Origin of the sequence: Microcoleus sp. Z1_B2 (assembly GCF_036700325.1) — a bacterium.
GTDB lineage: Bacteria > Cyanobacteriota > Cyanobacteriia > Cyanobacteriales > Microcoleaceae > Microcoleus.
Window position 1 is genome coordinate 17,248 of record NZ_JAUBOQ010000022.1, and the last position, 47,129, is coordinate 64,376.

The following is a 47,129-nucleotide window of genomic DNA, read 5'->3' on the forward strand; positions in this document are numbered from 1 at the left end:
ATTTCCGCAGGAGTCGATTCCGGCGACGGCGAGAGACTCTCGCTATCGGGGGGCGGAATTTCCGCAGGAGTCGATTCCGGCGACGGCGAGAGACTCTCGCTATCGGGGGGCGGAATTTCCGCAGGAGTCGATTCGGGCGACGGCGAGGGACTCTCGGCCCCTGGCGAGGGAGTCTCCGAAGGAATCGGGGCAGGAGTTTCCGGCGGTGGGGGAACTTGTGCGGGTTCTGGCTGGGGGCTTTGGCGGCTTTGCACCCACAAACCTAAACCGCCGCCGGCTAATATCAGCCCCAACACCGCCAGTAGGGGCAGTGGCAGCTTGGATCGCTGTTTTTGAACGGGTTCCGGGGCGGGGGAAGTTTCGGGGTACAACAACTGTTTGGACGATTCTGAAAGCTGAGATTCTGGAATCCTCCCGGACTTCTGGAGGGACGCAGCGACGAGGGAAGGCGGCAGCGACACCGAGGCTGACACTGGCGCTGACGCCGGCGCTGACGCCACCGCCGGATCAAACAGTACCAATCTCTCCGGCGACATCCGACAGTGAGTGGCCACCACGGAGGTGTTGTCATAACCGTTTTTCTCGTTGGCGAGACGAATCCAAGACTGAACCGCAGCTTCCAAAGACATTTTGCCCTCAAGCACCTCTGGGCCGTAATTCTCCCAAGATTTCTCTACCCAGTCGTTGTCGCTCAAACCGTCGGAACACAGCAGCAGTAAGCCTTCCTCTTCGACAATAAATCGCTGAATCGTCGGGCGCAGGAAATCGGCATCCCGCGTTCCCAAAGCTTGAGTCAGGGCTCCTGCATCGGATCGCAGTTGAGTCTCCCAGTACAAACAATGTCCTAGCTGGACTTCCCTTGAGGCTACGTCGTCGTCCACAGTCAGCCGGTGACAGTAATTTTTGCCAATCCAATAAGCGCGGCTGTCTCCAACATTGACTAAATAAAGTTCGTGGCTGTTATTCGAGGACAAATCCTCGGAATTTTTCACTTTTTGAGGCAACTGGAGGGCCATCACCAAAGTCGTCCCCATCCGCTGCCGCAACTCTTTTCCCTGCTCGTTATTTTGAGCAGAAATCACATTATTCACAACTCGGACTATTTCTTCGAGTTGCTTGATCACCATTGTTGGCGTCATCAACTCTTCTTGTTGAGCAATTTCTGCGAGCAAATTTTGGATTAAAGCTTTCAGGGACTGGACGGCTAATTGACTGGCAACTTCTCCTCCTTCGTGGCCTCCAACCCCGTCGCAAACCATTGTTAAGTAAGGAATTAATTTCTCGCCCCCTGAAGTTTTGCTAAATTGAAAATCAGCAGCAACCGGATAGCAACTGTCTTCATTTTGGGAGCGCTGTGGCCCGGTATCAGTCATGCCGACTACTTCTAAGTGTAGAGGCAATTGAGCGGCTTGTTCTAATAGTAAATCGTTTAGTTCCAGGGCGATCGCGTCGAAATTCATGCTGCTGCGGCGCATAAACTGACAAATCTCTCCGAGTTTCGACTGCACCTCGGGTTGCGCGGATTCCACCAAACCTGACCACACATCTCCCAAATCCCGCAGCGTCGGTACAAAATTGCCCCGGTGCAGTTCCAGCAGGCGTACCCGCCAACCTTCCACCCGCAAATTTTCCGGTACCAGCAAACTCGAAGCGACTCCCTGTTCCGATAGCGGCCCCCACAGTTGGAGCATTTGCCACAGCCAGTAAACTTGGCGCGCGCCGGTTGTCCCAGACCAAGCTTCTAAAATAGAAGGATACAGGCGACCGAAATTATTGATGGGCACATTTTCCAACAACAGCACCTCTGTCGCTTCGGGTGCTTCCCCCAGGGAACAATAACCGTATACTTCCGGCGTATGCAGCCGTTGGGGATACAAATGCAGGTAAGGCATAATCGTATCCGGCAGGTGTTCCGGGACGCTTGGAGGCAAAGCTGGGCGGCTGTCGAGCCAGATTTGCGGTGCAATGACAAAGTATCGATCGGCTATTACCTTACCCGCCGGCACTTCCTCGGCTGCTGGCCCCACCACCCACACATAGCGATAAATTAAATCCGTTTCGCACGCTGCACAGTGCTGGCGGCCAAAGGTATTGCGGGGATCTGGACAGCTAAGATTCGGGCAATAAATGGGTTCGGAGAAACTGCTGATCATATCGAAATAGTTTGTGTAAAAAGATTCTGAAGATATATGATTCGCCAGCCCAAATTCATGAGCTTGAGAATAAACTGATTTTAGGCCCTATCAATTTCTTAACTGCCTTTGGGCCCCTAGAAATTGTAGTTTCTGCCAGTCTGCACCGGCTAAAATTGTAATCTAAGTTACTAAACTCTGACTTGGAGTACGATGGAAGCCTCAACCTGGTACCGCTGCGCGAAAAATCGGTCTGAGGGCTTGCAAGTGGCAAACCCTTGCAGAGTCAGTTGTTTGCATTTCTTAAATCTTAAATTTCCAATCTAAGATCTAAATAGTATCACCTATTCTTTTTATGATCTTGACTCCGACGCTCCTTTGGCTGATAGCTGGGTCTTTGCTCTGTTTGGCAGAGCTATTTCTCCCGACTGCTTTTGTCGCTTTTATGATGGGACTGAGCGCCTTCGCCGTAGCTGGATGCTCTCTAGTTCTACCTTACGTTAATTTACAAATTTTCCTCTGGATGGTATTTTCGACCGTTTTTGTGCTGCTGTCTCGGCGGTTGATACCAAAAGGCACGGCAAGGGCGATCGCAGATTCTCAGGAAGCCAAAACTTTAACAGAAATTCCCCCCGGAGAAGCCGGCCGAGTCATTTATGAGGGGAATTCTTGGCAAGCTCGCTGCGAAGACACGAAGGCCACTATCCCCCCCAACCAAAACGTAATTGTCGTCGGACGGAAAGGCACTACTCTGATAGTTTTGCCAGAAAATTTATTGCATTCTTAAACAAAATGCGTAATTAATCACAGACAATTAGTAGTTAGTCATCAGTCTTTAGTCAACATTTAACAGTCAAAACTCAACACTCAACATTTAATAGGAGGCGACAGTGGAACAATTTTTTTTACTTGTATTTTTAGCACTTGGCGGCTCAGCCCTCGCAGGTTCCGTCAAGATTATCAATCAGGGAAATGAAGCGCTGGTGGAAACTTTAGGTAAATACAGCGGCAGGAGACTAGAACCCGGTTTGAATTTTGTCAAGCCGTTTCTCGATCGCGTCGTGTACGAGCAAACCATTCGGGAAAAAGTCTTAGATGTTCCCCCGCAAGCTTGTATTACCCGCGATAACGTTTCCATCACCGTTGATGCTGTGGTTTACTGGCGCATTGTAGACTTGGAAAAAGCTTGTTACAAAGTAGAAAATCTCCAGTCAGCAATGGTAAATATGGTGCTGACTCAAATTCGCGCCGAAATGGGTCAACTGGATCTCGAACAAACCTTTACTGCTCGTTCTCAAATTAATGAAATCTTGCTCAGAGATTTAGATCTGGTTACAGATCCTTGGGGAGTGAAAGTGACGCGGGTAGAATTGCGCGATATTGTCCCTTCTAAAACTGTACAGGAATCGATGGAATTGCAGATGGCAGCCGATCGACGCAAGCGGGCGGCAATTCTGACATCCGAGGGAGAACGCGAGTCAGCAGTTAACAGCGCCAAAGGTAAAGCAGAAGCGCAAGTTCTGGATGCAGAAGCGCGCCAAAAAGCGACTATTTTGGAAGCAGAAGCTCAACAAAAGGCGATCGTCCTGAAAGCTCAAGCAGAACGCCAAAGTCAGGTTTTGAAAGCTCAAGCTACTTCTGAGGCCTTGCAAATAATCGGCAAAACTCTGCAAAATGACCCCAATGCTCGCGAAGCTTTACAATTTTTGTTAGCTCAAAACTATCTGGATATGGGTCTAAAAATTGGCAGCAGTGGCAGCAGCAAGGTGATGTTTATGGATCCGCGCAGCATTCCCGCTACGCTCGAAGGAATGCGATCGATCGTTGGGGAAGGTAATAATAATGACGTGAACAAGTAGGGAGCATCTCATATTTGTAAAAACACTTTTTCTGGCCACTACGGTTCAGTTAAGCTCGATCCCCCCTAGCCCCCCTTAAAAAGGGGGGGACAAGAAATTACTCAAAGTCAACCCCTACTCCCCTTCTTAAGGGGGATTTAGGGGGATCTCGCCCGGAATAAATAGTTTTAACCCAAGCGTATTGTTCTTCTGGCTCCTTCCTTCTGACTCTTTCCTCCTGCGTCAAAACTCCAATTTTTGGCTTGGCTGCTTTCATTGAGAGGCTCCCCTTGGTATCTATTTAAACATCAATATTCAGGCAACTTATCTTCGCCCTTAACCTAATAACTCGACACATTTAAAACGATCGCCTCCCTATCTCCCAACACCAAACCATACTCCAAACCCTCAACAACCGCCTGATAAGAAGCATCCAAAATATTACCAGAAACCCCCACAGTCGTCCAGCGGTCTTGACCATTGCTAAACTCAGCCAAAACGCGAGTTTTAGCAGAAGTTCCCGCACATCCGTCCAGAATTCGCACCTTATAATCGGTTAAGTTAAAATCAGTAATTGCCGGATAAAAATTCCGCAAAGCCTTCCGCAAAGCCGCATCAAGTGCCGAAACAGGCCCGTTTCCTTCCGCGCATTCCAGAATATCTTGACCGTTAACAGTCACCTTCACGGTTGCTAAAGAATTAACTGTTTCCTCCCTACCTTTATCGCAGTGAACTTGAAAACCTTTGATTTCAAATAAACGCTTGCGCTTTCCCAAAGCCTCCCGCATTAACAATTCAAAAGAAGCTTCTGCACCCTCAAATTGATATCCCTGGCTTTCCAAATCTTTCAATTTTTCCAAAATTTGGCGGCAAGCAGGATTTTTGCGATCGAGATCCATGCCAAAAGTGCGCGCCTTCGCCAAAACATTGCTCAAACCCGCTTGATCCGAAATCACAATTCGCCGCCTGTTGCCAATTTTTTCCGGTTCCAAATGTTCGTAAGTTAACGGATTTTTCTCAACCGCCGATACATGAATTCCGCCTTTGTGAGCAAAAGCCGAAAGGCCTACAAAAGGAGCATGATCGTCGGGAGCAAGATTGACAATTTCACTAATCGAGCGACTTACTTGAGTTAATCTAACTAATTGCTCGTCTTCAATGCAATTCTGACCCAACTTTAGTTGAAAATTAGGAATTAAGGAACATAAATCGGCATTGCCGCAGCGTTCGCCGTAACCGTTTATAGTTCCCTGTACCATCGTCACTCCTTCTTGCACAGCAGCCAAAGCATTAGCAACCGCAACTCCAGAGTCGTTATGAGTGTGAATTCCCAGTTGAACTTGAGACTTTATCCCCCCCTTAATAAGGGGTTGAACTTGAGACTTTATCCCCCCCTTAATAAGGGGTTGAATTTGAGACTTTATCCCCCCCTTAATAAGGGGGGGTTGGGGGGGGTTAATTTCCGATTCAGAAATATCCCAACTTTCTATTATTTCTGCCACCTCGCGAACAACCTGACTGACTTCGTGAGGCAAAGTACCGCCGTTAGTATCGCAAAGCACCAGCCATTCTGCACCGGCAGCGGCGGCTACTTCTAAAGTTTTAATAGCATAATCTCGATTGTCTTTGTAGCCGTCAAACCAGTGTTCGGCATCGTAAATAACGCGCCTTCCCTGACTCCGAAAATATTCAATTGTATCTCGAATCATCGCCAGATTTTCTTCTAGCGTGGTCTTCAAACTTTCAATAACGTGCAAATCCCACGACTTGCCAAACAGCGTCACCCAGCGAGTACCGGCGGACAAAATAGCCTGCAACATTTCATCATTAGCTGCCGTAGTTCCCGGCCGCCTAGTCGAACAAAAAGCTACAACTTCTGCTTGAGTTAGGGGCTGTTCTTTGAGTCGCCAAAAAAATTGTACGTCTTTAGGATTCGCCCCCGGCCAGCCGCCTTCAATAAAGGGAATTCCTAAACTGTCTAACTGTCGAGCAATTCGCAGTTTGTCTTCGAGAGATAAGGAGAGTCCCTCACACTGAGCACCGTCTCGCAGCGTGGTATCGTAGATCCAGAGCCGATTTGTCATGGGAAATTGCGATCGAGAAATTGGTAATATATCACTTACCATATTAGATGAATTTATTTGAATTTAATGCGATAATATATAGGAAAATTAACATAAATCTAACTGGGGTAAATTGCTGTGGTCAAGGTACAAGCGCAAGGAAAAACATTTGAGTGCGATCGCGGAGCCAATCTCCGTGAAGTTTTGCTCAAAAACGGCATCGATCTCTACAACGGCAATGCCAAAGTCATCAACTGCCACGGCCTCGGCACTTGCGGCACCTGCGCCGTCACCGTCGAGGGCGAAGTTTCCGAGCCCCAGTGGCGCGAAAAAGCCCGACTTTCGGTTCCTCCCCATTCTCCCGCCTCCAACCGCCGTTTGTCCTGCCAAACCAAGGTTTTAGGCGATATTAAGGTGACAAAATATGACGGTTTCTGGGGTCAGGGTTCTGAAACTGTCTGGAAACCCCAAGGATAGATTTTTTGTTAAGAAAGGCTGATAGGACGATCGCCTTGCCAGATAATCTGTAAGACTTGCATAATAATTCTAACTGTAAGGTGTGCTTAGCGCACCTTACCCTCCAGAAAGCCGAGAGGTCAATCGATTTTAGATTTTAGATTTTAGATTTTCGATTGAAGCATTGACTTGCGCGAGATAAATACGTTCGGCAAGTTTCTCGGATACACGTTTTTTTTTTATTTCTCCACGGATGAATCCGGGGGCTTGTATCCTAGATGCTTGATTGTCAAAAAGCTCAGACAGTCCATATAAAAGTTAATGAATTCATCTAAAGATATTCTGATTATTGGCGGCGGAATAATTGGCCTTTCGCTAGCAGTAGAACTGAAATTGCGAGGTGCATCTGTCGCGGTTCTCACCGCCGATTATAAACAACCGACTACCCGGGCTGCCGCTGGAATGCTTGCCCCGCAAGCCGAACGAATTCCCCCCAGTCCGATGCTAGATTTGTGCTTGCAAAGCCGCGCACTGTATCCCGCCTGGGTGGAACAGCTAGAAGACATTACCGGATTGAAAACGGGATATTGGCGATCGGGAATTCTCGCACCAGTTTGTCAAAATGAGCCTCAAGAAAAGCCGCTTTTGGCCAACCTTAATTATCAATGGTTGGACAGAGATACTGTTCGCCAGCACCAGTTTGGATTAGGTCAAGAAGTAATTGGCGGTTGGTGGTATCCTGACGACGCTCAAGTAGACAACCGCGCTTTATTTCGGACGCTTCAGGCCGCAACTAAAGAATTGCAGATTGAGATTATTCAAGGCAGTGCAGAGGAAATCATTCGGCAGAAAAACCGAGTTTTTGGAGTGGAAACAACGGCAGGAAAATTACAAGCTGACCGTTATGTTTTGGCTGCGGGCCCTTGGTCTGAGAAATTATTGGATATTCCTGTTTTTCCAAGAAAGGGACAAATGCTGTCAGTATGTGTACCAGAAGATTGTGGAGTTATCCAGCCCCTGCAAACCGTTCTATTCGGGACGGGAATTTATATTGTGCCACGTCAAGATGGCAGAATTATTATTGGCGCAACTAGCGAAAATGTGGATTTCACGCCGGGAAATACGCCTGCGGGAATCCAAAGTTTGCTAGCAGGAGCGATTAAGTTATATCCCGAATTACAAAATTATCCGATTTTGGAGTTTTGGTGGGGATTTCGGCCGACTACGACCGATGAATTGCCGATTTTGGGTGCTAGTGCTTGGGAGAATTTGACATGGGCTACGGGGCATTACCGCAACGGCATTTTATTGGCTCCGGTGACGGCTAAATTGTTGGCTGATTTGATTGGGAATCAGAAATCAGATCCGTTATTGGCTGCTTTTCATTATTCGAGATTTCCTGAATCTTGGAAGGTTTAAAATGGTAAATAGTGAGATTTGTTGCTTTTTTTAAGACGAGGCAGAGCCGCATAACGAGAAACGAAAGTCAACCAAAAGGATATTTTTTGCTATAATCTAATCAGCACAATAGGGTTTTGTAAGTTATGACTTTCAGTGATGTGGTCGAGACGATCAAGAATCTTTCTACTGACGAAAAGCAAGAGCTTCAACTGTTGTTGAAGCAATATCTCCGGGAAGAACGTCGCGAAGAGATGTATCAAAACTTTAAGTCAGCGCAGATTGAACAACAAAAAGGTGAACTGAAATTTTTCGCTAACATCAATGAACTCCGAGTGACGAAAGAGTAATTTTCTACTTTACAGAAGACGGAAAAGCCGTGTTTGTAGATTTGGGAAGTCATCATGAAGTATATTAATCGACACAACAGTGGCTAAAGTACCGCTGTAAGTAGCGCGCCTAACCATTTTTTTGTAAGTCCTCAATTAGTTTGCATCCTGTTTTTTGGGTTGGTTTAATTCCCTGCATTTAGCGGCAGCCAAATCGTAAGCATTTTGGTAATCGCTACCGCCTAACATCAAATCGCCGTAATATTCATAAGGTTGATTGCCATAAATCGGCAGCGGGTCGTCTTCAGGATAATCTTCTTTTGATTCTTCTAGGATTGCTTTGAGTTTCTTGACGCTGAAGCGCTGGACTGGGAAGTAATGAATGTCTTGAGCGATGAAACCGAGATGGGGAAATGTTGGGTCAACAATTCGCTCGTCGAGTTCAATCCAGCTATACTCGATGGGTTTATATGGCACTCCGGGCACAGCTAAAAAGCCTTGAACATAAATTGCGCCCTCGGTGGCTAACGCTGCTTTACAGGCGTTGTCAAAGCAGTTTTTACGGTTGCTTTTGATGCGAGTCGCCATTTCAATAGAAAGCGCCTCATCTAATAGTTCGGTCATAATCCCTTCTAATCGCGTGTGCGATTAGATTGTAGCAAATCCGAGCTATCTCCGAGCACAAAAAACGCAGCCAATTGCGATCGTCCTTCAAATTCTCGTCTCAAGGAGTTGATCCAAAATCCTCTGCGCTTCTGGATGTTGTGTCAGCTTTGGTTTCCGGGGCGGGCGGTTTGTCGATCGCCCCTATCGCCCGCCCATAAAAAGTTTTCGCCAGTAGCCCAACTTTTGAGCGTGCGATCGAGTTGGGCTACAACCCGGTACAATAAAGTGTGCCACAGACGATGCAAGCAAAAATAGTGGCATAAATTACTGAATAGCCTGCAACCAACCAATCATATTAATGCCTTCCGGTGCAGCGATTTGTTCGGCTGTTGACAGGCTTCACAGTTTTTTCTGTAAACAAAGCAGAGTTGTGATAACCTCATAAATGTGCAAAAATCGGTTCCAACAAAACTTTGGGAAGAAACGGGGAAAGTCCGGGGTAAATCCGCCGCTGTCCCGCAACTGTGATGCTAAGCGAAGCACTTATCCACACACCATAAACATACTGAATGAAAAGCGCGATCAAAAAGTCGGATTTTGTGCTAGCTCCTTATATGAAGAGCAACAACTTGAAAGCTAGTTGCCAAATACTCAATACAGTGGTTCCTTATATATGCTTATGGTTTTTAGCATTTAAAGCTGCTGCCATTTCTGTATTCCTTCTTCCGCCGATAATGGTGTTGATGACACTTTTTTCAGGACGTTGTTTCTCTTTGATGCACGATTGCGGACACTATTCTCTTTTTAGTTCCAAAAAAGTCAATCGCATTATGGGTTTCCTGCTAGGTATCATCAATGCGATTCCTCAGTACCCCTGGTCGAGGGGGCACGCTTATCACCACAAACATAATGGTAATTGGGATATGTACCGCGGCCCTTCGGCGTTGATATCCACCGAAAAATTTGCGGCGCTAAGTCCATTTAGTAAAAAGATGTATCAGTTACTCCGACACCCATTGATGCTGTTTCCCGGTGGTTTTTTCTATCTAATTATTAAACCAAGACTCGCACTGATATTGGGAACTACGGGTTTTATCCGACATATTTTTGCTTGTCTAAATCAAGATTTTGGCATAGGTTTATCGGGAATCATTGCTTCTTATAAATCCAAACATTGGTATACGACGGCTGAATTTTGGGATTTACTGTTCAACAATATTTGTGTTGTTGGTAGCTGGATTTATCTGAGCAACTTACTGGGGTTTGGCTTTTTCTGGAGTGTTTACTCAATTGTCATGACCTGTTCGGCGGCAATATTTATCTGTATTTTCTTTGTTCAGCATAATTTTGAGGGTTCCTACGCTCATAAAGCCGAAGGTTGGGACTATATTCTTGGCGCAATTGAAGGCAGTAGTTACCTAAAATTACCGACTATTCTCAATTGGTTTTCTGCTGATATTGCTTACCACAATATTCATCATCTCTCTGAGCGAATACCTAACTATAATCTTCGGGCTTGTCACAATGCTAATATTCACCTGCTTGCTAATTCAAAATCACTGACAATCCGCGATATTCCTGACTGCTTCCAATTCATTCTTTGGGATGCTGCTTCAGATAGTCTGCAATCGATTAAATTATTTCAGCAACAAGAAGAAATTCCCTTCAGTAATGTAGCTAATTAAAATCGGGGGGCAATAAATTTGGTGGATTCTTGCTCCCCAAAATCCTATGATTAGGGATGCAGCGAGTGGGAGAAATTTTAACAGTAACTTTCCTATAGCCATCCTCGCAGGAGTCGTAAATTTTTGACCCCACCCCCACCCTCCCCTTACTAAGGGGAGGGAGTAAGAAATTCACAAATGATTTAGGATTGCTATAGTTAAGTAGGTGGTTACAAATAAACATTAGATGGGTCTGGCGGGTTTAGCCGGGAGCTATGCTAGCAGCCAGTTTATTCTGACAAAACCCGCCCTCCTCGTGACCAGTTTATTTGCACCTGCCTATTTATCTAGGGTCTAACTCTAGATCACTCAAAGTATCTGTCACTTGTCAATGCAGCAATTCCTCTAATTTTTGCTGGTTCCACAAATACTGATAAAGCCCTGTTTGCCCTACCAATTCAAGGTGAGTGCCACTCTGAACTATTTCTCCTTGCTCCATCACAAAAATGCGATCGGCACTAGCCGCCGCCGACATTTGATGCGAGATAAAAATTACTGTTTTGCGATCGGTTCCCGTTGCCAAGTTTCGCAAAATGTCGGTAGCAGTTTGATTGTCAACACTGGAAAGAGCGTCATCCAAAATTAACACCGGGGCGTCAACTAACAAAGCGCGAGCAAGTGCTGTCCGCTGCCGCTGTCCACCGGATAAAGTAATGCCGCGCTCGCCGACAACTGTTTTGTACTGCTGCGGAAAGTTGAGGATTTCGGCGTGAATTTGTGCTTGTTTGGCCGCCGCTTCAATCTCCGGCTGTTCCGCTAAAGGGTTTCCGTAGCGGATGTTATTCTTGATGGTAGTGCCGAACAGAAAACTTTCTTGCGGAACGTAGGCGATCGCCCCGCGCAATTCGGTCAATTTTACCTTGGTAATATCCTGTCCGTCTACAAATAACTCGCCCGGATCGATATCTAGCAAGCGTGGCAGCGCATTAGCTAAAGTTGATTTTCCTGAGCCGATCGCCCCAACAATTGCGACAGTTTCTCCCGGTTTTATGGTAAAATCAACATCTTTAAGCGCGGGTGTCTTAGCGCCCGGATAAGTATAATTTAGATGGCGAGCCGCAATTTCGCCTTTGACTGGAGTTGCAAGTTCAACTGCATCGAGAGCATCCTTAATTTGCGGTTCCACCGTCAGAATTGATTCGATGCGATCGACACTCACTTCTCCCCGCTGGTAAGCAGTAATTGTGAAACCCAACAGCGCCGTCGGAAACACCAAACGCTCGACATAAATCAGCAACGCTACAAAATCGCCAATGCTAATTTGACCATTAGCAATTGCCCCGCCACCAGCAGAAAGCAGCACCAACAAACTAATGCTTGCCAAACCGCCCAGCAGCGGAAAAATAAAGTTTCTAGTTTTTGCTAATTCCAAATTTGCTGATAGCAACTTCGCATTGGAATTGCGAAAAGCTCGGCGTTCGTTTTCTTCTTGAGCGTAGATTTTAATTACGGACATCCCGCTCATATCTTCCTGAATTAAATCGCTCATCGCCGACAATTCCTCTTGCACGGCTAACTGTTGGATGCGAAGTTTGTCGCTAAATAACTGTACCAAAACCAGCATTAAAGGATAAACTGCGATCGCAAACAGTGTCAGCCTTACATTAATCCCCAGCATCACCGGCAAAGTCAAAGCATAGGCAAATGCCGTATTCGCCAAACTCAGCACCGCAAACCCCACCAAGCGCCGAATATTGTCTAAATCGGAAGTAGCCCGGTTAATTAAATCCCCTACCGTATTGGCTGCAAAATAAGACGGTTCTAATGTTAATAAATGATTAAATATTTGCTGTTTGAGGTCAAATTCGACTTGACGCCCGACGCCAAACAGCAAAATCCGCGACGCCATCCGAATCACCCACATGATTGAGGCGAGAATCAGAATTAGTGCCACGAAATTGAAAACTTCGTCAAATTTAGTCGCCACTTGCAGAGTGTCAACTGAATTCCGAATCAGCAGGGGGATGTAAACGCCCACAGCATTGACAACTAATAGTGAAAAAACGCCCCAGAAGGTTGGTTTCCAGTGCGGGCGCATATAAGAGCCGAGTTTTTGCAGTCGAGAATAACGAGCCATTTGTTAGTGCGTAATTTGAGATTGATTGAGGAAAGGAAGAAGGTTCGGCAACGAGCAATGTACGGGATGTAACGGATGGATGCTGAAGGAAGAAGGAGTCTTCCCCAAGGTTTTCAGCAATTAAGAACGTGCTAATAGTCTTGGCGGTTGCTATAGGGATGAGAATTAAATAAAATCCACTTTTCATGACTGTTGTGGGATGGGCGTCCCGCCCGTCTATTGGGGACGGGCGGGACGCCCATCCCACAAGAAAAAAGGGAAATTATTTAATTGACGATCCATAGAAGGTAGAAATCTGAAAAAATAATAGAAGCTCTATCGAAAGGTAGATGACCGAAAACACAAGTTAAGAAATTTTTAATAAAAAATCTGCTTTGGGATAACGCGCCATCAAAATTGGGTTTAGGCCTGAACCAAAACCTGATTATATCGATATGTAACAAACCACATTATTATATCTGTGGCGACACGAGATATGTGGGGACACGGCATTGCCTTGTCCTTAGCCACCCGGAACGATCGCCCAAATCTCCCATCCGCCCCCCCAATCCCCCACACGGTTGAGGCGCGCTACAATCAAAAATCGATCGACTTAGCACTCAGACTCAGAGAGTGCTAAATTTGCTAATGTAAGCGATTGGAGACAAACATGACAAAAATAGTTGCATTTAGCGACAAATCTCGCCGGGCACTAGAACGCGGCGTCAATCAACTCGCCGATGCTGTCCGCATCACCTTGGGCCCGAAAGGCCGGAATGTCCTATTGGAAAAGAAATACGGCAGTCCCCAAATCGTTAACGACGGTATCACCGTTGCTAGGGATATCGAGCTCGAAGACCCCCTGGAAAATGCTGGCGCTCGCTTAATTCAAGAAGTCGCCTCCAAAACTAAAGATATCGCAGGCGACGGCACAACAACCGCAACGGTTATCGCTCAATCCCTCATTCGCGAAGGTTTGAAGAATGTCGCAGCAGGCGCAAACCCAGTCGCGCTGCGCCGGGGTATTGAAAAAACGATCGCCCACTTGGTGCTGGAAATCGAGAAATTGGCCAAACCCGTCGAAGGAAGCGCCATTGCTCAGGTCGCCACTGTCTCCGCCGGTAACGACGAAGAAGTCGGCGCCATGATTGCCCAAGCAATGGAAAAAGTCACGAAAGACGGCGTAATTACTGTAGAAGAGTCGAAATCTCTGACAACGGAATTGGAAGTGGTCGAAGGGATGCAGTACGATCGCGGATATCTTTCTCCGTATTTCGTCACTAACACCGATCGCATGGAAGTTGAGTACGAAAACGCTCGCATCCTGATTACCGACAAAAAAATTAGCTCAATTCAAGAACTAATTCCAGTTCTCGAAAAAATCGCCCGCACAGGTCAACCGCTGCTAATTATCGCCGAAGATATTGAAGGCGAAGCTTTGGCAACTCTGGTAGTCAACAAAGCCCGCGGCGTATTGAACATCGCAGCAACCAAATCTCCTGGTTTTGGCGATCGACGCAAAGCTATGCTTCAAGATATCGCCGTACTCACCGGCGGTCAACTGATTTCTGAAGAAGTCGGACTCAGCATCGATACCGCAACCCTAGAAATGCTCGGTACCGCCCGCAAAATTACGATCGACAAAGAAAACACCATCATTGTTGCTGGCGACGAACACAAAGCTGACGTGCTAAAACGGATCGAGCAAATCCGCAAACAGCTAGAAGCGACGGATTCCGACTACGACAAGGAAAAGCTAACCGAACGCATCGCCAAACTCGCCGGCGGCATCGCTGTAATTAAAGTCGGCGCAGCTACCGAAACCGAGCTCAAAGACCGTAAACTGCGTATTGAAGACGCTCTGAACGCTACTAAAGCTGCTGTGGAAGAAGGTATCGTTGCCGGAGGTGGCACGACCCTAATTCACCTGATTACAAAAATAGATGCGATCAGAAATACTTTAGACACCGAAGAACAAGTAGGCGCTGACTTGGTGAAGAAAGCTTTGGAATCACCTTTGCGTCAAATCGCTGATAATGCCGGCGTTGAAGGTTCGATCGTCATCGAACGAGTGCGGGCGAGCGAGTTCAACGTTGGCTACAACGCTCTCACCGACGTGTACGAAGATATGATTGCCGCCGGGATTATTGACCCGGCTAAGGTAGTGCGATCGGCTTTGCAAAATGCCGGTTCCATTGCTGGCATGGTGTTGACCACTGAAGCTGTGATTGTCGAAAAACCCGAGAAGAAAAAAGCCGGTGGCGACATGGGCGACATGGGCGGCATGGGCGGCATGGGCGGCATGGGCGGCATGGGCGGCATGGGCGGCATGGGCGGCATGGGCGGCATGGGCATGATGTAGTCTTCAGCCATAAGCACCATGCGTGTAAACAAGCGCGTCTTATGTACTACCCGTCTACTGTTTGACGATTAAGGCAGCTTATCCCCCCGGCATCCTGATAGTCCGGGGGGATTTTTCATTCTCTTGTAGGGGCAATCCCCCGTGGTTGCCCCAATATTTGAAACACCGATTCCCTCGTCCGTGGAGGGGGTCGGCACGGGCACTACCCCTACAAAAGCCTGATTTTCATGAGAATGAAACAGCCCTGCTTCTTAAGGGAGATGCAATGGGGCTCGGCATTAAGCTATAAGCGATAGTTCTCAGGGATTTTAAGCTGAAGTTGCCACCTATGCAGTGCGGGCCCTCTCGGTCAAGTTACATCCTTCCCAGAAACCGCGTCTCCCCCTCTCCCCTGATCCTTTAAGAGGACGGAGTTACATTGTTGCTGTGCAAGTCTTGAGGAGATTGAAACAGAGTTTCGAGATAAACTCTCGCAGCTTGGCGATAACTGCGCGAAGCTTCAGGCGTACCGCTATCGGCATTCTGCAACAAAAACAGCGACAGGGCGGCGCAAAATACTCGGTCTAGATCCCATTCAGGATGGGTTTCCAGGTAAGTTTTGAGAGAATCGTGCAGCGTTTCGGGAATTTCAGCAAAAATACTGACTGTTGGGTTGATCATTTTGTTTAGTCTCGCTAATAAATTGAAAACAGAACCCCCCTTCGGCCGGATACAGGTGCAGGCACAGCCGAAATCAGAGCGCTTTTTTTTAGGTCGGTCGCATCATTGTGCGCTATGGGGGGGTGGGTTTGTCAATGTTGCGAAATATTACAAAGTCCTTTAGATAAAAAAAAGGTTTACCAAATAATCAGCTTTTCAGGGATTTTTTTGTTACATATCTTTATGTGTTGGGGGGTTTATGAGGAATTAGCCAGCAAGTTAAGGAAATCCCCAATTCCGCAGCAAGATGCTACCGTGCCGTTAATTTCTGTGGAAAACTTTGTCGGATCTGTGGAAAACCTCAGACTTGCCTGTGGAAACGCTGTGGAATGTTTAGGGAAAAGTCAGGGAAAAAATAAGAATTGCAAAGGGCATGGGGCATGAGGCATGGGGCATGGGGCATGGGGCATTGTTGACTGTTGACTGTTGACTGTTGACTGTTGATTAATGTTATTGGTTATTTGTTATTAGCCACTGCAAAGGATTAACCACTGACAACTGACAACTGACAACTGACAACAGTCAACTGACTAAGTGCCACTCTGCTGCTTTTTGGCGGATGGTTGCCAATTCTGCCGGCGGCATTTTGTCGAGATTGGCTAAGATAAAGCTCATGCGACCGATCGACTGAAGTTTGTCCCGGTGGCGCGCTAGGAAATCCCAGTAGAAGAAGTTGAAGGGACAGGCGTTTTCGCCCGATCGCACAGTGCGATCGAATTTGCACCCCCGACAATAATCGCTCATTTTATTGATGTAATTGGCAGAAGCAGCATAGGGCTTCGAGGCCAACACACCGCCGTCAGCAAACAAACCCATGCCCAGCACATTAGTCTGCATTACCCAGTCGTAGGCATCCACAAACGCACTGTGGAACCATTTTTCTAGCTCCTGGGGCGAGATTCCCGCAATTAGACCAAAATTGCTCAAAATCATCAACCGCTGGATATGGTGCGCGTAACCGCTGCCTTCGACTTGAGTTAAAACTTGGCGCAAACAGTTCATATCTGTTTTACTAGCGTCCCAAAAAAACTCCGGCAGCGGCTGAGTGTGGTTGAACCAATTCTTTTCAAAATAATCAGCATCCACGTAAAAATACACACCGCGAATGTATTCTCGCCAGCCCAGAATTTGGCGGATAAAACCTTCGACGCCGTTTAAATTTAAGTTTTTTTCGAGGTAGGCTGTTTCGGCGGCTTGAATAACTTCTAAAGGATGAAGTAATCCAATATTGAGATACGGAGAAATTAGGGAATGCCACATTGTTTCCTCCCCCGTTACCATCGCGTCTTGATAAGGGCCAAAAGCGGGGAGACACTGTTGGATGAAATTATCTAATACTTGCAGTGCTTGCTCTCGTGTAACCGCCCAGCGAAAAGGTTCAATGTTTCCGTAAGTTGGGAAAGATAGAGATTTAACTTGTGCGATAACTTCTTGAGTTATGGCGTCCGGTTCAAACCAGAGAGGTTTCGGTGTATCCAGTTTTCCTTTGGGTGGCTGACGATTTTCTTTGTCAAAATTCCACTTCCCTCCCACAGGTTTATTGCTGCTATCCATTAAAACTTGAAAACGCTGGCGGCTGGCTCGATAGAAGTCTTCCATTAACAAACGTTTGCGGCTTGAAGCCCAATCTTTGAATTCTGTTTGTGTCCAGAGGAATTGATTGTTGGGAATTATGGTTATTGGACAGGGGAGTTGCAAGTTTTGAACGAGCTGTAAAAAAGGTCGATCGTTCGGAGCCATTACCCGCACTTCGGTGATGTTGTGAGCTTGTATCCAAGCTTTGAGAGGTGCTTCAAAGTCCTCCGATTTTGTGTAAGTAACTTGCCATCCACTGCCGCGCAATTCTTTAGCGAAGTGCCGCATGGCCGACCAAATTAATACTAATTTTTGTTGGTGGTAGCGCCGCTGTTGAACGTGCTGCCAAGATTCAATTAAAATTATAGGTAGGGAGGGTTTATCATCTGTGCGGTTGAGAGCAGCTTGGTTCTCCCACAGTTGATCGCCTAATATCCAAACGCCAACAGTCATTTTACTTGTTTTTTAGTGAAACTTATTTTTTACTTTTTATGATGCCTGGTGGTCTAGTCAAGAAACTTAATTTATTGACAACTCACAACTCATAAGTTTTCAGGACAACCTGAAAACTTACTAGAGCATAACATTGATTTCCAAAGATAGGGACACCGACCAGCAAATTTAAATTTTATGTCCGTGTATCCTTCAGATGTTAATAACTTGGTCAGCGTATCTACTGAAAAAAATTTAATGTGACCGTTATCCCAAAGCACGGTAAAATGTTGATCTAGTTTGCCAGAAACCGCTAAAGCCAGATTTTTTAAATAGCCGTGATAGGGTGTGGAAATAATTAGTCTTCCTCCCGGATTGAGGCATCTTTTTGCAGTTTTTGCTAGTTCTTTAGGATAAAGCAAGTGTTCGATTACTTCAATAGCTAAGACAACATCAAATGAGTTCAGAATATCGATATCTGGGAGGTCGTAAATATCTGCTTGGATAAACTGACAATCGGGGAAACTTTGACGGGAGATGGCAATTCCGGCCGCTGAAGTGTCAACGCCGACAACTTCGCAGCCGTGCTCTGCGATAACGTGACTGAGGCTGCCATTGCCGCAGCCGAGATCCAAAACTCGGAGTTTTGTCTTGCTGGTATGCTGAAGTGTCGCCAGCATTTCTAAAAGGGGAGATATCAAATATGCGTGATGATATCTCGGACGGTTGTTTGTGTAATAATACGTATAATTGGTAAAGTTTTTTTTCATCGATTAAGCTATGGAGATTATTGCCGAGACCGCGAATTTACCGAGCGTGGGTCCACTGTTTGGGCCAAGGTTCCCCACATTACGGTTGTCAGAGTCGATCGGCAGCTCGATCGTCTCATTCTTTTTGTTTGACAGGTGAATTATTTTCACTGAATCAATCGGATGGCAAAACAAATCTTTGACAGGGTGCCAAATCTCACATCGCCCATCTCTGGCCAACCTCTCGAAGGCATTGGGAAAGAAAAAGTCCGATCGAACAAGAATGATCTCTGTACACTAGCCGGAAACCGAACTTTTTGCCTGTTAATTGGGGGCGAGTGCATCTATGCGATTCTAGCTTCAAGCAACGGCGGTATGTCCACCCGACGCTTTTTGCAGCCTGAAAAAATGGCACCTGGGCGATTGGATGCCAGTCGTTCCGAGAATTGAGAAGGGAAGTGTGACCGAAATCACAGGCATTTGCGAAACAAATTGCTGAGCATCTTTGGCCCCACACACTTAGAATCGAGATTATTACAGTGGCTTCTATAATTGTGTTTAAATGTTGTTCGGAAGCTGTGTTGTCCAGTCAGCAGAGCCCCCTAGACAGATTCATGCTTTCGGTCTGGTTTATTTCACTTTAATGGTCGCTGTTGGGTGTTGCACCTTAATTTAGATATTTCCTATGGTTAAGTTAGGTCAATCCTCCTTTCGCCGTATTTTACTGTCGCGGATTTTGTTGCTCAGCGTACCTGTTCTACTGGTGGGGGAGTATGTTACCTATCGCAAGGCACGCTCGACGCTTCTGGAAACTGCTCGTCAAAACTTGACAGAAAGTGCAGTCAGAAAAGCAGACACTATTGAACAGTGGGCGAAATCGCTGAAGTCGAATCTGATCGGCGCTTCGGAAAGCTCGATGTTGCAGTCGGTAGATCCGAAGGATTATCAAAAGTTTATTGCCCAATTAGGGCAGCGGTTGCCAGCGCAGGTTGATTGCTTGCAATTGACTAATTTAAAGACAAATCAAGTGATAGCAAGCACTTGCGGGCAGCAGCCGATTCAGTCGTTGCCGGCAAAATTTTGGCCGCCCGTACAGCAGCAGCAAACGCTGCTGGACGACAAGAGCGTTTACATCAGTCTGTCCTTACCTCCGCAGCGACAGGGGACAGCAAACGATCAGAATGTGACTTTGGGGGCTGAGGATTTTCCCGATGCGGGTAAAGAAGGCCGCGATAGCCAAGCGAGTTTGGTGTTGAGCGCTCCTGTTTACATTCGTCGGGGCAATACCCTGCAGTTGAGTTATGCTTTGAGTTTGCAGTCGGCCTTGCCTGTCCAAACCAGCGCTCCCAAGGGTTCTTTAGCTGGCTATACGGTGGCGATCGACCAAGATGGGACGATTTTGGCGCACCCGAATATCAATCGCGTGGGCCGCAATATTGACCAAGAGGCAGATGCCGCTCGACTAAAAAGTATTGTCAGAAGGGCGATCGCCGGCGGAACAGCTTTTCTCCACCTATTTTCCTTTGAAAGAAATGGTGTAGAGTTGCTAGCAGGATACGCCGCTATCCCGAGTCCTTCAACTACACAGGAGAACAGCAAGTGGATTATTTTAGCTGTCTCTCGTTTAGATTACGCTCTGTCGGGTTTGGAAGAAATTCAGCAAGTTTTATTTAATTTAATTGTAGGTTTGGTTGCTGCTAGTATCATCGCCACTTTATATCTGTCTCGCGACTTGGCGCGTCCTGTGGAAAAACTGAGAGACTACGCGATGAAAGTAGATACAGAAGCGTCGCAGACAGTGCCCCAAGATTTCCAAATTAGGGAATTCAATCAACTATCAGAAGCACTCAACAGCATGGTGCAGCGCCTTAGATCCTGGGCAAAAGAATTGGAAGTCGCCACCAAAGAAGCGCAAGTTGCCAATCAATTAAAAAATGAATTTTTGGGGAATATTTCTCACGAATTGAGAACGCCGCTCAACGGAATTATTGGTTTTATTCAAATTGTGCGGGACGGCTACTGCGATGACCGAGATGAAGAAATGGAATTTTTACAGCGGGCCCACGACTCGTCAATGCAATTGCTCAATATTATTAATGATATTTTGGACATTGCTAAAATAGAATCCGGCACGTTCTCCATGATGTTAGAAGTAGTTGATATTACTCAGGTACTTGAAGACGCGATTGATTTGCAAGCGAGTCCAATCGAGGAAAAAGGCTTGAAGTTAAGTTTGCCAGCTCCTCACGATCCGATTATTGTTCATGCCGATCCGGAGAAGCTAAAACAGGTGTTTTTAAATGTTTTGAGCAATGCGGTTAAGTTTACAGAGTCGGGCAGCATTAATATATCTGTGCGACTAGAGTCGAGAACTAATTCTGGTAGTTTTAACGGCAGTGCTGAAAGTACGACGGGCCCCAGCGGTCAAAGCGATTGGGTGGTGGTGACAATTAAAGATACGGGAATTGGTATCGATCCCGAGCACCAGCAGAAATTGTTTCAACCTTTTGTGATGGCTGATGGTTCTACAACTCGCAAGTTTGGCGGTAACGGTTTGGGCTTGGCTATCTCGCGAAGGATAATGGAATCTATGAGCGGAAGCATTACCCTGCACAGCGCGGGCGTGAATCAAGGTACTACGGTGATGATTTCTTTGCCTGTCAATCAGCAGTCAAGTTTTTATTTTCACAGCCCCGACTTAGTAACGGAAAAGGGAAGTTTTAAAAATTGAGGAGTGATGTTCCCCATCTAAAATCTCAAATCTAAAATGGTATTAGGGGCTGTCCGCCGAGTTCGAGGGATTTGCTCAAAGTGCTGAGAATGCGGATTAATTCGACGGAGGCGGTGCCCGAAGAGGTAAGACAGGGGGTATTTGTTTGCACGGAATTGAGGAAGCGATCGCACACTCGCCTCAGCGGTTCTACTTGTTCTAAACTCAACACTTCGCGGTGTCTGAGGCTCTTTGGCTGCGGCGCGATCGCACTTTCAAAAGAGTTATTCTCTTCGCCTCCCCAATCTGGATTCCCACGCTGCACAATCAGGGGAGTTTCTGGCGACATTTCGTCAAAAATCAAGGTTCCCAAACTGCCAACAACTGTTAAGCGCCGTTGTTTGTCGGGATTTAGCCAGCACAGGTGAATAAATGCTTGAAATCCGTCGGGATAGGTGAGCGTTACCCAAACTAAATCTGCTAGTTTTTCTGCAGGATTAGTAGTCAGCAGTGAAGGAGAAAATTGATTTTCAATTTCTGCTGCTTCTTGATTTATTCCTTCTTCCCTATTTCTTCTTCCTTCTTCCTTCTTTTTGACATCCATTACATCCGTTACATCCGTTACATCCGTTACAGAATCCGTTGCCGAACTTCCCTCTTCCTTCGGAAAAACAGTGCCGATCGCCCTTACTTCAATTGGCGTTTGTTCCAACCAAGTATTGAAAATAGCGATATCGTGAATAGCCAAGTCCCAAAGGGCATCAACGTCATGGCGCACCGGTTCAAAATGGGTGCGCTGGGCGTAACCGTAGCGCAATTTTCCAAGTTGATGCTGTTGAATAATTCTTTGGCCTCGATCGACTGCTGGATGAAACAGATAAGTGTGGTCAACGAAGAGTTGCCGCTGCTGTTTTTCGGCTAATTGACAGAGTTCTATTGCTTCAGTCAGGTTGAGGGCGAGGGGTTTTTCTGCTAAGACGTGGTAGCCTTGTTTCAGCGCTGCTGCTGCGAGGGTGTAGTGTGTGGAAGCTGGAGTGGCGATCGCCACAGCTTGCAGTCCCGGCAAGGCTTGCACTTGAGACCAATCGGTAGCTAGAATCACCGAGGCATCAAGATTAAACTGTTTTTGAACGGCAGCCAATGAATCTCGATTCGGGTCTACCACCGCTAAAACTTGGCTGTTGGGATGTTCGAGAAAGTTGCGAATTAGGTTAACTCCCCAGCGGCCTGCACCCAATACAGCTATTCCGATTTTCATTAATTATAAGTTCAAAAATCGCACAGCAATTTTAGCATATTTTGTTATTATTATCTATGTTTTAACTCAAAAAAATCACTGTTGACTGTTGACTGTTTGCAGTAGTTATTGGTTATTGGTTATTGGTTATTGGTATCAGCTAAGGAATGAGAATTAAATAACTTCCACTCTTGAAAGTGGGATGGGCGGGACGCCCATCCTTTTTGGACGGGCTATAAGAGCCCATCCCACAATAACAATTAAAATTGTAAGTTATTTAATTCGCGCTCCTAACAAATAACCAATAACTGATAACACCAGTCAACAGTCAACAGTCAACTGACTACTCACTACCAACTAATTTATTGAAAGCTGCCTGAGCCGCTGCTTGTTCGGCCGCTTTGATCGATCGACCTTTTCCCTCTGCTACCAACTTTCCCTGAATGAGAACTTCTGCGGTAAAACGATCCTCTCCGCCCTGCACTGTCCCAGTTTCTTGCACGCTATATTTAGGCAAAGTTTTGTATTTGCCTTGAGTCAACTCTTGGAGAGCAGCTTTGTAGTTTTGGCGAGCCGGATCGCTGCGGATTTCCGCCGCTAAGCGTTGAAAGTGAGAATCTAGCCAAGGGCGAATTAATTCTAAGCTTTGGGTACTCAAATAAAGCGCAGCCAGTACCGCTTCCAAAGCATCGGCCAGCCGGGGCTCAGCGCCTGTTTTGTCTGCAGCGGCGCTGCTGGAAACAATTAAATAGCGATCGAACCCGTAACTTTCAGCGATTTTAGCAAGAATGCGATCGCTCACCAAGATCGATCGAATCGCAGCAAATTCTCCCACTGTACAGTCAGGATAAATCTCAAACAACAATTCCGACGCAGCCAGCCGCACTACTGCATCCCCGACAAACTCTAGTTGCTCGTAATTCGCCTTAGCTGACGCGCTCGCATGAGTCAAAGCTAAATCGACGAGATGCCATTTTATCGAAGCATTCTTCGTCAGTCCCAATTTTTCAATTAATGTTTCAAGTTGCTTTTGGCGACCCGGATAAATCATACCATTTTAGATTTTAGATTTTAGATTTTAGATTTTAGAAGTGGGAATCACGGATGACTATCCGGGTTTGGAGCTTTTCAAAAGTTGCATTATTTTTTTTAACAGGTATCAGATTCATATTAATAAAAAAAATTTAGTTGAAAGACTAAATATTCCTCCGGGTGCTTATGGTGCACCTTACCCAAAATCTTCCTCCGGGTGTGCAGTGCACACCTTTCCCAACATAAAACAGGTCGAAAAGATTTGTTGACCTGATTCCCAAGCGGTAGTTTTAATTAAATGGGGGGAGGAAAAAGTCGGACATAAGCCGGGTTCTGTTCTCTCAACTGCAAGCAGTTTTCGAGGGCAGTTATCTATCTGGGACGCCTGTTACCAGACGCCTCAAGCGGTACCAAAAAACGGAACTGGTAAAAAACCAACCATAGTCCCTCCGACCTTGCTCCCAACTGGGGTTTACCGAGCCAGCACCTCTCGATGCTGCTGGTGCGCTCTTACCGCACCTTTGCACCCTTACCAAATTAGTTGTTGCTTCCCAGTCAAAAATCCTCAGTTACTTACTAATGACCAATGACTGCTGACTAATGACTAATTGGCGGTATCTTTCTGTGGCACTATCCTCACGATCGCTCGCACTGGGCGTTACCCAGCAAGTTTGGTTTTTCGGGAGCCCGGACTTTCCTCAGACAAGCTTTCGCTAATCCGCAACCGCCTGCGCCTACTTTTTCCCCAGATTTATTGTACGCGATCGTTCGTCAATCTATTTGGGATTTGAGATTGAATATTTTAAATTGTCGCCCACTTAACTTGGACATTTGTGTTTACTCTCACATCTGGCACTATTGTCAATAAGCTTTTTATGAACAGGCTTTCCGGCCTGTTCCACAAGAGATGAATTTTATTGTGGAACAGGCCGGAAAGCCTGTTCTTGACAATGGTGCAACATTTGTGTTTATTCAAACTCTTGTACGGTGGGCCCGAAAGCCCGCCCAACAATTACAGCATATTCCAGGTTTGTGAAGTACACCTCAGAAACCGGGTTTCTTTACAGTTCTAGCCTTTAAACTGATTCTGTTCAAGAAACCCGGTTTCTCTGTACTACACATATATGGAATATGCTGTAAATTTCCCTGCAACTCCCTTAAAATCACTCACGGATGAATCAGGGGGCACAAAAGTTGGCAATTATCATCCAAGGATTTATCGCACGGATTCAACTAGGGGCAGGAAACCTTTTCACCTAACAGGATTTTGAATTCTTCAATCTTTAATACCCAATCTCAAATCTTCAATTCGGTTACTTTAATGAGTCATCTTTGATAGTAGAAAAATTATCAAACCAGCCGCGGCGCCAGAAAAAGTAAACTAAACCAGATGCGATTCCTACCATAACAGCCCAACACAGCGGATAGCCAAAATACCAATTCAGCTCCGGCATATTCAAGGGCGATTTCTCTGTATTGAAATTCATCCCGTATACTCCCGCCACAAAAGTTAGAGGAATAAATATACTCGAAATTACCGTCAGCAATTTCATGATTTCATTCATTTTATTACCAACCGAAGACAAGTAAACATCCATCAAACCAGAAGACAACTCTCGATAGGTTTCCACCATATCCATCACCTGCACCGTGTGATCGTAACAGTCCCGCAGGTAAATTCGCACCTCTGGACTAATCAAATCACTACTATCTCGAATCAAAACATTAATTGCATCCCGCTGCGGCCAAATGGCGCGGCGCAGCGTCAGCAATTCTCGCCGGATTTTATAGATTTTTTCCAGGGTTTTGCGGGTGGGGTTCACCACCACTTCATCCTCTAATTCTTCAATGCGCTCTCCGTAAACTTCTAATACAGGGAAGAATCCATCTATAATCGAATCTAACAGAGTATAAGCCAGATAATCTGCGCCGTGTTTGCGAATCATTCCTTGTCCTTTACGAATGCGATCGCGCACTGGTTCAAAACAATCATAGTCCGGTTCTTCCTGAACAGTTAGCAGGTAATGCTTGCCCAAAATAAAACTTACTTGTTCTTTATGAAAAGTATCTGATTCTGGATGCAGCATCACCATCCAAGCAATGATTAAAAGATGTTCTTCATAGTCTACTACTTTCGGTCGCTGGGGAACATTAACTACATCTTCCTGAGCCATTACGTGCAAATTAAATACTTCGGCCATTTGCCGCCAAGTTTCTTTGTTTCCTAATCCCAACATATCAACCCAAGAAACAGATGCTGTATCTAAATACGCAGCCGCTTTTTGAGGATTTGCCAAGTGGGCGCGAGTAGCTGCTGTGTCGCAATAGTCAATTAATACAATCTCCGGAGGCGGCGCATCGGGTTCTAAGTCGAGAGTTCCCGGCGGAGCCCCCTGATCGTCATAAAAATAGTCAACATAGGAATCATCATCATTATCTTCTTCTTCTTTAATTTGTTTGGCAACGGCACTAGAAGTATGTATGTTTTTGTATACCATGCTAATATTCCTGACTTTTAGAACCTTTAATTAGATTATCATTTTTCTGGTGCAACTACCAATTACCAATGACTAATTACCTCTGCCGAATTGGAATCTCGATCGCAAATTCAGTTCCCTCTCCAGGCGCGGAAATGCAATGCAGCGTCCCTCCGTGTCTTTCCACCACAATCTGATAGGAGATAGACAGTCCCAAACCTGTACCTTTGCCTACTGGTTTAGTAGTAAAAAACGGGTCAAATACCCGACACTTAACAGGCTCTGCCATGCCATACCCGTTATCTGAAATTACGATCGCCACCCGATTGTTCTCCAGCAACTCCGTGCGAATCCGAATCCACGGCAATGCCGCGCAACTTAAAGGTAAACTAGGAAAATCTTGCCGCTCCTCTTCCGAATAACTAGACAATTCCAACTTCCGCTGCCTGACATCTGCTAAAGCATCAACAGCATTATTTAAAATATTCATAAACACTTGATTTAACTGTCCCACGTAGCACTGTATCTGCGGCAGTTTCCCATATTCTTTAACTATTTGAATAGGACGATTTCTACCATTTTCTTTAATCTTGTGTTGCAAAATCAACAGAGCACTGTCTATTCCTTCGTGAATATTAACACGCTTAAGATCGGATTCTTCCAGGCGCGAAAAGTTACGCAAAGACAGAACTATTTGGCGAATTCTATCTGCTCCGGTTTGAATTGAGCTCAGCAGGTGCGGGAAATCCTCTTTCATGAATTCCAGTTCTATTTCTTCTGCCAATTCTTGGATAACCGCCACAGGTTCCGGGTAGTGTGCTTGGTACAAACTGCACAGTTGCAGCAAGTTTTTGGCATACTCACTAGCGTAAGTGATATTACCGTAAATAAAACTAACAGGATTATTGATTTCGTGAGCAATTCCCGCCACTAGCTGTCCCAAACCAGACATTTTTTCCGCTTGAATTAGTTGAGCTTGAGTCCGGCCTAATTGTTTCAATGTTTGCTCTAGCTGGCGATTTTTATGTTTTAATTGAGCTTCGGCTTGTTTGCGCTTGGTAATATTGCGAGCTAGAATAATAATCTGATCTGAATTAAACGGCAACAGTCGGGCTTCATAAGTTGTTTCTCCTTCCGACATGGAAAGCGAATATTCTATATCGATGGAATTTCTTGTTTCGGAAACTTCAAAGATTGCTTGGGTAAATTGGCAGGCGACATTGTGTGGCAATATGTCTGTCATTCGTTGACCAATAAAATGTTCGGGAGGCACGTATAAAACCGAGGAAGTTCCTGACAAATAATCCACGATTTTACCGTCAGCATCTAGTCGAAAATACAAATCAGGTAAAGCGCGAAAAACAGCTTCTAACTCTAAAGTTTTTTGGCGCAATGCTTCCTCTGCGTAGTACCGATCGCTAATATCAAAAATCACCCCGTCCAAATAGCAAACGTTTCCCTCTGCGTCGAACACAGGAGAACCCTTATCCCAAACCCATTTAACCGTGCCGTCTGCTGCGAGCAAGCGGTATTCCAAGTTATAAGACTCTTTGTTTTCTATGCCTTGCCGAATAGTTTCTTCTACTTTTGCCAAATCTTCCGGGTAAATAATACTAGCAAAAGTCCGGCTTCTCCTGTCCAAAACCCAAATAAAATCTGCCGCATGGTAGCCAGTTAATAAGTAAACGGCATCGCTAATAAAATTAGTCGAAAAATCGCACTTCCAGCGATAAACCACTCCGGGAATATTAGCTACCAAAGACCTAAATCTTGATTCACTTCTACGCAAAGCTGCTTCCGATTCATGTCTTTCTGTAATATCGTGAGCGAAAGCTAGCACTGCAAATACATTGCCTTCAGCGTCGCGCAGGGGAAGTTTTTGGGTGTCCAAAATATGTACTGAACCGTCTGCAACAGTAGCCATATCGCAGGGATTGTGGATAATTTCGCCTGCCAGTACAGCAGAGTCGTCTGTGCGGAAGCCTCGGATATTTTTGGCAGAATTTCCAAACACTAGCTCTACTGAAAACCCTAAGTCTAAATCAGATTTGCTAAGGATTTCTTCGACTGTTTTACCAATCGATCGAGCGAAACTATTGTTGACCAAAATATAGCAAAAATTTTTGTCTTTGGCAAAAATCCAGTCGCTGGTTTTGTCTATAACTGTACGCAGGAATTGTTCGGAACGTTCGGTTTTTTCCAAAGCTACCTGCAGTTCTAGTTCTAGGCGCTTGCGAGCAGTAATGTTTTCAAAAGCAACACCGACGCAGTTGTTGGGTAATGGAAAAGCTTTAATAGAAAAAGCGCGAGTTATTCGACCCCCTTCATCGCAGTCAATATCTTCAAGTTCTACGGCTTTCTGGGTGCGAATTACCGAAGCAAATGCTTGGGGAATGTTTTTCGATCGCAGGTGGGGAAAAATCTCGTCGATTGTCATTCCCAAAACATCAGCCATTTCTAATCCGGTAAATAGGGTAGCTGCAGGATTGGAGGCGATCGCCCTGAGAGTGCTATCATCGTCTATATTTTCTAAATGGTAGACGTACAAACCAATTTGCATATTCTCCACAATTTGGTCGTAGAGGCGCACGCTTTCGTCTACCTGCCTGCGTTCGGTAATATCTTCAGTAATCCCCAAAACGTACTGAGGACGGCCTGCGGCGTCGAGAATTGGCACTTTGCGGGTGTGCAGTATTCTCATACCTTTGTGGCGAGTTTGGATCGGCTCTTCGGCTATGTCTTTAACATTAGATTGGTTGCGATCGCCTGTCAATATTTCCCTGTCTTGAGCAGTAAAAACATCAGCTTGTTCTTTGGGGTAAATATCGTAGTCATTTTTGCCGATCGCCTCATCAGAGGTAACACCTGCGATCGTTTCTCCCGCTTTATTCCACAGCACAAATTTCAGCGAAGAAGCATCTTTAGCAAAAACTCCCACCGGCAGATTTTCTACTACGGAATTGAGGAACCCTCTCGCTGATTGTAATTCAGCTTCGGCACGCTTGCGTTCGATGCCTAAAGCGATGACATCAGCAACCGATGCTAAAGTTTCCTGAAAAGGTGCACTCAGCGGCTGGCGGCTGATAATTACCATGACTCCCACCAGCCGTTCTTCGACTATCAAAGGGTAGCCGGCGAAGGTTATAATTTGGTTGGGAATTTGGCAATTTGTCGGCTTTTGACTGGTGTTGATAATGGCTACTTCGGACTTTTGCGCCTCTGTTGCTTTCGGGGATTCTTCCTCTGGGAGTCCAAAATTGTTCAGTTCAAATCCGCAGTCAAACTCTGGTTTTTGCTGTTTGGCGATCGAGTTAACCTTACTTTCAATAAAGCTAGCGCGATCGTCTGTGCGGCTGTATATTCCCGATACTGCTTGCAATTGGCAAACATTATGTTGAGTGTTGAAAGTCCAAATTTCCGCCGAAGTGACATCGAGATTTCGCACCAGTGCCTCGCAGCATGGAAGCAGGATATCTTGAGGGTGTCTGGTGAGGGCAATACCCACATCGGCTACCATTGCTGTGAGGCGAGAAGCTTGGGCTTTTTCTGCTTCCAACCGTTTGCGATCGGTGATATCTTCCACCAAAGAAAGCACAGTAAAAGTGTCGCCGCTGCGAATAATCGAGTTGAACCAGCGACACCAAATTACCTGTCCGCTTTTAGTATAGTTGCGGTTAATTGAAGTATTGCCGTTGCCAGTGGCTAGTTCAAGCTCGATCGCGCTTACAGTCTCTCTATCTTCCTCGCAAACCAAATCTAAATCGCCGAACTGCTTGCCCATCATATCATCGGATGTCCAGCCAAAGATTTCTTCGGCGCGTTTCGACCATTGAACTATCCGAAAATCTTCATCCCAGCCTACCATTGCCAGGGGACTGTTAGCTGCATTCAACCACAGTAAATGGTTCGATCGGCGCAACTGTTGAGTTTTCTGCTGCTGCCAGCGGTAATGCCTGGTGATATCTCTACCGACGCCCAAAACCCGCATCTGCTTGCTAGAGGCATCCACCGCTGGCGTGTAAGCAGTTTCGTAAATTTTAATCCCGCCGTCTGCCGTCGTCACCTCATGAATTGCCAGCCGTTTTTCCCCGGTAATAAATACTTGTTGCAGGCAAGAATCAATCTGCGAGATTATATTTTTAACAGCAGCATTATTGGGATATAATTTTAATAATTCCTGATTAGTTTTGTTGACTATTTCAGCCGGATCCAATCCCATCCAAGCAGCAGCGACTGGATTTATCGATAGGTACTTTTGCTGTCGATCGCACTCTAGGAAAGCATCAACAGAGTTAGAGAAAAAAGACTGAAACGAGTTGATAACTTCCTGCATGGGTATTTTTTCATGAGAAAAGCTTAGTATTATGGAAACCTCGTGTCTTTAGGCTCATATGTTGCACCATTTTCAATAAGCTTTTATGAGCGGGCAGGATGCCAAACCCACAAGAAATTAAATCTTTGTGGAACAAGCCGGAAAGCCTGTTAAGCGAGAATGGTGCAAGATGTGAGTAGACCGATCGAGGTAGCACTCATCAGGCAGTTTTAACCGCCTTGAATATTGATTATTACTACACAGGGCTACTTGGTCACTTGGTACTTTTGCGATCTACTTTCCACGGAACAATTACCGTTTCAAATATTTCACCCGCTATCTCATAGCAGCTTGAGCTACACCCATATTTTTGATAACCTAATCAGTTAAGACGATAGCTGGTCAACTATGTCTTTTGATTAGGGCATAAAGCCCCATCTCTTCCGAGCGGGGTGCTGACTTGCTTAAGCTCTCCAATTTTCCTAAAGTTAGTTTAACCCAGTCAAATCTTTTTGGACACTGTACTGCTGCGTTTCCCGGTGCAATTTTCGGCGCTGTTCCCTATAATACAAAAATTTTAAACAAATAGTATTTTTGGGAATATAGCTTAATTAAAGCAGATGCTCTTTTTTTAAAGCAGACCCAGCGGATACAAAAGCGAGATGGAGAGACGGGGAGACGGGGAGACGGGCAGAGGTTAATCCACAACCTGCGAGAAAAATGCTTAAGAAATGCCCGACAGCTTACCGATTCCCAATTCCCAATTCCCGATTCCCAATTCCCGATTCCCAATTCCCAATTCGCTAATCTGAAAGCGGTTTGGCAGTACGCGAGGCAAAGAACGCAAGCCGTGCAAAGCCATGTAACATAAAGATTGCGATATTTTTCTATGTAATATGGAACTATTAGATACCTTGATTGTGGGTGCAGGTATTAGCGGTTTGAGTTTGGCGCACGCACTTCACAAGGAAGCAACGAGTCCATCCTCGCTGAAGATTTTAGTCGCTGAGAGTCAGGGACGTGTGGGCGGGAACATCACCACTGTGACAGCGGGGGGGTTTCTCTGGGAGGAGGGCCCGAACAGTTTTTCGCCGACGCCAGAATTGATGAAGTTGGCTGTGGATGTGGGATTGAAGCAGGAGTTGATTTTTGCCGATCGCAAATTGCCTCGTTTTGTGTATTGGCAAAAAAAGCTGCAACCGGTGCCGATGACTCCACCGGCGATGATTCAGTCTCAGTTACTGAGTTTTCCGGGGAAACTGCGGGCGTTGTTCGGGGCTTTGGGGTTTGTCGCGCCGGCAATGGGCGCTGGACTTTCGCAGCAGGGTAACGAGGAAACTGTTTCTCAATTTTTCCGCCGTCATCTGGGGACGGAAGTGATGCAGCGGTTGGTGGAACCTTTTGTTTCTGGGGTTTATGCGGGCGATCCGCAACAACTTAGCGCAGCGGCGGCTTTTGGCCGGGTAGCAAAGATGGCCGATCTGGGTGGCGGGCTGGTGGCGGGGGCGCTGCTTTCTGCTAGGAAAAGACCCCCCCAACCCCCCCTTACCAAGGGGGGGCTAAAGACTGTTGCAGACCCGAATGTTCCTAAAACTAGGCCGGGGGAGTTGGGTTCGTTTAAACAGGGGTTGAAAGCTTTGCCAGAGGCGATCGCTGCTGAATTGGGCGATCGACTGAAACTCAACTGGCATCTGACTCGCCTCGATCGTACAGAACGCGAAACTTACATTGCTGTATTCTCGACGCCCGACGGACAGCAGGAAGTTGAGGCGCGTACCGTGGTTTTGACCACGCCGGCTTATGTTACAGCCGATTTGTTGCAGCCTCTGCAACCAGAAGTTAGCACTGCTTTACAAGCTTTTACTTATCCTACGGTTGCCTGCGTTGTCTTAGCATATCCGCACTCAGATGTCAAGAGTAAATTAGTAGGTTTTGGAAATTTAATTCCGAGGGGGCAGGGAATTCGCACTCTGGGGACGATTTGGACATCAAGTTTATTTGCCGATCGCACGCCTGCAGGCTGGCACACTCTCACCAGTTTCATCGGCGGGGCAACAGACTCGGAAATTGGCAATCTCGACTCAGAAGAAATCGTTCGGGAGGTGCACCGAGATTTGTCTCGGATTTTGCTGAAACCAGATGTGCCACAGCCAAAAGTTTTAGCGGTGAATGTGTGGAAGCGGGCGATTCCTCAGTACAATTTGGGGCATTTCGATCGCCTGCAACAAATCGATGAGGGCTTAAAATCTTTGCCGGGGGTGTATTTGTGCAGTAACTACGTTGGCGGCGTGGCTTTGGGAGATTGCGTGCGAAGGGGTTTTGAGCGTGCACGAGAAGTGGGCGAGTATTTGCAGAAAAAACAATCAGATACTCGATCGATCTGAATTCTTGTGTGGGGAGGGCGGGTTTACAAATATCGAGGATGTGAATCAGAGATATTGGTGAACCCGCCCCTATACTGCCTTCTGCCTGGTGTGCCGACGGACGTGCCGGCGAATGCTACTAGGTTGTTGGCTCAAACTTGTAACCCACCCCCCTGACGGTTTGAATCATCGGCATTTGATTGGGATCTAGTTCAATTTTGCGGCGAATTTGACCGATATGAACATCCACCACGCGATCGGCTCCTACATACTCGTAGTCCCACACTTCATGCAGCAATTCCGATCGCCTCCACACGCGACCGGGTTTGCTAGCCAAACAGTACAGCAGGTCGAATTCTAAAGCAGTCAAAGCAACTATCTGGCTGCCGAGAATTACCTCGCGGCGAACCGGATCTATTAGTAGCTCTCCAAAAGTAAGACTTTGTTGTTCCGCGGGAGTAACAATGCGTTTACGCTTCAAAATTGCTGCAACGCGAGCTCCAATCTCTACAAGACTAAAAGGTTTAGTAATGTAGTCGTCAGCACCTTCGGCAAACCCTTTCATTTTGTCAGCTTCATCGGTTCGGGCAGTCAGCATCAACACAAACACGCCCGTGCGTCTTTGCATTTCTTGACACAGTTTATAGCCAGTTGTATCAGGTAAATTTACATCTAGAACTACTAAGTCAGGATTGAGTTGCTCAAATAATTCCAGACCAGTCTGACCGTCCTCGCCAGACTCAACTTGATAACCTTGCTGGCTCAAAAAACGGTGAATTAAATTTCGGATTGCCGGGTCGTCATCAACCACAAGAATTTTTACAGGGGCCATGACCACAAGTTTGCTTGAAGAATTAGGCAAGAATATTCAGCCATAATAATAGAAAACTGGATACAAATCTCGAAAAAATTGAGCTTTTAATAGTTATAGCCATATTTATAACCTACGCAAGATTTCGGGCAATAAATCTCCGGGAACTTTGGATAAGGCTAAATTTTGGCCTGGCAGCCCACATTCACTATAGAAAGCTCTAATCGTTTTGACAATATAGCTCAATGCTGTTTGCCGGGAATCAGCAGCTTGGGAGTTTGCCGTGGCTTGCAGGTTGAGTTTATCCCCATATATTAACCCTTTGTCATTGAGATATTGTCCCCATTCGGCGCACACTTGCAACTGGTGGTGCAGTGCTGCTTCTAGATGGCTTGTCTGTGCGACTTTGTTAGTGGCGAAATCTGGGTCGGTGGCTAGTTGATAGTGGGCTAGTCCGAGATTGTTGCGGGCGGCCAAGGCGTCAAAGGTGAGTTGGGTTCGATCGAGCTTTCCGGCGATATCCAAGGCGGCTTCGTAGGCGGTAATCGCCTGCTGCAATGATTCCGTCCGCGCCTGTTTCTGCTGAAACTGGTTCGCCAAATGCCAATAAGCGGTACCGAGATTGTTGTAGGTGGCTGCTGCTGCTGCGGGTACTAATTCTCTGGTGCGGTATTTCAAGGCTTCGCGGTAGGCGGAAATCGCCCTGACTAGCAGGGGTTCTGAGGGTTGGTGCTGGGCGAGGTTCCAGCAGGCGGTACCGAGGTTGTTTTGCACTCCGGCATAGTTGAGGGGTTCTCGTTCGGGACTGTAACAGGAGAGGGCTTGGGTGTAAGCTGCGATCGCGCTTTTGAGATATACGATCGGCTCACCATCTTGAGCTAAATTCCAGTATGCTGTCGCCAAATTATTCTGAGCTGCAGCGTACTGCTGGGGCTCCACGGCGGGATCGAGATCCAGCAGCGCTTGTTGGTAAGCTGCAACTGCGTGCTGCAAGTTCTCTGTCTTGTCTCGATAGCGAGCTAAATCTGCCGAGGCGATTCCCAAATTTTTGTTTAATCTAACGCGGGTTTGGGGTACGGTTTCGGCATCTGTTCGGTTCAAACCTTCAAGGTAGAGGGCGATGCTGCGTTCAAGGCTGGATACTGGATCTGAGGCGTTATGCTGCGTGCGATCGCGCGATAGCATCCAGTAGAGAGTGCCGAGATCGTTGAGCAGATCGGAAATTGGCGGTAGGCTGTGGGACTCCTGGGCGTACTGAGTTAAATTTTGTGTCAATTGGGCAATCAGCCGCGCGCATTCCTCAGTTAGTGGTTGATTTTGCTGCGACTTGCTGTCAACTTCGAGATACGCAATCACTTGTTCGATCGCACCAATGGCGATGGTCAGGTTTTGCTCTGAAATGTCTCCGCCCAGAATGCGATCGCGGTAGTAATTTCCCAAACCGTGATAAGCCAAAGCTAATGCTTCACAACAACACTGATGTTCTTGCAGCAGTTCGATGTATTGCAGGGTTTGCAGCGGCAGAAAATTCTCCTCTGATGCGGGATTATTTTCGGCTGCCAAATCCTCAGAAGCTGCTGCTAAAACCAAATCTGCCAGTTGGACGGATTTAGAATCAGGCGCTGGAGACGGGGGATAGGAAATTGGGGATTGTTCCTCATCTGCCAGTTGGACGGATTTAGAATCAGGGGCTGGAGACGGGGGATAGGAAATTGGGAATTGTTCGTCGGGAATTGGGGATTGTCCAGACAAAGAAGATATTAAAAGTTTGTTGCCAAAGTCTCCGCTGTCGCGCAGGTTTCGCAAGTCTCCTGAGTTTCCGAAGTCCTCAAAGTGCCCGAAGTCTTCCTTAGCTGGAGTTGGTTCGCCTTCAAACTCAAATACTCCGGTTCGCCAGTGCCAAAATTCTGGGGCCGATTGCTCGATCGAACTCAGCCAGGGGCGCGACACCCACAGCAACAGAGTAGACTCGCACATTTGCAGGTTTGCTTCGATGTCTCTCAAATAGCTCAGGAACGACCACTGCACGGCTGCTGACTGCCTTGTCAGGTGTTCTGCCCCGATAATTTGAAATCCCGGCAAAGGGCTGTAGCTGCCCCTGTTTTGGGGCGGTGGGTGTTGAGTCAGCCACGCGGCGATCGAACCCCAAGGATTTGGATCGCTCAAGTCGAGTTCCAAGCTGACAAATCGGGGGTAGTCGATCGGGGAGCGAGGATCGGAGCCTGCGCTCTCTGCGGCTAATTCTGTCTGCAAGCGGGCTGCCAGACAGTCTCGCAAGCACAAGTCGTCGCAGGCGGCAATAAAAATTTGACGGCGTAAATTGAGGTCGATCGCCTGTTTCAAGCGTTGGTAGATCAGCTTGTTCGAGCTAGAAACTTTTTGGGAAGGAATAGACATCAGGATCAGCCGATTTTAGATTTTAGATTTTAGATTTTGGATTGTAGATTTTAGATTGTAGAGTTGAAAGTTGAAATCTCGATCGCTCATAACTCACAACTTGCGCCCCAAAGGCAGTCAATCGATTTTAGATTTTAGATTTTAGATTTTAGATTGAAGCCTTGACTTGCGCGAGATAAATACGTTCGGCAAGTTTCTCGGATACAGGTTTTTTATTTCTGGACGGATGAATCACGTGGCGGGTATCCTGGATGCGGGAATTGTCAATCGCACCGGTGATGACTAAAGGATTGTAGATTTTCAATTGGCAATTTTATGTGAGTGACGAACCCGTGTTAGTATTTGCAACCCAAGTCCCTGAACCCAACAGCAGAGAGGAAAACACCAAATTTATGCTGGTCTTATTTAGCTTTCGGGCTCGCTCGGCACGCTTCAGGATTGTCGCAACTACCTGCTTTGTATTGAAACACAAAAACCATGTTTCCTTGGGAAAGGAAAACATGGTTTCTCGAAGGATTATTTAAAATTGCGATTTGAAGCAGCTTTGAGTCTCAGGCCAGTTTTCAGACGGAGGCAGCCACGTACACCAAACCGGCGACTAACATGGCTGCTGCAATACCCATGATGATGTAGTTGCGTTGCTGATTTTTGTTGGGAGGTACGGCTTCATACACCTTCGGCTCTTTAGCAAAGTTGTTCAGGCGTCCATCGTCATCTTTGATGTAAGGCATCAGTCACAATCCTTAATATTTTTGATGCTTACAACTCTACCAAAAAAGCGCCCAGGAAAATTCAGGAATTTATTTGGATGTGACGGTGCCTGTTTGGGGGGAAGAGGCGATCGCGTAATCTTTGATCGGCATTCTGCCTGCTAAGTACGCCATCCGCCCCGCTTCTGCTGCCATGGACATTGCTTTTGCCATTGCCGGGGAATTTTGGGCATTGGCGATCGCCGAATTAATCAACAGTGCATCTGCTCCCATTTCCATTGCTCGCGCCGCTTCGCTGGGGGTTCCGATACCCGCATCGACTACCACAGGAACCTTCACCGTGTCAATAATTATTTGAATGTTGGCCGCATTGTTGATCCCTTGCCCGGAACCGATGGGCGAACCTAAAGGCATGACTGTCGCACAACCGACTTCTTCTAGGCGTTTTGCCAGCAGGGGATCGGCATTGATGTAGGGCAAAACGGCAAAACCTTCTTTGACTAATTGTTCTGCAGCTTCCAAAGTGCCGATCGGATCGGGCAGCAAATATTTAGCATCGGGAATCACTTCTAATTTGACAAAATTATTGTCTTCTTGCCCTAAAAGTTTCGCCATTTCCCGCCCTAAACGAGCTACTCTAATCGCCTCATCCGCAGTTTGACAACCGGCAGTATTTGGCAGCATCCAGATTTTAGTCCAATCGAGAGCCTCTGCCAATCCTTCATGCCCCGGAGCATTTGTTTGCACTCGCCGCACAGCTACAGTCACAATTTCGCACCTGCTAGCGTTGACACTTTGCTGCATTTCTGCGATGCTGCGATATTTTCCCGTCCCCGTCATCAAACGAGAATGAAAAGTTTTGCCGGCAATAATTAGAGGTTTGTCTAAAGATGGCATTTCTGTATCTACTGGATAGCCAAAAATGCTGTACTCAAGTGCCTCTTCCCAGTTTTTTCTGCCTCCCAGCATTGCTTCAAGCTGCCAACCTTCTTTATTTGTCAGCTCATCGCGGGTAACTGCATAAAGAATTTGCCCAACAGTTATCAATTTGGCATCTCGCGGCATATTATTTTTTAATCCTCTTTGTATAATTTCTTCAAACTCATTAAAAACGTCTTCCATTTTCCCATTCCTCCCTAGTAATTTCTTGAGATTCTTCGCTATTGAATACTAATATAATGCTCTGAATCCGTTGTGTGTCGTCCCAATAAAAAGCTTTTCTGATGCCGTCGTTTACCTTCCAAAACTCGTAACTCTTTCGGTTTACGTGAAAAATAACCGTTACTGCACCTTGTTTTTTTGCTCTACTGATGCCTTCTTGCACTCGGTCTCTGATGTTTTGAGTCTGTTCTGTCAACTCCTTAAATTCGCAAATCTCACCGTCTATCTCAGCATCTGGCGTTCTGACACCCTCTGCTGCTTGCTCGCTCAACATTCTAACTCTCTTCCCTATTTTAGCCAAAACTTCAGCAATAAAGATTTCCGAATTATTAAGATTATGTTGTTGGTGAATTAGCACAAATCCGCCAGCTATCTCATCAAAATAATATCGCCGATATTCTGGTTCTGCATTTTCGTAGATGGCTCTGCTTGTTTCGATATATTCTGAATTCACCGTTATTATACTGTAAATAGACTCCGAGCGGGTAGAGTTAAAAGTATGAAATCAACTGTTGAGCAACTGGCTAAAATTGGAATATTTACCAGCTTAAACCAAACTGAATTAGAGCGATTGCAAGAACATACAGCAATTCGCACTTACCGACAGGGAGAAGTTGTGATGTATGAGGGCGATCGCATCCCCGAAAAATTATACACTCTTTTGAGCGGTTCTCTACGGGTTGCAAAAACAGCGACGGCGGGCAAAGAAACAATTCTCCGCACTTTGTTTCAGGGAGATATTTTTGCTGCACCTGCTTTGCTAGGCAACGGCATTGCCCCCGCAACGGTGACTGCAGAAACTGATGTGCAAGTTCTTACCACAGAACGGGAATTTTTGCTAGCAGCTATTCGGGAAAATCCTGAGATTGCTTTGCGAATATTGGCGGTTTTTAATCAGCGGTTGCAGCAACTGCACGAGACTGTGCACGGGTTGGTGTCGGAAAGGGCGATCGTGCGACTAGCCCGATTTATTCATTACTTTGGCGTCGAGCAAGGTACGAAGCTTGCTGATAATAGTGTATGTTTAGAAAAACGTTTTCCCTACTATCAAATCGCTCGCAGCATTGGAATTACCTACGAAGAATGCGTGCGGTTATTTAAGAAACTCAAGCCGTTTGTCTCCTACAGTCGAGGCGGTAAAATTATTGTATTGGATTGGGAAAAATTGGAGGATACCGCCTCTGGAGAAGAAATAGACTAAATGTTAAAATCCCAATTCTTGTAGTGCGGGTTTCACAAACAATATTTGACTGCAACTCACTATCTACATAAACCCGCCCCCGACAATCTGTGAATCGGGCGGGTTTATGAGATTATTGATTTTAGGCAATTATGGTTGGTAAAACCCGCCCCTACTGTGAATCGGGGCGGGTTGATGAGATTATTGATTTTAGGCAAGTATAAAACCCGCCCCCCAAGCAATATTGCAGAAATTAATGAGCCTCGGAAAGTGTCAAAATAAACGCCAAATTTTCTTCGGCTTTCAAAGCGTGAAGAGCTTTACCGGGCATGAAGACAAATACCCCCGGTTCCAAAACAATATCCTTGCCTTCAAGAGTCAAAATACCCTTTCCTTCGATGACATTAACTGTGGCATTCCTTGCCGAAGAGTGTTCCGAAATTTCCGTTCCTGCAGCCAGACAAAATAAACTGTACTGACAATTTTTGTCTTTGACTAAAATTTTGTTAAGCACTCCGGCGGCGGGATATTCAATTGCGTCTCGGAGTTGGATTGCTGAAGATTGTAGCGGTAAAAGAGTAGTAGTCATAGTTTTTGACAATTAATTAATTTGGTCACAAGTCTCGAATTTATCAGTGGCTTCACTTTCTTCCATCGAAAATCGAAAATCGATTGAGTCGGTTAAGATTGTTTTTTGGCAGAGATAACGATGTAGCCTAGATCCTGTTGGTAATGCTGGAAAACTCGACGCATTGCTAAGATACGATCGCGAATTTGCGATCGACTTAAAATATTCCACACAATCCGCACAGTACCCACAAACCCTTCATCTTGCAGCATTCGCGACAAATTTAGGAGTCCCATCGCCCCGGTTTGACACTTTTCTACTTGCAAACCCGCCTTTTGGTAAGCAGCAATCCAGCCCGACTCAGACAAAGGCGTTGAATTAGCCCGAGTCACTTCTGATAAAGCTTTTTGAATTTCTGATTCTCGGTTTCTAGCTAAAAGTTCGTGAGAGAGAAACTTGCCGCCTGGTTTTAAACGATCGCAAATTCCCGATACAATTTTAGCTTTCCCCGACGGTGACTGCATTGTCAGAATAGCTTCAGCCAATACCCAATCAAACTGTTGGGAAATCCGATCCAAGTGAAAAATATCTCCTTCCACAATTTCCACTCGATCGCTCAAACCGGCTGCTGCAACATTAGCACGAGCGCGGGCCACACTGTCGGGATTTTTCTCAACTCCCACTACTTTTACGCCAAAACGTTCAACAAGGGCGATCGAACTATATCCAAAACTAGCAGCCAACTCCAAAACAGTCTCCCCAGGCTGAAAATCCGCCCATTCAAATAACTGTTCCGTAGCAAGTTTCCCCCCCGGCCTCAACATTTTCTTACCCGCCGCGGCCAGAACTTCATGTCCGGGTGCAGTCTTAAAATTGAGAGCAGTATTGGTCATTAAATTGACCTCCTATGTAACCTTAATCTCAGTTTACCCAATTCTGCCTAATCTTTCTATGATCTAGCTCATATTCAAATTCTCGTAGGGTGCGTCAGCTCGATCAATTTTTGACATAACTGTAAAAATTTATGAGGCTGACGCACCCTACAATATCAGGAATTATACCATGTCCGCCCCTCAACAATTCGGACTGTTTTTGATTGCCAACAATACTTTCTGTCGAAAGCCCAAAACCCGTCCTCGTTATAGTAAGGCTCGCGAATTAAATAACTTACAATTTTAATTGTTATTGTGGGATGGGCTCTTATAGCCCGTCATGAGTGGACGGGCTATAAGAGCCCATCCCACACACAAACTTGTGGAAGTTATTTAATTCTCATTCCTAAGCTGTTGGGCATCTAAATTGTATTTTTGGGCAGGCTTTATGGCCCACCCACAAGACTTTTCTTAAATTTGACTATACAACAATTTAAATGCACTTCAGCTTACAACTTATTTCTGTTTATCCTGCAACCGAATTCGCTTTAAGAAACAATTGTCTCATTCCGCTCTTTAAAACATTGCTGCAACACAGAAACAGGCAGCTCCTTCAATTGACCCGATCGCACAAATTCAGCATAAGTATCAGCCTCTATTGCCTCCAAATCCCCTTCGAGTTTGTCGATAGTCATCTGCCGCAGTTCAGGAGATCGATCGTACATTTGATTGATTCCTGCTTGCAGCAAGTTTAATTTTTCTTGAAGCTGACTCACGAGATGATTGGAAAACTCAGGCTCGATTTTACGATCGCCCGATACTTCAGATAGATGCTTGAGAACCCGATTGAGAGCAACACGTTGGGCGATCGCCTCCAGATACTCCTGGCGCAACTCCTGGTTGTTCAACAAGCCCAGTTTTTCCAGCAGCGCCTTGGTGGTTAAACCTTGTACTAGCAGCGTAAATAAAACTACACCAAACACGATCGCAATAATTTTTGGTCGATCGGGCAGAACATGGGGTACGCTCAAAGCTAAAGCAATCGAGACAGAACCCCGCAATCCTCCCCACCAAATTACAGTTTGATCGGGCAATGAAATTTCAGAGTGTCCTAACCAATTGCTCAACCATCCTAAACCAAAAATAGCGATCGCTCGCGTCACAAACATCGCCACTACAGTTATGCCAATCACTCCTAAATTCGTTCCCAAATCAGCAAACCTCATCTGATCGCCAATCAGCAGGAACATGATCGAATTTACAAAAAACGCCAAAAAATTCCAAAATTGTGTCACCGCAAGTCTGGTACTGGGCTGCATACCGATACGAGAGCCGAAGTTTCCAAATATCAAGCCCATCACCACCACACCAATCACCCCAGAACCACCCAATTCCTCCACAATTATATAAGTGCCGTAGGCTGAAACTAAGGTTAACGATTGCTCCACCAAAGGTAAATCAAATGGTTGAGTCAGATAAGAAACTCCAAAACCGATTAAACTGCCGACAACCACCCCAATTCCCACAAAAGCTAAGAAACGCGCAATCAGAATTGGGATGCCAACTTCATCAGTCCCTAGAGAGAATCCCACCAAAAAACTAAAGGCAACAATAGCAATGCCATCATTAAATAAACTCTCTCCCTCCACCAGCAAAGCTAGGCGTTTTTCAACTCCCAGTTCCCGGAACAAGGCAATAACTGAAACAGGATCTGTAGCAGATATACTAGCTCCTACCAACAGGGCGATCGCTAAAGAAACTCCCGCTATTTGGTTGAGAGCAAAAGCCACGCCAGCAACGGAAATAACAACACCCACAACCGCATAAAGAGCGATCGGCACTAAATCCCGCTTGAGTTTAGGCCATTCCAGGTTCCAAGCAGCTTCAAACAACAGAGGCGGCAAAAAAATCAACAGAATCAGTTTTGGCGATAGCGACACCAATCGCACATCTATAAAAGCCAAACCCAACCCAACAATTACTAAAAGCAGCGTGTAGGGAATTTGGCGCAACCAGCCCCATATTTGCGGCAGCACCGCCACACTTAAGGAAACTAATAGCACTAAGAGAAATTGCTTCAGATTGCCCTCTATAGTCACTTGGTTAATTACAGCTTCTGGGGTCATATAATTAGGAATAAAATAGTTAAGGATTCGGTTTTTAGCGGGACTTATTCAGCGTCGATCGCCGCACTTCTTCAACTTGACTCACTTGAAAAATTAAGGTAAATGGTTGACCCATTTCTTTTTCGACAAATGCTTCTAAAAGCTGGACTTGTTTGGGTGTCAAAGCTTCGCTGCTGCGAACAATCAGACGCACTTCCGGCGGTTTCGTCAACCAGTTAGTATCAGTTGCAATCAGTTCCACCCGTTGAAAAGTAATAGTTCGGTTAAGCAACGCCCGCTTCAGACTAGCTTCAAGTTGCGCTTGCTCGATCAATTCCGCAAAACTCACGCCCAGAGGAATTACAAGTATAGCCGTCAATGCTAGCGCCCAAAAGATGGCTTTACGGGCCCGATGCAGGGGGGTGTAGCCGGCCATCAAAAAGGTTAGCATACAGGAGAGAGTAATTCCCAGCAAATTAGTAAGATACAGGAGGCTTGCTCCCAGGCTGAGCGACCAATTAGCTTGAGATAAGCCTAAACCTATAACACAAATTGGTGGCATCAGAGCCACGGCGATCGCCGTTCCCGCCAGAGTAGCAGAAACTTTGGGCTGAACTTTTGCATAGCCACTGATTCCCCCAGCGGCGATCGCAATTCCCAAGTCTAGTAATGTAGGTTTAGAACGAGCTAAAACTTCGCTTCCAAAGTCGGGAATTTGTACCAAAGCGCCCAGAAAACAAGCTAAAAAAATTGCTAGCACCGTCCCGACTGCTAATGCAACTAAACCTTTGCGGAAGATGATAACGTTACCTTCTACCGCTCCAAATGCTAACCCTCGGATTGGCAACATCAGAGGCGCAACGATCATAGCACCGATAATGACGGCTGCACTGTTGGAAAGCAGTCCAAAGGTGGCAATTATACAGGAACCGAGAATTAAGACAAGATAGTTAATATTTAGGGTTGATTCTTCCAACAAGTCAACTCGTATTTGCTTTAGATGCTCTCGAGGAATCCTGCTCCTAGTGAAATATTTAAGACTGTCTCGAATATTGTTGAGCAAAATAATCTCCTTAAGTCGGGGCTTGTATCCGTCACACGATTTTAGATTTTAGATTTTAGATTTTAAATTTACTCCACAGATTTTAGATTTTAGATTGACTACACTGAGGAATCTGGGAGGTTGAACAAAAGTCTAAAATTTGGGCTACTCACGACAAGAGTCGGGGGCTGGTATCCCTATGCAGGTGCGAGCAAAAGAATCAAAATCCCAGCCAGCAAGTTTTCGAGGATGTCCCAGAATCCGAAAGCAATTGTCGCGCCACTAATACCCAGCAGTTGCATCAAATCCCCTGCCTTGAATGACGGGATGGCGATGAATAACGCGATCGGCAATAATTGATTTATAATCAAGATATACCAATCCTTGCAGGAGTCGTAAAAAGATGTAGGGGTAATGCCTTTCTTTGCTTACCTCGGCCTCATGGGGCAACCACGGGGGGTTTGCCCCCTACAATAATTACACAAACGATGCGAGGATTGCTATATATAGTCCACCCCAATAATACCGAATCATGCTCGCAGAAGCAAACGCCACACTTTGGCCTAGTCTAATTACTGTTTCAGCATTAATTCTCTACTTCGTTGTTACCATCAACGTCGGCAGAGCTAGATTCAAATATAAAGTTTCTCCCCCGCAGATGACAGGAAACCCAGACTTTGAGCGAGTGGTGCGAGTTCAGCAAAATACCTTAGAGCAAATGATTCTATTTTTGCCCTCGCTGTGGCTGTTCTCGCAATTTATCAGCCCAATTTGGGCCGCCGGTATCGGCGCAGTTTGGATAATTGGACGTATTTTGTTTGCTTGGGGTTACTATCAAGCTGCCGAAAAAAGAGCGGCAGGATTTGGCATTAGTACCTTAGCTACTTTAGCTTTGCTTGGTGGTTCATTAACAGGCATAATTATGTCGCTGCTGAAGGTGGGAGCGTAACTTCCGATCGACATACTTGTTTTTCTACTCGTTGCCAAGCTCTGCCTGGTTACGCATATCCGGAGGATATGCCTCCACTTTTCCTGTTGAAAAAACGAGGCATATTCTCTGGACAGCGGTTCGCAGGCAGAGTTCGGAAACCAGTTAAATGTAATAAATGTTAGGAGTAAATATGTCAGAAACCAACAAACCCGTATTTGAAATTAACCCGAAACTTTTTCAGCAGCTTGTCGAGTGGCAAGAAAAACTTGAACGAGAAGATGAATTAGCAAGCGAGTCAGAAAACGAGAAACCAACTGAGGTGATAACTCCTCCAGACAGTGATGAACAGCATTCTCAAACAGATAATTTATAGCTGGTGGCTAGCAGCATCTTTGGCATTTCCGGCTGCTGTCTCGGCTCAATCGCTGACACCGAGCCAAATTCAGCAAGTCAATAGCGGTTTGTTTCGTTCTAACTCTCAAGACTTCTTTCAGCAAGGAAATCGCCAACTGGAAAGGGAAATCGCAATTTTGTTGCAAAAAAACGTCGCTTCCCAAGGCAATATTCTGGAGATTGATGAAAAATTGCGCTCTCAGCTTTGTAGCCAATTTAAAATATCGTCGTCGCATTCTGATACAATAAGTGCTGCTCAGATTGCTGATTTTCAGAGCCAATTAAAAGACATTTGCAGACACAATTAAAATGAAAGTGAGGTCAATATTCAAAGTTTAGTGCTAATGGATAAAGAGGCAATGGCAAAGTTAAAAACAGCCATGCTGGAAGCGGAAACCGCTGCTCATTTGGCGGCAATCATTATTGATTATACTCATGAGGAGATAATGATAGCTTTTCAGGAGCTAGAATGGGAAGAGCAGGCTAGAATTAAGGATATTTGGAAGACAGTATGGACGGGGGGTTTATGAAGATTATGGTTAGCCAATTAAAGATGTTGGTGAACCCGCCTCTTGTATCTTGAAAGCGGTAGATTGTGATTGACAGTTGAGTGGGGGCGGGTTTACGAGATTATTGGTTTTAGTCTGTTGGGTGGGGGCGGGTTTACGAGATTATTGGTTTTAGCCATAAATTGTTGGTGAACCCGCCCCTACAGGATTGATGTTCGTTAAATCAGGGATTCGAGGCATAATTGGCGGAAATGATCGCCCCGTTGCTCGAAGTTTTGGTATTGATCGAAGCTAGCACAGGCTGGGGAAAGCAGCACTACTTTAGCGTTGTTTTGTCTGCCTAATTCTGCTGCTCGCGGGATTGCTCGTTCCATTGTTTCGACTATTTCCCAAGCGTTGTAATTTGCTTGTTCGAGCCGATCGGCAAAAATACCTGCCGCATCCCCAATTAGCAACACCCCAGCAGCTTTCGCCTTGATTGTATCAATCCACGCGCGATCGTCCCCTTCTTTGGCATCGCCGCCCGCAATTAAAATCGCCGGTGCGCTAACAGAAGCCAACCCGACTTGGGCGGCGTCATAATTAGTAGCTTTGCTGTCGTTGATGAAATCTATGCCTTCCCAAGTGCAGATGTGTTCCAGGCGGTGCGAAACTCCGGGGAATTTGGCAATGGCTTGGGCGATCGCACTTTTATCTATCCCCGCCAAATTAGCTGCCGCCACCGCCATTAACAAATTCTGCAAATTGTGTTCTCCCACCATCCGCAAAGAATCAGCAGGCAGAATTTTCTCGCCTTGAGCTATTACCCAACCATCTTGAATATAGGCTCCAAAATCTGTATTTCCCAACAAATCTTTTTCACCTTTGACACTCGTCCAACACGCATCGGGCCAAATGTCAACTCCTTGTTGCCGCAAACAAGGATCGTCGCCGTTGATTACTTGCAATTCCGACTTTTTCAGCAAATGCGCTTTAATGTTGTAGTAATTTTCTAAAGTTTTGTGGCGGCTGAGGTGATCCGGCGTCAAAGTCGTCAAAACTCCGATGCGCGGCGCTACAAACGGCGAGGATTCTATCTGATAGCTGCTGATTTCTGCGATTACCCAATCCGGCTGTTTTTCGCCTAAAGCTAATTCGCACGCAGCATAGCCAATATTGCCGCAAGCGGGAGCGTAAAGCCCGGCCTCTGCAAAAATAGCCGCAATTAAAGCAGTAGTAGTAGTTTTGCCGTTAGTGCCGGTAATTCCCACCCAAGGAGATTTGAGGTAACGCCACGCGAGAGCCATTTCTCCGATTGTTTCAATCCCTAACTCTCTGGCGCGCACTAATGCTGGACTGTCCCAGGGAACGCCCGGACTTACTACTATTAATTCTATAGATTCGACTGGTTCAAAGGATTTACCTAACTCAACATTAATTCCTTCGTTAGCGAATTCCTGTTGCTGTTCGAGCAAGTTTGGGGAAGATGAGCGATCGCTCAGCGTTACTTCCCATCCTTCGCGTTTTAGCAGTCTGGCGGCGGCAATTCCTGATTTTCCTAGTCCAATGATATGAGCGATCGGCATAAGTTGTGTGTGATGGAGCGAATTTTCTTGGTTTTTTCCTCTTATATGTTACGGTTTTTTGGGGATGGTTTAACCGCAGAGGGCGCAGAGGACACAGAGGAGGAGAAGAGAGAAGATAGAAATGAATAATTCTGATACCAATGGATTTGATATTACATCAAAACCTTTGGCGGCAATCTAAAATCCACAATCTAAAATCTAAAATCGATTTCGGTTACGGTTTTTTTTGGATGATTTAACCGCAGAGGGCGCAGAGGGCACAGAGGAGGAGAAGAGAGAAGATAGAAATGAATAATTCCGATACCAATGGATTTGATATTACATCAAAACCTTTG

Annotated in this window: 42 protein-coding genes and 1 other RNA gene; 17 read left to right on the plus strand and 26 right to left on the minus strand. The window is 46.0% G+C overall.

What is annotated here, in order from left to right; all coding sequences use genetic code 11:
- Positions 1-2,153, minus strand: a 2,153-nt coding sequence (locus tag QT984_RS14760) for a protein phosphatase 2C domain-containing protein (RefSeq protein ID WP_333374296.1), incomplete at its 3' end; no start/stop codon positions are given.
- 334 nt (positions 2,154-2,487) lie between these two features.
- On the opposite strand from QT984_RS14760, the gene QT984_RS14765 reads away from it, so the two are divergent.
- Positions 2,488-2,919, plus strand: a complete 432-nt coding sequence (locus tag QT984_RS14765) for an NfeD family protein (RefSeq protein ID WP_333051437.1) — start codon at positions 2,488-2,490, stop codon at positions 2,917-2,919.
- A gap of 103 nt (positions 2,920-3,022) precedes the next feature.
- Positions 3,023-3,991, plus strand: a complete 969-nt coding sequence (locus QT984_RS14770; protein ID WP_333374298.1) for an SPFH domain-containing protein — start codon at positions 3,023-3,025, stop codon at positions 3,989-3,991.
- 97 nt (positions 3,992-4,088) lie between these two features.
- On the opposite strand, the gene QT984_RS14775 is transcribed toward QT984_RS14770, so the two are convergent.
- Both QT984_RS14775 and cimA read right to left on the minus strand, forming a co-directional pair.
- On the minus strand, positions 4,089-4,247 hold the full coding sequence (locus QT984_RS14775) for a hypothetical protein (protein WP_333051433.1): 159 nt from the start codon (positions 4,245-4,247) through the stop codon (positions 4,089-4,091).
- A gap of 64 nt (positions 4,248-4,311) precedes the next feature.
- Positions 4,312-6,096, minus strand: a complete 1,785-nt coding sequence (gene cimA, locus QT984_RS14780) for a citramalate synthase (RefSeq protein ID WP_445243117.1) — start codon at positions 6,094-6,096, stop codon at positions 4,312-4,314.
- Between the two features lie 75 nt (positions 6,097-6,171).
- Between cimA and QT984_RS14785 the strand changes: the two genes are divergently transcribed.
- The 3 genes from QT984_RS14785 to QT984_RS14795 all read left to right on the plus strand — a co-directional run bounded on the left by QT984_RS14785 (position 6,172) and on the right by QT984_RS14795 (position 8,237).
- Positions 6,172-6,510 carry a 2Fe-2S iron-sulfur cluster-binding protein gene (locus QT984_RS14785; RefSeq protein WP_333051432.1) on the plus strand — a complete coding sequence of 113 codons (339 nt, stop codon included), beginning with the start codon at positions 6,172-6,174 and terminating at the stop codon, positions 6,508-6,510.
- Positions 6,511-6,810: 300 nt separating this feature from the next.
- A complete protein-coding gene (gene thiO / locus QT984_RS14790; protein ID WP_333210964.1) occupies positions 6,811-7,908 on the plus strand; it encodes a glycine oxidase ThiO in 1,098 nt (365 codons plus the stop codon).
- Between the two features lie 125 nt (positions 7,909-8,033).
- Positions 8,034-8,237 (plus strand): hypothetical protein, encoded by a 204-nt coding sequence (locus QT984_RS14795; RefSeq protein WP_333210962.1) that lies wholly within the window; start codon positions 8,034-8,036, stop codon positions 8,235-8,237.
- Between the two features lie 135 nt (positions 8,238-8,372).
- Here the strand turns inward: QT984_RS14795 and QT984_RS14800 are convergent, their stop codons facing one another.
- Entirely contained in the window at positions 8,373-8,840 is a 468-nt protein-coding gene (locus tag QT984_RS14800; protein WP_333051426.1) for a hypothetical protein, read from the minus strand.
- A gap of 143 nt (positions 8,841-8,983) precedes the next feature.
- Positions 8,984-9,127, minus strand: coding sequence for a hypothetical protein (locus QT984_RS14805; protein WP_333374300.1), 144 nt, complete (start codon positions 9,125-9,127; stop codon positions 8,984-8,986).
- 264 nt (positions 9,128-9,391) lie between these two features.
- On the opposite strand from QT984_RS14805, the gene QT984_RS14810 reads away from it, so the two are divergent.
- Complete coding sequence (locus QT984_RS14810) at positions 9,392-10,507, plus strand: fatty acid desaturase (protein WP_333051424.1); 1,116 nt, start codon at positions 9,392-9,394, stop codon at positions 10,505-10,507.
- 367 nt (positions 10,508-10,874) lie between these two features.
- Here QT984_RS14810 and QT984_RS14815 read toward each other — a convergent pair whose 3' ends face one another.
- Entirely contained in the window at positions 10,875-12,623 is a 1,749-nt protein-coding gene (locus tag QT984_RS14815; RefSeq protein ID WP_333232791.1) for an ABC transporter ATP-binding protein, read from the minus strand.
- Between the two features lie 460 nt (positions 12,624-13,083).
- On the opposite strand from QT984_RS14815, the gene QT984_RS14820 reads away from it, so the two are divergent.
- Both QT984_RS14820 and groL read left to right on the plus strand, forming a co-directional pair.
- Positions 13,084-13,242: a hypothetical protein gene (locus QT984_RS14820; protein WP_333241003.1), complete on the plus strand. Its 159-nt coding sequence runs from the start codon at positions 13,084-13,086 to the stop codon at positions 13,240-13,242.
- 30 nt (positions 13,243-13,272) lie between these two features.
- Positions 13,273-14,964, plus strand: a complete 1,692-nt coding sequence (groL, locus tag QT984_RS14825) for a chaperonin GroEL (RefSeq protein ID WP_333051419.1) — start codon at positions 13,273-13,275, stop codon at positions 14,962-14,964.
- A 399-nt stretch (positions 14,965-15,363) separates the two neighbouring features.
- Here the strand turns inward: groL and QT984_RS14830 are convergent, their stop codons facing one another.
- The gene (locus QT984_RS14830) at positions 15,364-15,621 is read right to left on the minus strand and encodes a DUF2811 domain-containing protein (protein WP_050813024.1); all 258 of its coding nucleotides are present in this window, start codon (positions 15,619-15,621) and stop codon (positions 15,364-15,366) included.
- 225 nt (positions 15,622-15,846) lie between these two features.
- On the opposite strand from QT984_RS14830, the gene QT984_RS14835 reads away from it, so the two are divergent.
- A complete protein-coding gene (locus tag QT984_RS14835) occupies positions 15,847-16,047 on the plus strand; it encodes a hypothetical protein (RefSeq protein ID WP_333272537.1) in 201 nt (66 codons plus the stop codon).
- 138 nt (positions 16,048-16,185) lie between these two features.
- On the opposite strand, the gene QT984_RS14840 is transcribed toward QT984_RS14835, so the two are convergent.
- Entirely contained in the window at positions 16,186-17,691 is a 1,506-nt protein-coding gene (locus QT984_RS14840; RefSeq protein ID WP_333051415.1) for a cryptochrome/photolyase family protein, read from the minus strand.
- 89 nt (positions 17,692-17,780) lie between these two features.
- Positions 17,781-18,440, minus strand: coding sequence for a class I SAM-dependent methyltransferase (locus QT984_RS14845; protein ID WP_333240732.1), 660 nt, complete (start codon positions 18,438-18,440; stop codon positions 17,781-17,783).
- 162 nt (positions 18,441-18,602) lie between these two features.
- On the opposite strand from QT984_RS14845, the gene QT984_RS14850 reads away from it, so the two are divergent.
- Positions 18,603-18,869, plus strand: a complete 267-nt coding sequence (locus QT984_RS14850; protein ID WP_333233718.1) for a hypothetical protein — start codon at positions 18,603-18,605, stop codon at positions 18,867-18,869.
- A 235-nt stretch (positions 18,870-19,104) separates the two neighbouring features.
- Positions 19,105-21,150 (plus strand): ATP-binding protein, encoded by a 2,046-nt coding sequence (locus QT984_RS14855; protein ID WP_333210956.1) that lies wholly within the window; start codon positions 19,105-19,107, stop codon positions 21,148-21,150.
- Positions 21,151-21,181: 31 nt separating this feature from the next.
- Here QT984_RS14855 and QT984_RS14860 read toward each other — a convergent pair whose 3' ends face one another.
- The 6 genes from QT984_RS14860 to QT984_RS14885 all read right to left on the minus strand — a co-directional run bounded on the left by QT984_RS14860 (position 21,182) and on the right by QT984_RS14885 (position 31,049).
- Positions 21,182-22,387: a Gfo/Idh/MocA family oxidoreductase gene (locus QT984_RS14860; RefSeq protein ID WP_333051409.1), complete on the minus strand. Its 1,206-nt coding sequence runs from the start codon at positions 22,385-22,387 to the stop codon at positions 21,182-21,184.
- Positions 22,388-22,709: 322 nt separating this feature from the next.
- Positions 22,710-23,417, minus strand: coding sequence for a ribonuclease III (gene rnc / locus QT984_RS14865; RefSeq protein ID WP_333051407.1), 708 nt, complete (start codon positions 23,415-23,417; stop codon positions 22,710-22,712).
- Between the two features lie 288 nt (positions 23,418-23,705).
- Positions 23,706-24,139: RNase P RNA component class A (rnpB, locus tag QT984_RS14870), an RNA gene on the minus strand.
- A 572-nt stretch (positions 24,140-24,711) separates the two neighbouring features.
- Positions 24,712-25,896, minus strand: a complete 1,185-nt coding sequence (corA, locus tag QT984_RS14875; RefSeq protein ID WP_333051405.1) for a magnesium/cobalt transporter CorA — start codon at positions 25,894-25,896, stop codon at positions 24,712-24,714.
- A 76-nt stretch (positions 25,897-25,972) separates the two neighbouring features.
- Positions 25,973-30,208, minus strand: a complete 4,236-nt coding sequence (locus tag QT984_RS14880; RefSeq protein WP_333051404.1) for a PAS domain S-box protein — start codon at positions 30,206-30,208, stop codon at positions 25,973-25,975.
- A 703-nt stretch (positions 30,209-30,911) separates the two neighbouring features.
- Positions 30,912-31,049 carry a hypothetical protein gene (locus QT984_RS14885; protein ID WP_333233720.1) on the minus strand — a complete coding sequence of 46 codons (138 nt, stop codon included), beginning with the start codon at positions 31,047-31,049 and terminating at the stop codon, positions 30,912-30,914.
- A 34-nt stretch (positions 31,050-31,083) separates the two neighbouring features.
- Here QT984_RS14885 and hemG point away from each other — a divergent pair, with 34 nt between their 5' ends.
- A complete protein-coding gene (hemG, locus tag QT984_RS14890; protein ID WP_333233721.1) occupies positions 31,084-32,571 on the plus strand; it encodes a protoporphyrinogen oxidase in 1,488 nt (495 codons plus the stop codon).
- 118 nt (positions 32,572-32,689) lie between these two features.
- Here hemG and QT984_RS14895 read toward each other — a convergent pair whose 3' ends face one another.
- The 5 genes from QT984_RS14895 to QT984_RS14915 form a co-directional block, all read right to left on the minus strand.
- On the minus strand, positions 32,690-33,382 hold the full coding sequence (locus tag QT984_RS14895; protein ID WP_333051401.1) for a response regulator transcription factor: 693 nt from the start codon (positions 33,380-33,382) through the stop codon (positions 32,690-32,692).
- Positions 33,383-33,487: 105 nt separating this feature from the next.
- Positions 33,488-35,758 carry a hypothetical protein gene (locus QT984_RS14900; protein ID WP_333051400.1) on the minus strand — a complete coding sequence of 757 codons (2,271 nt, stop codon included), beginning with the start codon at positions 35,756-35,758 and terminating at the stop codon, positions 33,488-33,490.
- Between the two features lie 563 nt (positions 35,759-36,321).
- Positions 36,322-36,489 carry a photosystem II assembly protein Psb34 gene (gene psb34, locus QT984_RS14905; protein ID WP_106333461.1) on the minus strand — a complete coding sequence of 56 codons (168 nt, stop codon included), beginning with the start codon at positions 36,487-36,489 and terminating at the stop codon, positions 36,322-36,324.
- A gap of 69 nt (positions 36,490-36,558) precedes the next feature.
- Entirely contained in the window at positions 36,559-37,365 is an 807-nt protein-coding gene (locus tag QT984_RS14910) for a thiazole synthase (protein WP_333051818.1), read from the minus strand.
- Positions 37,366-37,573: 208 nt separating this feature from the next.
- Positions 37,574-38,083, minus strand: coding sequence for a CdiA C-terminal domain-containing protein (locus QT984_RS14915; RefSeq protein ID WP_333051398.1), 510 nt, complete (start codon positions 38,081-38,083; stop codon positions 37,574-37,576).
- A gap of 45 nt (positions 38,084-38,128) precedes the next feature.
- Here QT984_RS14915 and QT984_RS14920 point away from each other — a divergent pair, with 45 nt between their 5' ends.
- A complete protein-coding gene (locus QT984_RS14920) occupies positions 38,129-38,830 on the plus strand; it encodes a Crp/Fnr family transcriptional regulator (protein WP_333051397.1) in 702 nt (233 codons plus the stop codon).
- A 232-nt stretch (positions 38,831-39,062) separates the two neighbouring features.
- On the opposite strand, the gene QT984_RS14925 is transcribed toward QT984_RS14920, so the two are convergent.
- From QT984_RS14925 to QT984_RS14945, 5 genes are all read right to left on the minus strand, one after another.
- Positions 39,063-39,398, minus strand: a complete 336-nt coding sequence (locus tag QT984_RS14925) for a cupin domain-containing protein (protein WP_333051396.1) — start codon at positions 39,396-39,398, stop codon at positions 39,063-39,065.
- Positions 39,399-39,490: 92 nt separating this feature from the next.
- Positions 39,491-40,270 carry a class I SAM-dependent methyltransferase gene (locus QT984_RS14930; protein WP_333051394.1) on the minus strand — a complete coding sequence of 260 codons (780 nt, stop codon included), beginning with the start codon at positions 40,268-40,270 and terminating at the stop codon, positions 39,491-39,493.
- A 527-nt stretch (positions 40,271-40,797) separates the two neighbouring features.
- Positions 40,798-42,375, minus strand: coding sequence for a sodium:proton antiporter (locus QT984_RS14935; RefSeq protein WP_333051392.1), 1,578 nt, complete (start codon positions 42,373-42,375; stop codon positions 40,798-40,800).
- Positions 42,376-42,409: 34 nt separating this feature from the next.
- On the minus strand, positions 42,410-43,330 hold the full coding sequence (locus tag QT984_RS14940; protein WP_333051391.1) for a DUF389 domain-containing protein: 921 nt from the start codon (positions 43,328-43,330) through the stop codon (positions 42,410-42,412).
- Between the two features lie 263 nt (positions 43,331-43,593).
- The gene (locus tag QT984_RS14945) at positions 43,594-43,767 is read right to left on the minus strand and encodes a hypothetical protein (protein ID WP_333051389.1); all 174 of its coding nucleotides are present in this window, start codon (positions 43,765-43,767) and stop codon (positions 43,594-43,596) included.
- 161 nt (positions 43,768-43,928) lie between these two features.
- On the opposite strand from QT984_RS14945, the gene QT984_RS14950 reads away from it, so the two are divergent.
- From QT984_RS14950 to QT984_RS14965, 4 genes are all read left to right on the plus strand, one after another.
- Positions 43,929-44,345 (plus strand): MAPEG family protein, encoded by a 417-nt coding sequence (locus QT984_RS14950; RefSeq protein WP_333051388.1) that lies wholly within the window; start codon positions 43,929-43,931, stop codon positions 44,343-44,345.
- Positions 44,346-44,517: 172 nt separating this feature from the next.
- Positions 44,518-44,700 carry a hypothetical protein gene (locus QT984_RS14955; RefSeq protein ID WP_333051386.1) on the plus strand — a complete coding sequence of 61 codons (183 nt, stop codon included), beginning with the start codon at positions 44,518-44,520 and terminating at the stop codon, positions 44,698-44,700.
- Positions 44,669-45,028 (plus strand): hypothetical protein, encoded by a 360-nt coding sequence (locus QT984_RS14960; protein WP_333051385.1) that lies wholly within the window; start codon positions 44,669-44,671, stop codon positions 45,026-45,028. Before QT984_RS14955 ends, QT984_RS14960 begins: the two co-directional genes overlap by 32 nt.
- Positions 45,029-45,079: 51 nt before the next feature.
- Positions 45,080-45,250, plus strand: coding sequence for a hypothetical protein (locus QT984_RS14965; RefSeq protein ID WP_333051383.1), 171 nt, complete (start codon positions 45,080-45,082; stop codon positions 45,248-45,250).
- Positions 45,251-45,447: 197 nt separating this feature from the next.
- Here QT984_RS14965 and murD read toward each other — a convergent pair whose 3' ends face one another.
- Positions 45,448-46,794 carry a UDP-N-acetylmuramoyl-L-alanine--D-glutamate ligase gene (gene murD, locus QT984_RS14970; RefSeq protein WP_333051381.1) on the minus strand — a complete coding sequence of 449 codons (1,347 nt, stop codon included), beginning with the start codon at positions 46,792-46,794 and terminating at the stop codon, positions 45,448-45,450.
- Positions 46,795-47,129 lie beyond the last annotated feature (335 nt).

What these genes read in the sequence shown, in the direction of transcription:
- QT984_RS14765 (WP_333051437.1), top strand. Translation starts at nt 2,488, where the DNA reads ATGATCTTGACTCCGACGCTCCTTTGGCTGATAGCTGGGTCTTTGCTC.
- QT984_RS14775 (WP_333051433.1), bottom strand. Translation starts at nt 4,247, where the DNA reads ATGAAAGCAGCCAAGCCAAAAATTGGAGTTTTGACGCAGGAGGAAAGA.
- cimA (WP_445243117.1), bottom strand. Translation starts at nt 6,096, where the DNA reads ATGGTAAGTGATATATTACCAATTTCTCGATCGCAATTTCCCATGACA.
- thiO (WP_333210964.1), top strand. Translation starts at nt 6,811, where the DNA reads ATGAATTCATCTAAAGATATTCTGATTATTGGCGGCGGAATAATTGGC.
- QT984_RS14795 (WP_333210962.1), top strand. Translation starts at nt 8,034, where the DNA reads ATGACTTTCAGTGATGTGGTCGAGACGATCAAGAATCTTTCTACTGAC.
- QT984_RS14800 (WP_333051426.1), bottom strand. Translation starts at nt 8,840, where the DNA reads ATGACCGAACTATTAGATGAGGCGCTTTCTATTGAAATGGCGACTCGC.
- QT984_RS14810 (WP_333051424.1), top strand. Translation starts at nt 9,392, where the DNA reads ATGAAAAGCGCGATCAAAAAGTCGGATTTTGTGCTAGCTCCTTATATG.
- QT984_RS14815 (WP_333232791.1), bottom strand. Translation starts at nt 12,623, where the DNA reads ATGGCTCGTTATTCTCGACTGCAAAAACTCGGCTCTTATATGCGCCCG.
- groL (WP_333051419.1), top strand. Translation starts at nt 13,273, where the DNA reads ATGACAAAAATAGTTGCATTTAGCGACAAATCTCGCCGGGCACTAGAA.
- QT984_RS14835 (WP_333272537.1), top strand. Translation starts at nt 15,847, where the DNA reads ATGTGTTGGGGGGTTTATGAGGAATTAGCCAGCAAGTTAAGGAAATCC.
- QT984_RS14840 (WP_333051415.1), bottom strand. Translation starts at nt 17,691, where the DNA reads ATGACTGTTGGCGTTTGGATATTAGGCGATCAACTGTGGGAGAACCAA.
- QT984_RS14845 (WP_333240732.1), bottom strand. Translation starts at nt 18,440, where the DNA reads ATGAAAAAAAACTTTACCAATTATACGTATTATTACACAAACAACCGT.
- QT984_RS14850 (WP_333233718.1), top strand. Translation starts at nt 18,603, where the DNA reads ATGGCAAAACAAATCTTTGACAGGGTGCCAAATCTCACATCGCCCATC.
- QT984_RS14855 (WP_333210956.1), top strand. Translation starts at nt 19,105, where the DNA reads ATGGTTAAGTTAGGTCAATCCTCCTTTCGCCGTATTTTACTGTCGCGG.
- QT984_RS14860 (WP_333051409.1), bottom strand. Translation starts at nt 22,387, where the DNA reads ATGAAAATCGGAATAGCTGTATTGGGTGCAGGCCGCTGGGGAGTTAAC.
- rnc (WP_333051407.1), bottom strand. Translation starts at nt 23,417, where the DNA reads ATGATTTATCCGGGTCGCCAAAAGCAACTTGAAACATTAATTGAAAAA.
- corA (WP_333051405.1), bottom strand. Translation starts at nt 25,896, where the DNA reads ATGGTATACAAAAACATACATACTTCTAGTGCCGTTGCCAAACAAATT.
- QT984_RS14880 (WP_333051404.1), bottom strand. Translation starts at nt 30,208, where the DNA reads ATGCAGGAAGTTATCAACTCGTTTCAGTCTTTTTTCTCTAACTCTGTT.
- QT984_RS14885 (WP_333233720.1), bottom strand. Translation starts at nt 31,049, where the DNA reads ATGGCTTTGCACGGCTTGCGTTCTTTGCCTCGCGTACTGCCAAACCGC.
- hemG (WP_333233721.1), top strand. Translation starts at nt 31,084, where the DNA reads ATGGAACTATTAGATACCTTGATTGTGGGTGCAGGTATTAGCGGTTTG.
- QT984_RS14895 (WP_333051401.1), bottom strand. Translation starts at nt 33,382, where the DNA reads ATGGCCCCTGTAAAAATTCTTGTGGTTGATGACGACCCGGCAATCCGA.
- QT984_RS14900 (WP_333051400.1), bottom strand. Translation starts at nt 35,758, where the DNA reads ATGTCTATTCCTTCCCAAAAAGTTTCTAGCTCGAACAAGCTGATCTAC.
- psb34 (WP_106333461.1), bottom strand. Translation starts at nt 36,489, where the DNA reads ATGCCTTACATCAAAGATGACGATGGACGCCTGAACAACTTTGCTAAA.
- QT984_RS14910 (WP_333051818.1), bottom strand. Translation starts at nt 37,365, where the DNA reads ATGCCATCTTTAGACAAACCTCTAATTATTGCCGGCAAAACTTTTCAT.
- QT984_RS14920 (WP_333051397.1), top strand. Translation starts at nt 38,129, where the DNA reads ATGAAATCAACTGTTGAGCAACTGGCTAAAATTGGAATATTTACCAGC.
- QT984_RS14925 (WP_333051396.1), bottom strand. Translation starts at nt 39,398, where the DNA reads ATGACTACTACTCTTTTACCGCTACAATCTTCAGCAATCCAACTCCGA.
- QT984_RS14930 (WP_333051394.1), bottom strand. Translation starts at nt 40,270, where the DNA reads ATGACCAATACTGCTCTCAATTTTAAGACTGCACCCGGACATGAAGTT.
- QT984_RS14935 (WP_333051392.1), bottom strand. Translation starts at nt 42,375, where the DNA reads ATGACCCCAGAAGCTGTAATTAACCAAGTGACTATAGAGGGCAATCTG.
- QT984_RS14950 (WP_333051388.1), top strand. Translation starts at nt 43,929, where the DNA reads ATGCTCGCAGAAGCAAACGCCACACTTTGGCCTAGTCTAATTACTGTT.
- QT984_RS14955 (WP_333051386.1), top strand. Translation starts at nt 44,518, where the DNA reads ATGTCAGAAACCAACAAACCCGTATTTGAAATTAACCCGAAACTTTTT.
- QT984_RS14960 (WP_333051385.1), top strand. Translation starts at nt 44,669, where the DNA reads ATGAACAGCATTCTCAAACAGATAATTTATAGCTGGTGGCTAGCAGCA.
- QT984_RS14965 (WP_333051383.1), top strand. Translation starts at nt 45,080, where the DNA reads ATGGCAAAGTTAAAAACAGCCATGCTGGAAGCGGAAACCGCTGCTCAT.
- murD (WP_333051381.1), bottom strand. Translation starts at nt 46,794, where the DNA reads ATGCCGATCGCTCATATCATTGGACTAGGAAAATCAGGAATTGCCGCC.